This is a genomic window from Dorea acetigenes (genome assembly GCF_025567385.1).
Lineage (GTDB): Bacteria > Bacillota > Clostridia > Lachnospirales > Lachnospiraceae > Claveliimonas > Claveliimonas acetigenes.
In genome coordinates, this window is the sequence record NZ_JAOQJU010000011.1 from 57,672 (window position 1) to 98,889 (window position 41,218).

The window sequence follows — 41,218 nt, forward strand, 5'->3', positions numbered from 1 at the left end:
AAAGCCCCGACACCAGCACTCCAAGAACCAGACATCCGATAATCAGCCACCATTTACGCAGAAATAAATGAAACACTTCTATCAGATCTATCTGTGTTTCTTCTATTTTTCTCGTTCGTTCACTTTCATTCATATACTCTTCTCCTGTATAACTATCTTTTCATACATCTAACATCGTCCATTCTAGCATGAAAAAAAACCCTTATCAACCACAAAAAGATTTTTTCCATTAATTGTACAATTTCCGCCTGAAAGCGGTCTGTTTTTGTATAAAATTTACTCATGTCCGACACTGTGCCTTTTTAGTGAGAGACACAGTTTCTCAATCATCGCTTCCTGGTATGCCGCTTTCCTTTCTCTGCCGATTGCTTCTTTCATTTCCTGAAGCTCACTGATGCGGACACGTTCCAGCTTCTTCACCCTTCCAGCATCCAGCCTTACTTCTGACAGATGTTTCTCATACCACGGCACGCAATAATTCCATAATTGCAGGCGTTCCTGATACCGTTCCTTCAGCCGCTGTGCAATCAAAAGCCCCTCCGGGTCAAAATCCCCGGCGTACCAAAACACCGTCTCCTCCGGGAATTTATCCATCAGGGCGAGAACCGCCAGCCTGAGCTGACCATTCCCACAAAGAAAAGTACCCTTAGGGAATTCACTAACCAGAACAGAAAACACCGTGGGATTTTCCACCACATAGACCATTCCGGCCTGCCCTTCTATCCTTTCAAGGTTCCCGATTGTCTGAAGCGTCAATTTCACCGGCTCCTGATTTTCCAAAAAGCCTTCCAATCCCATATGAACAGTCCCGTCCGCCCTGTACCCATGGATTCCATAGGCAAGCACGTCATTTGACACCCCGTCTTTCAAAATCCCCGCTTCATAATAAACACTGTATTGATACTCTGCCCGGGAAACTTCCTTTGGCCTGCTCTTCCCAAAACGCTCTTTCAAATAAGCAGACAAAAGTTTCCCGCCCACACGGCCGTCATCAAAATAATGAGGATTGCCTGTAACCTTCGAGGCAAATACTGCCAGAAATTCCGGCTTCTTCCTCTCTGACTTCTCGGGCAGGCATGTATCTGCCTTCATCACATATCCCAGGACATCTGAAAGCTTCTCCGGGCTTTCCCGATACAGCTGCATAATCAGCAGATAGCCCTCCTTCCGCTCTCTCAACACGCTCTCCAGCCAATCCTTCCCCTCTCCCTCCGGGTACCCGGAAAGCAGTTTGCCAAAGAAATCCTTCCTTTTTTCGCTTTGCTTCTGCCGTTCTTCTTTCTTTACTGTCAGCGGCTCTCCAAAATATGCTTCCAGAATTTCTTCCCATGTTATCTCTGAAAACCTGCTGTCCTGCAGGCATTTTTCCATAGCTCCCGCAGAAATGGTGATACTCTTATTTTCAGCATAATCTTTCTGGAAAAAACCGCTCAGCTGATTCCTTTCCTCCCTGTCAAGGCCGGCAAGCACAATCGTGCCTCCCATATGCCCCAGGCTTCCGTATTTATCCCGCACCTTTCGAAACAACTTTTCATAAACAGGGCGGGCTTTAAAATATGCCACGCACTCTTCCAACACAGCGCTTTCATTCCTTTTATCCATGCTGCAAATCCTTCTCCGTTACCATGCTTTTTATTTTCCCATTCCATACATAACGGATGACCGTAACATACTTTATGTTCTCCGGGCGCAGCAATTGATGGATTGCCAATCCCGGCACCGTATCATAATCTCCCCACAAGATCTGGGAATTAATCATGAAGTTAAAGTCAAATTCTACCATTAGCCGGAACATATCCCGGATATTCATCTCGTCTACCCCTGCAAACGCTTCATCCAGTGAAATCAAGCGGGGCGCGTCTTTTCTGGCCCCCGCATATTTCGCTACAACTGCCGAAAAAAGCGGCACATACATAGCCATCGCCTTCTCACCGCCGCTGAAGGTAAAAAATACCCGGTCTGTCAATTCTTTCTTCTTCTCTCCGGTTTTCTGGCATTCCAACTGGAATTCAAACCACTGGCGGTAATCCAGCACTTCCCGCATCACTGCATGGAACGACTGCACATTGCCCGAATCATTCGACGCTTTCCGCGCTTCCTCTATCTTAGAGCGGAAATGTCTCGAAAGCTGCTCTGCTTCTTCCAGACGCATGATTTCCGTATCTTTCTGTAACAGTTCCACCAGTTCCCTGGTGTCCAGCTGCTCCTCCTTGTCTGCGCGCTTGTTCTTCCAACGAAGGCTTAAGGTAAGCCCGCTGGAAGTCTTCATGGACTCCATGAGGGTATTCATCTTTTCCACCCAGCGCTTGCTCGCCTGGATTTTCCCCCTGATTTTTTTACTGATTGTATTCGCCAGAATATCTTCAAACAGCTCTCTATCCTTATCACTCAGCAATCTTTGCTGAATCTGCGCATCTTCACGCATCCCGGCAATCAATTCTTTAAACTTCACAGGCACGCCCCGGTATTTGGCGCCAATGTCAATCCGCCGCATCCCTGTATCAAAAACGCCTGTCTCACTGTCCAGCTCTTCAAATAACGTATGCAGTGTAATCTGGTATTCCAGCAGATATCCGCGGTTCTGATGATACGCTCCCTGGAGATTCTCTAATATCTCGCTCTGCTTCTTACTTCCGAACCTTCCGGCAAGCATACTGCACAGCTTCTTCGCCAGGATCTCCGCGTCATCCTCCCCGAATCGACTCTCCACATAGCCCAGCCGGTATTCCAGCTCAAAGGCACGCTCCAACCGCTCTTTCGTCTCTCTTGCCTTCCCGGCAGCAATCTCCGTCTCTGTCCGCTTCTCCAGAAGCTGCCCCTCCATAGACTTAAGCTCCGACTTACGCGTAACAGAAGCCTCAATCTCTGAAGGAAGCTTTTCCAGCCGCCCCACACAATACTCCAGCCGTTCCCGGATTTTTTCATAATCTGTCAGCGCAAGCTGGGCAAGAACGGATGCCAGGCTCTTTTCGGCCTCTCTTTCCTTCTGCGCCGTCCGATTGAAATCATAACGGATATCGTCCAGATCTTTATCAATTTCTTCCAGATAATTCTCCTGCACCCTGGAAAATGCAATCCCATTGGTATACTTGCCGTAAGTAATCTGAAGCCCTGTCAGCTCTTCTCTATAAGCAGCCAGCGATTCCATGGCTTTCCGGAACACATCCAGCCTCGGCGTAAGGTAACATTTCCGGCATGCCTCCTGCACCTTCAGCCGCACTTCATCCAACGCCCGGCGCTCCGTCTCAACAAGTTCCTTCTGCCTTTTAACCTTGCGTTCTATATCCTCCAGCACAGACTGTTTTCTTTCCAGCTCTTTTGCCGCCGTCTTAAGATCCTGCTCTTTAGGAAATGCTTTCCACTCTGCCTCCAGGGCTTCCTTCCGCCTCCGGATTCCTGCCAGCTCTTCTTCTGCCTGCCGTATTTCCGCCTCCAGCTTCCGGCACATTTCTTCCAATTCCTGTATTTTCTGCTGCTGATACCTCTCTCTTGCCAAAGTGCCAATAAAACAAGGCTGATAGGTGCCGGTGACGGTTCCTTCCACAATTCCCATACCATAATTTCCATTTTCATCAACCCAGGAACCTTCCGCACGCTCTTCTCCTTCACCGTTTTTCCATCCAATGGCTGTAAGAATCCTGGAAACCTGCTGATAAAGAAAGATATCGCCCTCTTCATTATCCACGTCCAGACAATCCATGATATTGTTCCGCACATGGGAGACATCGCCGAAAATGTAACGGTCACATACGCCATCCCCCATAGACAGCGCCTGTTCCCTGTATTCTTCCGGAATAATCAGCGCATCCAGAATTCCCATGTGAAGAAGCGCTTCTTCCAGATTGGCTTTCTGCGCTTCCGTCAGCCTCTTATCAAAATCAATCACCTTATAAAACTGCAGATAAGGGACTCCTTTTTCCTGCAGACGCCTGCGGTTTTCTTCCACCGCCTCACTTCTTTCCGGTTCCGGCTCTTTCTGGTTCTTCCATTGCTCCAGCTCTGCCAACGCCTCGCTGTACTCCGCCTTCTTCCCGTTCAGTTCCTGTCCGGCTTCCATAAGCGCCGCAGAAATCTCCTGGGTTTTCTCTTCAAATTCTCCATTCGCCAGCTCCCGCACCGACCAATAGTCCGTCTCCGTATCATACTGTTCAATTGCCCTTGCCATTTTCTGCAGGGTTCCCGCCGACAAATGCAGCTCTTTATTTCCCTTTTCCCACCGGTAAATATTCTCAATCGTCTCCTGCTTCGTCTCATGCAGAAGATTTTCATACTGTAAGACCTCCCGCTGCGCACGGTTCTTCTCTTCCTGATAGCCATCCAGTTCCTGCAAAAACCTGCTGTATCTCTCCTGGCAGGCTTTTTCCTCCTCCAGCGCCATTTTGCCAGATTCTACCCTCTGCATATAGGTACGCAAAAGCTCTATATGAGAAGCAAAAGAATAGGCGCCGCCCTTCGCGTCCGTCAGTTCTTTCCGCATGAAGGAAAAATCATCAAATGGGATCTCACCCAGTTCTTCTTCCATAACTTTCAAGCTTTCTTCAATGGATTGCCAGAGCAGCTCATTTTCCCGGGACTGTCCTTTAAGCTTCTGCTCTGTTTCCAGGAATCTCTCCCTTTTTTCTTCCTCCTGCCGCTTCTTTTCCTTTAAGGCTTCCTTCGTCCCTTCCAGCTCTCTGCGGATCTCCAGCTCCCTTTCCTTCAGCCTCGCCGCATCGCTGTCCGCAAGGGACTCTCTCTCCTGCAGGCAAATCTTCTGCTCCTGCTTCAGTTCTGTATAGCGCTGTTCTTCCTGCTCCTTCTGCTCCCTGCACCGTGCCATCTCCTGTTCCAGCGATTCCGCTTTTTTCTGAAGCCCCCGGTAATCTTCCGCCGCTTTTACAAATAGCAGCGATTTATCATACAAGGTAATCTCATTATATTGATTGTATACCTTTTCAATCTGCTCTGCCGCATGGATACTATCATACAGCGTATCCAGATTCGTCTTCAGGCTGTCCATATTCTCAATCGCTTCCGACATCGGACGCAAATCATCCTCTGACAGAGTCTGCAGCGAACTGCTTAAGATTTCATTTATCACAGTAGGCTTAAAATCCTTAGAAAGCTTCGGCGTCCTGAGCTGAATCAACAGATCCAAAAGCTCTTTATATTCTTCCATGGTCTCAAACCCAAACAAAAGCCTGTTCACACACTGAGCATACTCTCCCTGCGAATCCATCACCTGCCCGCCGTCGCCAATACGGTTGCGCAACTCCAACTTCGTACATGCAATCTTATTCTGGCCTTCCTTATAAAGGAAAAAATCCTTCCCCACTCTCCGCCCGTCCGTCAGGCAGAAATACCAGGATTCCAGCTTCTTGCTTTTCCTCGCCCTGATTCCAATCCCGAGCGTAAGAAATTCTTCGCTCTCCCTGCGTTTCAGCTCCATGTAAAGATAACCGGTGCGTTCCTGGCGCTCATCCCCTTCTTCCAACAGGTAATTCTCCATTTTTCTTGCCCTTGAGCCAAAAGGATCCAAGCGCTCCGGCCGCATATTTCCATCCAGAAGCAGTGGAATAAAACTCTGCATGGTAACGGACTTCCCGGAACCATTCGCCCCTCTCAGAAGCATCCTTCCATCTAGAAAATAGAATTCCTCCTCGTCATAGTACCAGAAATCCAAAAGCCCCACTCTGTATATCTGCCATTTACTATTCATCTCGTCCTCCGTTTTCCAGAAAATCTTTTGGATACCGCCCGGCAATCTTCCCTGCAGCCGTGCTAATTCTGACATCCTGTCTGTCCTGCTCTATCAGCCCCAGTTCTGTCATATAGGCCTGCACCTCTCCACAGAATTCTCCGGTGGTCATATCTCTGTAAGTCTTAATAAATCCCTTCCCATACCGTTCCTTACAGCTTTCCAGAATCTCCCGGAACTTCTCCCGCGGCAGCCGGATTTCTTCCTGTACGCCGGGTTCTATCCTTCCATCCCGTATCCATTCTCCGATAATTCCATGGATTAACATGACAATATCTGACAGCGTATTTTCTTCCGGAAAACATCTTCCCATCCTGCACTCATCTCCCAACACGAGAAATGCACTCGTTCTGTGCACATGAAGCTCACAATCCAGGTACTCTTCCAAATCTCCCTGAATCATATTGCGGTAATTACGCACATAGGCAAAATCCTCTTCCGTCTCCGCATTTTTATACATTCCCATCGTCATCAGAAGTCTCCGGTAAACCCGTTGCCTTCTTACAATCCCCCGGTCTTCATCCACATCAATCCACTCTTGCTTTTCAAAATCTTCCGGGCTGGAATACCCCATAATATCCTGGGTAAAATTCTTCATAAAATACCGGGATACCCCTGTATTTTCATAGAGAACCTCACTGGTATCATCCTTTGCAAAGCTCTCCTCACTCCCATCATTCACATTCAGCATCCCGCAGCCCACGCAATACTTAATCACCTTAACCAGATGCCTGCGGTAACGGTACACCGTCCAGTCAATCTGCTCTTCCTGATATTGTCCCTGAACATACTCCGTAAGCTCCGACAGCACAAACTGCTCCTCCGCCTCCTTCTCTTCCAGGAACATCAATATCAGGCACAGAAAAACATACTCAATCTTCCGGTTGAATTCCAGAATCCCCATCCAATTCTCCGGCTTCGCCGGCATTTTCTCCACCTTTACCAGATACGAATTCACAATCACCTGATAGCCAAGCTTCTCCATCAGAAATCTCTTCACCGTCCCCAGCTCGTCCTTCATCTGGTAGTACAGCTCTCTGTCCCTGCTTTTTAAAATCCACCGCCTCTCAAGCAATATTTCTAATGTTCTCATAACATCTCCTCAAACACAATCGTATATGCCGGCATCTCAAGATTTCCATCCGGCGATTTCAAAATACAGGTTTCTCCGGGATTCTCCTGTTCCAGGTGATAGATCTGCCCGTCTTCCGTCTTTCCCCGCAGCTCCTTATTCTCCAGCGCCTTCGACAGCCAGGAAAGAAATACATCCCTTACATGCGGCTCTATCTCAGGAAGCCCGGCAAAAGAAAGCCTTCCGTCTCTGATATATCCCTTTAAAAGCTTCCGCTCCTCTTCCATTCTCCGGATTGCCGCAAGGCGCATCTCTTCCTTCTCTCTGGAACGGTCAACAATCCCGCTTCTCATCGCCTTCTCCCTGTAAGTCCGGATTCTCGGCGTCACGGTTACCACATAAGGCTCTTCCTCAAACACTCCGCTATTAATACTTTCTGTCTGCCGCCCCGGAATCCCTTTCAAATGCAGCGGCTTTTCAATGCCAAATACCGATGCCGCCAGGCGGTGCGCTTCGTAAATATCCCGGCACTTAGAAAACATAACTGCAAGCTTGCGGTACTCTTCCCGCCGATTGGCGCCGCCATTGCTGCGCTCACTGATCCTCGATGCATACCGGGTAATCTTCCGGATAATCTCATTCGTAGTATCAAAAACCTTCAAGGCCTCCGATTCCCTTCCATCCACACCCACAAACCACTCTTCCAGACTATCCCAGCGCCCATTTATCTTATCCGTAATCATCTCTTCTGTTATTTCCGTATCTATCCGCGGAATCGCCAACTCATACTGCACCACTTCCGTAAGAATCCCTTCCAGCTGCCCCCTGTCCATTTCCTTTAAGCACTGTTCAATTGACGACACATTCATCTGCAGGCTCCTCACAAAATTCCTCAGATATTCAATCAAATGGTCCTTAAACACAAGAAACTCCTTCGTCTTCATCATTTCTTCTGCCTTCACACTATTCAATTCCCTCATATAATCCTGGTAATTCTGATTCAGCCGGATAAAATCATTGTTCAGATCATTCCACCAGATATAGATATTGTCCTGGCTTTCCCTCGCAATCTCAGGTATTCTCCGAAGATTCATACAGATTCTTTCCAGAAGTGTCGGTTCCAGCGAAGAACTTTCAATAAACAGATTTTCAACACGAATCATCATCCGCTCAATTTCCACGCAAACCTCTGACAATTGATACCGGAACTTCTTATTCTTAAATTCCTCAATCGTAGAAACCTTCTTCGTGTCCTGAATCGTCGAAAGATTACCCCACGCCGTCAAAGCCGCAAGATCCTGCTGGCACTGCTCCGGCGTATAATCCTGGAAATACGGATCCTCCTTCAGTTCCGCATACACCTCTTCCTGATACAGCCAATATTTCAGCTTCTCATACTGCAAATAAAAAAGCCGGATGATTGGGCGGTACCTGTCTGTGTTATCCACATTCAGATATTTCGCTTCCATCATCGGCTTTCTCACCGTCTCCTGTATCTTCATGTATCCGTCCTCGCTCCCTGCCGAACCTCTATCGCTATGTTGTTCCTGCCTCTGTCTCCTGATTTTAGCACAGCAGTGGGCGATTTTCTATAATAATAACGAAAATTTTCGAATTTTTTGTTGACGCCATCGGGAAATTAGATTAATATGTATATGTGACGTGACATAAATATTGGAACTCATGCATACAATGTGCATATGATGTATATATATGCACTTTTGTTTTTTGGAGGTATTCTTATGAAAAAGTACTATACACGGGCAGTTGAATTTTCTCAAATAGATACAACACGCAACTGGTCCCGTGAGACAAATATTACCGATAAGGAGAATTCTTTTTCGCCTTTCTGCGAAGATTCCTTTTCATCCGTTAGCGACTCCCCTATCATGATTGCTGATCCAGCTCTGTACAATATAGAAACCGGAATCTTATAACCGGAACTGCCCTGACTGACCGTTCCGGTTATAAGCCTGCCTGTATTTTACTGGGTCTTTAATTCTTTCAACAGAAGTTCTTCTATTCCATCTGTATATTCCTTTATCTTTTTTATAATGGAAGCATAAATGCTTTCACAGCTTTCCGTTTGATCATAAAACATATTGTATATGTCTCTGATTTCCTGTACCTGCTTCTCATGTTCTTCTTCCAGAAGCCTTTTTTCTAGTTTCCTATAACAGGTTTCTGCATAATCATACAGCAAATCAAAGGTACAATTGAACGCATACATATTTTTATATATATACACAGACCTTGATGTTTCTTTTTTATTCTCCCCTTGAGTTTCTGCAGACAATTGTCTCGCTATTTTTCCCTCCGTCAAACACCGGATAATCTTTCGCCGCATCTCATATGGAGCGTCTTCTCTTCCTTTGACAAGTCTTCCCTCTGATATTCTGTATGCCTCCTCATATTTGTCTACATCCAATTGCAGTATTGCATACGCCGCAACATCTGAAAATACTTCCTTGTATATCTCCAATAATTCGGATATGATTTTACTGACAACTCTGGTTGACACAATTCCTTTACGGTTATCATCAAACTTGTTTTGCAGTCGGCAGATACAATTCAACTGTTCGATCTTTTTCTCACGCTCCATCATTTCCGGGTCAATGGTATATATATTTTTATAAATCACCCCTCTTTCATCCGTCAACAAAGAGGTACAACATTCTTCTAAAACATTCTGTATCACTGACACATGGTATTTCCCATCCGGAATTTTTTGTTTCACCGCACTTCCCAGCTCTCTAACAAAATCCCGATACATCTGTTTATTATTAATCTTCAGGAACCCTTCTGCTATTACTTTTTCCTGTTGGTTTTCCATTTGATCTGGCAGCTCCTTCGAGATAATCCCCTCGCAAATAATAAACGCCAGCGTTTTTATGATATTGCTCAGCCTTACCTCTCTGCACCGCACTTCATTTCCAATATAATGCGCTATTTCATGGGTTAAAATAATCATCAGATCTCTCGGCATATATAACGACCGCTGTGACACTTTGATACGAATCAGCCTACTTTCTTCTTCACTGTCCGGATACACCAGCCCCGTAGCCGGGATAGACTCCATCACCGGAGACAACAAACACTGATATTCAGCACCCTGATTATCATTCAGCAGTTTCTTCTCTTTCTCCAACATCCACATATACAGCAGGCACAATTTTATCGGAATTGAAAACGTGGTTCCTGTATAGCCCGGCACCATCAAAAATACCTGATCCGTATGGACAATATGGTTTACAACAGAATCAACTGCATCAACAAACTGGCAAATTGCCTCCGAAGCAGCTTTCTCCTGTGTTTTCTTCGGTTCTTCTTCCATGAAATCAAGCGCTGCGTACATCTGCTCTGTAAGCATTTTAAATGCAGGGAACACAAGATAGAAAATATCCTTAGATAATTTAAATTTTTCATACTGAGACAGCATATTCAGCGTCTGTATTAACGCCTGAAAATACGCATAAAAACTTTCGTCTCCTTTCTCCAGACTCAATGGCATTTTCCTAATATATTTTTCTATTTCCGACTCACACCATCCTCTACATTCTTCTTTTTTATCATTCTGATGATACCTGTCCCCGCTGCTGCAGGCTATATTCATCAACGAAGCTTCTCCTATACGAACCGAGGTTTCTATATTGTAAATCCCTTTGCCATACAACGGATTCTGATGTGTCGCAAATCCTTTCGGATACAATAGCTGCAAGAATGTGTTTGTATCAGTATTCCTTATACAAATCACAATATTTTCATGTCCGGTAACTTCAGAATATGTTACACTCCCCTTTCCTGGAATAATTTGTACGTCCATTTCCTTTTTAATTCTTGAGATTATGCCTAAATCCCCATCCGTTGCAATTTTCATAGAAATTTCAAAAATATCGTCATTTAAATGGTAAAACGGTTTCTTTTCTTTATTTTCACATAATACAGACAGGTACTTCTCCGAAACTCCCATAACAGAATGAAGATATTTCACTTCCGGGCTGCCTTCTATCAGTCTTATTGCCCCCTCTAAATTTACAATAGAATTTCCCCGCACAAAAACGACCAAATCCGCATTATCAAATGTACAATATGCTATAACTTTTATCGTGCTTTTTTTCCCCACAGAAATAATCTTTTTCGATATTCTTCTGCAGCCTTTCATAATTTTGTTTATCTGCAAGCTGCAGAAAGCACACTGCTAAAAACGGAAACTCCAAACCAGAATCCCAGAACCTTTCTACATTCGCCTCCGCTTCATTATCAGAACACCGGAAAAGCCCTATATCCTGTCTGCTATGTCTCCCTGTAAGCTTCCTTGCTGCTTCAACTGATGCATACCACAATTCTGATACCGGAGACTGCGAAGTCTTTGTATATAATCTGCTTCGTGTCTGATCTACTTTCCTTATATCCATTCCATCATAATATCCCCAGCAGGAGAAGTCGCTTTCCATAGGATTTTCCGGATCATACGAATCCAGATAATGCTGCTTATATAGCGTTAACATTCTCAAATCTCTTGTCATTCTTTATATATCCATCCTTTCATTAATTCAGTATATAAATGGTTTCCCATTCTGCTATCCTCGTCTTTCTCAGACATTCCATCCCAACACCTGTTCAAAAATTGTTCTTCTTCAACATTTAGTCTATGCTCAAAATCTCCCAGAATTGATCTGTCAACATTCTTCTGTACTCCTGTCCCTCGTATTTCATATGATAACCATTATATACAAGCCCCCAGATTAAGACTCTTCTGCGATTCTCGTATTTTATATTCAGGATTTTTTCTGAAAAGCAGTCAAATCCTATCATTTCTACATTGTCAAGCGCCGCCCGCATAACTCCACACTGCGCAGACAGCACTTTCTGCCCGCACAGATATTCCCTTATTATATCTGTCAACCCCTCTTCCTTTCCATTTGCCTTTATCATAGCATCCACAATTTTCGCCACATAATCCCGGATATTTTCCTCCAACTCTTCACTCATATCATCTGCATTCAATTCGCCAATCACAGTTACCAGTGAGTCAAGGCACAAATCTTCTTCTGCATATTTTATATTCTTCACTAATTTAAGAATAATCCCCGTTACCTGCGCATTTTCCTGAATGTCCTTCTTCATCTTCCCTTTTACGGTATCACGAAAGTTCGTTGCAGACGGCTCTAAACAGATTGCAGCAAATATATACACTACCGACACAAATAAGATGATCGGCAAGACAGCCAGCGTAATTTCCCAGTTATATGTAACGGACAAATACAATTCCATCAGCTCAAGCATATAAATTCCAATCAAAGCCGCCCTCTTTTTCACAGAAATATTGGTAAAAATAATATCAACATTCGGTATACCATACTGCTTTTCCTTAAACATGCCGAGCCAAAACACAAGCAGAGTTCCTATAAACACCCAGACAGCAATTAAAATTGCACTTATCACAGCATAGGCATCACCTGCTTTTTGAAAAAATTCTTCCATCACCCTCGAACAATATTGCATCGGAACCAAATCAAACAGAACAGGGATAAGAAGCCCTGCATAAATTACCTCATAAAACCACCTGGATTCCCGTATCTTTTTATACCATTTGAAAACTTTTCTTTTTACAGCATCTTCCATCATCGTTTATCTCTCTTCATCCCTCTTAACTTAATAAAACTTCCGCAAGCTTTACAAATCTTACCGCGCATTCTTCTTCAGTTCTTAAATCGCACTCCTCATCCCATACAAAGATATTCTCTTTCAACACTTTATCCCATAGCCAGAACATCCTATCCTCCACATTTTCATGTAATAAAACCGTTCTTCTTCTGGCATTTAAAAAAGTAGTATTTCTTCCTTCAATTCTCGTTATCATTTTCTTCATAAAATTACCCAGCTTCAAACCAAGCATCCCCAACTCGTTGCCAGTAATATTCAACTGCAATATCCAGGAAAAGTCCGAACTTCCCGTCCGCAGTCTCAATCCAAACCACAGAACTTCCAGCCACATCAACGAAGCGTCCCTTTTCTCATCCGTTTCGCAGACAATTCTATGTATCAGCTCTACATTCTCCATAATTTTTTCCTGCCGCCTGATATCATAGCCGTCAAACAAAACATAAAACATGTTTTGAAATTCCCCTTCCCCATCAGGAAATTCCCGAAACAGCTCAAAGTAACTGCTATACTTTTCATAAAAACCTTTTGTCATTTTACCTTTATCCAGCTTAAGCGTAAAATCAATAAATTTCTTTAAATATTGACTCGCCTCCGTTTTCTCTCCAAATATTTGTTTAACAGAATTCTCAAGCTGCTTCTGATCAATTGCGATTATTACAGTTATATTAGGAATCCCCTTTAACAAATGATGCAGCCGCTCCAATACTTTAATTGCATAATCCGGCAGACACCGATCCAGTTCATCCACCACCCAGATAATAGGTTTATATTCCGCTATCTTCTTCAACTGTTCCCTGACGGTCTTCAAAGTCTCTTTAAACGTAGATAAATTATCAAACTTTTTATTTTCTTCCGCTATGCCCTCCCCTTTTTCCTTAATCTTTTCTAATGTACCAACCACATCAAAACCTATTTTATTCTTAATAACTTCTCCAGCTATCTCCTTCACCGCTTCTCCGGCCGTCTTCATTGCACCTTCAATAAAACTCTCTACTTTTCCCGAGAAAAGATTTTCCTTTTCATTCACAGTGTCAAGCATCGCTGCCACAATTGCGATAATCGGCTCCTCATAATAATCATATTCCCAGCAGTTATAATGAAAAAGGAAATATTTGTCACCTGCTTCTTCCTCTGATTGAAGCGACGCTATTTTTTCTTCAAACATCTCCAGAACATAAGATTTTCCAGAACCCCACTCCCCATCTATTGCAAACATTCTGGCTCCATCCCGGGCAGAAATTGTTTCCACTATTTCAATCAAATCCCCCACAAATTTGCTCCGGTTCAAAATGTCTTGCTTTTGCATTCTTGCCCCTCCTTTTTTACATAAAAAAAGGTAAGCAAACAAAGCAGTCTCCACTGCTTTATTTCCTTACCTTGATTAGCCTTTTTTATTATAACACAGTTTTATACCTTTTTCGACAATTCTTTTCCGCTGCTTTAAATAAAGTTGTAGCGCTAATGCAGAAAAATTATATATGTTACTTCAAAATACCCTTTATTGTTCCGGACGAAAGATAATAATTCAAATCTATCGATTATTTAAGACAAACTCTTCTCTGCCTCTAAATTGCAAATGAACCAAAAATACATAGACAAACCATAACTCTGTCCGATGTGCTAATGACAAAATAGCCGCACAAGGATATCTCCCGTTCATCAGCTTCTTTCGAAATGCTGTGATAAATGTAATACACTGACCCCCGTATTTTTGCAAAAATTTCCGCAGAAATACGGGGGATTTTTGAATTTCCTTTTTCGTTAGGGCTACTCAGATTTGGAAGTTAAGGATTCCGGTCAGACCAGCCACTATTGTCCGCCCATTACGACTCTGCATTCCTTTTCCCAGAATGCCATGCCATATTTTATGATTTTTGCAGCCTTTCTTCTTTCAAGAGCCGCCGTATATTTCCGTTCCTCAATCTGTCTGAGTGCATCCGCACAGCCTTTTTCCAGGTTCCCGTCATCTGCATACTTCAGTTCGATCACGATGCCGATCTTATCCGGCGTGTATACCAGGATATCACTGTACCCTTCCCCTGTCTCTGCATTTGATCTGACCAGCCAGTCGCTTCTGCTCTGCAGGAGTCCCAGAACCATGCCGTGGTAGAAGTTCTCTTTCATGTTCCTGCGGACAGCGGTATCACGCACACTGATGGAATCCCACAGATATCCGTGAAGCATCTCTTCTATCCGTTCTGCATCCCCATCCGGAAATGCCGCGCAGAATTTTTCTATTCTTGATATGTCCGCCCGTGAAGTATCCCCGAACCATTCCCTGACCTGCGTGACAAATAAATCCCTGATTTCAGCGTTTGGTATGGCTAATGTATAATCTTTTGCAGAAACACGCCCTGTGGTCGTCAGATATCCGGTCATCAACAGCACGCTCCACAGGTTTTCAATACTGCTGTCAATTTCCCTGTAAGTCAGTTCCTGCCGTATTCTCTTCCGGACAGCCCCGCCGGCAATCAGCTGTTCAACCTCGTCCCTTGTGGACTGGTCTGCTTTATCAATAAAATGCCGTACAAGTTCATTCCCACTTGTATTTGCCCAGTAATTATCTGGCAATGCATTCTTGTTTCTCCGGAGAGCCTGCGTATACTTGATGACATCCCAGGGACAATAGATAAGCCTTTCTCCGAACCGGTACCCGTCATACCATTCACGCATGATATCTGCTGCCTCCTCCCGTCCGTAGTATACCAGCAGCTCTTTTACCTCGTCATCCGTAAATCCGAAACTGTCGCTAAAATATTCATCCGTGACGGTCATGACATTAAGGTTGTTCAGTCCGGTAAAAATACTCTCTTTCGAAACACGCAGACATCCCGTGATAACTGCAAAATAAAGATCCGCATTCGACTTCAGCGCATTACCGAAAAGATTTCTGATAAGCATGACCATCTCATCATAATATCCATTCTGGAATGCCTTATCCAGCAGCACATCATACTCATCTATCAGAAGGATCACCTGTCTGCCATAATGCTTTGACAAGAGCAGCGAAAGCACCTTCAGGCTTGTCAGCATGACCGCATCCGTCATCGTAAATACGCTGCTCTGCAAACTCCCGACTTCAATCAGCTGGCGGTACATTGCACGTTCTTCTTCTGACAGCCTGTCGCTTTCCAGCAGGAACAGGAACCGCATGGCCTCAATCCCTATCACGGAGCGCAGCGCAGCACATGCTTCCTGGTAATTTTTCCCGTCAACACTCTTCAGCGTTATGGAAATCACCGGAAATTTCCCCATATATTCCTCGCAAAGTTCTGTCTCCTTTGAAATTTCCAGCCCGTCAAACAGCGTCCGGTCACATCCGATCTCAAAAAAAGCCTTCAGCATGTCCATTGTAAGCGTCTTCCCGAAACGACGTGGGCGCGTAAACAGGTTTACTTCACCCCAGTTTTCCAGAAGCTCTGCTATGAACATTGTCTTATCCACATAATAAAAGCCCTGCGTCCTGATTTTTTCAAATCCATCCACACCTACAGGCAGTTTCTTCATCATACTGCAGCCACCCCTTCCCGGTATCATCATCCGGCATGGATAACCGTCTTTCCCTTTCCTGGAACCAGTGCCGGTGTTCTGATATTTCCATCTTACCATCAATGCGGACAGTCTGCAAGATTATAAGCTGCGGCTGCCTGTTTATTTCAATTTTTCTTTCGCCAGCTCTTCCTGGATATATACCTGAGACGTAATCGGGTTCCCGTTCATCAGCCTCTTTCGAAATGCTTCGTTTGGGAGCATCATGGTGTCATCATCAACACATAGTTTACCTATCGTTGCTCTCTAACTCAGGCTTTCTTTTACTCTGTCCAACAGCATTTTTAACTCTTGATCCTGAGGGAACTCCTTCTCTATCCACTTCTCGTTCATCTTCAGCCGTTCCTCCATCTTCTCTCGTTCGTGAACGCCAAGCTCCTGACTCAAAATAATGTAATTAAGACTCGTCTCTATAATATACCTGTTCACTTTAAAATTATTAATCTTTATAAGCTGCTCAGCCAGAGCTGTAGATTCGTCATACAGCTCTCTGGCTTTCTGCAGATTCTGCCGTTCTTGCTCATATTGTCCATATTCATTCGTTACAATGCGGATATAATCGCTGATCACTCTTCCGTGCTGCTCTCCTATATCTTTTTCCTTTATGCCACGGAGAATCTCCAACGATGTTTCATACAAATCCCGGATTGTTCTGTCCTTCGGCTCCCATCCAACCTTCCGACATACAGTCCCCAGCTTTCGATAAAACATCGCCTCCCGCGGAAGGATCCCATACTCAATTCTATTCCGGGTATTCACCAACAAATACGGCTCCGCTTCCTCCTGCTTTTTGATCCACGTCATTTTCTCTGTAATCTCATCATATTTTTCTGCTATTTTTTCAACCGCCCGCTCCTTCTCAAATATGACGAGCAGCCGTTCTGCCGCCTGTTCATACAAATTGCACCCCGCGATAAAATCCGTATCGAGAATTTCCTCAGTCAGACGATAACTCTGCATGAAAAGTTCCTCCACCTCTTCAAGGCTGCCCTTCTGTTCAAGCAAAAAAATTCCTTTTAACGAACAAAACTTAGACTGCAATTCCAATGCTTTCGTCTCTTTTCTTTCCATAGCTTTCAAAATCTGGATTCCTTCCTCAAAATAATCCAGGATTTCTTTCTTTTCTTTCATAGAACGGGAATCCATGCTTCCACATCCCCACGTCTGCCTATAAATATCCTTTTTATGAAAAATATAATTATTATAAACAGCTACCAACAGCATATCATCCTTTACATTCTGTTTTTTCAAAATCTCAATACAAGCATCAGACATTGCTATATCCAAATCTTTTACATACCATCCGATTTCCTGTGTAGGCATAAATTTTTCATATTGAAAAATTGCTTCAGCAAACTCTCTCCGATATATTCTTCCAACATTTTTTCTGCTGACATCTTTTTCTGTCACATACCTGTAAATATTTCCGTACAGGTAAATTGTCGAAAAATCATAATCTATTTTCGGATCATACTTTCCCTGCGGCAAAAAATAATTCCGATACTAAGATTCTATAAAACCAATCCACTCCTCGACAAGTTCATCCATCAAACCGCCAAACTCCTGAACAATCGCTTCCTGATACTTCTCATTTTTACATTCAGCAATAGTATGATTATTAATCTCAGCTATTCCTGTCCTTTTATAAACAAGGAGACTTTCAAACATCTGTAAAATCGCCAGGATTTCCGTTATATTGCCTCCTGTTTCCATCTCTTCAAGAAAAACACAGTCCTTCACTGTAAGCGGGCAATACGCCGTCGCAATAATCAGCAGAATCCGCCCCGCTTTATGATATACCTTCTCCCCAAGCACCTGACGCATGTAGGCAAAAAATGCTTTCCGGCCATCCTTTTCATCAAAAATTGTCCATATATTCCGATGATTCTTTACCGCCTCTTTAAATAAAGTTACATAAAGTCTGAAATCCACAAAGCGGTATTTTGCCTCCTCGCACATTTTTTTCAGAACCGCCTCTTTCTCTTCCTCAGGCACCCCTTCTGCTCCGCTATTTTTACACGCCTCGGTAAAATAGCCTCTCAACATCCTGCCATAGAGCTTTTTATCGGAGTTATTTTTCAACGTAAAATTGCACTCTGCGCACACACTTTCCTTTCTGAGCTGCGCCAGTTTGCCTTGTGTAAAATCACTCAGACTTTCCGTATCTCCATTTCTTGAAGTAAGCAGTATATAGACGCCTTCCGCAAGCTGATCCCGCAACGGTATAAAGTCGAAAATATTCTTTTTATTTCCTTCTTCATAAATCTCATCAATTCCATCAATGATAAAAAGCAGCTTCAGCGCTTCATTCTGACGCTCTTTCCTCACACATTGCAGCACATCCTCTAAACACTCTGCCATTTCCTTCTTTCCGTCCAGCCATTTCAACTGTCTGGACTCCTTTCCGACCGTCGTCTGCCCGGAACACTTCTCCATTTTAAACAGACTATTAAATTCCGTCACAAACTCCTCCATACTTCGATATTTCAACGCACTGCAATAATACGCTCTTATATACAATTTCTCCTCATATTTATCCGCCAACAGTTGATTTAAACTAGACACAAAAGCCGTTTTCCCCATTCCTCTGTCCATCGTAAGAAGAAATACTCCTTTTGGTTCCTCCTCCATCACCCTATTCAGCCATTTCATAAGCTTTTTATTGTCCTGATACATTTCCGGTTTATTCAGCCTTTGAAGATTCATAACATCCTCCCATTTCCATCTTGTATCCAACTGAACCTTCCTGTATCTTTCCAATTCATCGGCAATCTCCTTTTTCTTTACAGCATCCCTGTACCATGCGTTGTCTATATCCAGGTGTTTTCCATTCATATAGTTCAGAGAATGTACATTGTAATTTAAAGAATTGAATTTATCAAAGAAAAATTCTTTCTCAAAAATATATCTTTCCAGGCAGATTCGCTTTCCACTTATCTCTGCAACCACATTTTCTTCCTGCCTCAAAACAATTTTCTCATAATCCTCTATCGTTTCCTCCAGGCAATCGTCAATTCCCCTTGACAAACGACGCATATCATAAATAAAATCATCTGAATCCTCAAAAGGCAGCGCTCCATGCCCGATCATATCATTGCGCCATTCAACAATCCGATAATCACTCACAAATCTACCGACAACCTTCAAAATATGATACACCTCCGGCATATCCTTTTTAAGCACATCATATCCCAGCAACTTAACCAAAAACTCTTTCCACTTACCCAGGCTCAGCGATTTTGACAGCAAATCCTTCACAATACCTCGGATTCTCATATCTTCCAGATTTAAATCCTCATAAAACAAACAGGAAAAACCAAGAAACACCGGAAATTTTATTATCAGTTCCGCAATATCCCTCAGCTCAAACCAGGCACCTGCATACTGTCCCCTTTTCACCAGCTCATAAAATCTATTATATTCATGACTTATAAAATATGGAAACACACCTTTTTCTATCGCTTCTTTAACAACTTCATTTTCTTTTTTTAACATAATAAATCCTCCCGCCGCGAACATGCACAAACTGAGGCCGGCAATAAAATCGCCGACCTCAAGCTTATGTTAAATAATCTGTGCTTTAAAACAAGCATGATCACTTAACGATGCCTCCACCACTATCTCTCTCCCTGAAATCACTCCAACAAAAATGGACGCAAGGATAAGTAGCAGACACATCCTATTCAGAACGGCTTTCTGTTTGCTTTTCTTCCACTTCTTCATCTAACATTACCTCCTTCACTTCCTCTGGGTGTATAAGTTACAGCCGCAGATCTAACAAAAGCTGCAGATGGACAGGCGACTCCTCCAAACGAGGCCGGAAAAGACTTACGCCCGTCTTATGTAATGGTTCAGCAAACAAACAGCCAATGAATAGCAACAAAAAAGGTAAGCAAACAAAGCAGTCTCCACTGCTTTATTTCCTTACCTTGATTAGCCATTTCTATTGTAACACAAACTTATATATTTTTCGACAATTTTTCAAAAAAAAATGTCGTTTCCAACCTTACTACTATACCGGCTCCCCAAACGTGTCCGGCCGCTCAGGATTAAAGATCTCATTGCAAGTCATGACAGTTACCAAATCCTCCGTGTCAGACAAATTAATAATATTATGCGTCCATCCGGGAATCATATGGACAGCTTCTATCTTCTCTCCACTGACCTCGAACTCCACCATCTCACCGGTGTTAATATTTCGTTCCTGAATCAGTCCATGTCCATGCACTACAATAAACAGTTCCCACTTGGAATTGTGCCAGTGCTGCCCTTTCGTAATACCTGGTTTGCTGATGTTAACACTCACCTGTCCACAATCGGCAGTATGCACCAGTTCCGTAAAACTGCCACGGTCATCCACATTCATCTTCATCACATACTTGAACTTTTCCTTCGGAAGATAGGTCAAGTACAAGCTATACAGCTTCTTCGCAAAAGAGCCGTTCGGCATCTTCGGCATCAGCAACGTCTGCGGCTGTTGTTTGAACTCTTCCAGCAAATCAACTATTTCACCCAGCGTAACTTTATGGGTCACCGGTACATAGCAGTATCTTCCATTTTCATCGGCAACCGTTTCAACACCCTCAAACTCGCAATATGCCTCTTTTTCCTCCAGCAGGTCGAACATTCCCTCCACCAGATCGTCGATGTAAAGAAGCTCCAATTCGATATTTCTGTCATTAACAGTGAAAGGTTCATCGTTTGCCACCGCCCAACAGAAAGTAGATACTGCAGAATTGTACTTCGGCCTGCTGTGTCCCATCAGATTAGGGAAACGATAGACAGCAACCTTTGCACCGGTTTCCTTCGCATAATCGAAGAACAATTCCTCACCAGCCTTTTTACTCCTACCATATTCGCTATTTCCAAAACGTCCGGCAAGGGTTGCCTGGATGGATGAAGATAACATAATGGTTGCCTTATTATCATACTTCTTCAGATGATTCAACAGCTCCGAAGCAAAGCCGAAATTGCCTTTCATAAAATCCTCCGGATTCTCCGGGCGGTTCACTCCGGCAAGATTGAATACAAAGTCCGCTTTACGGCAGTACTCGTTCAATTCTTCTGATGTAGAATTCAAATCATACTCATAAATTTCCTCAATATGAAGATTTGGTCTGGTTCTGTTTTTGTTATCACGAATATTTTTCAAGTTGTTACAAAGGGCAGTCCCCACCATTCCCTTTGCTCCGGTTACTAAGATATTCATAACCTGATACCTCTTTCTTTTCTTCCGGTGTGCTTATTAAATATCTTTTCTCCACACCATCTTATTTACTACACCTGTATAACTCTGGATGATCTTGACCACCTTGTCTGATACATTCTCATCCACATAATCCGGCACCGGAATACCCAGATCACAGTTTCTGTTCATCTCCACAGCCACATCCACTGCCTGAAGCAGTCCCTTTTCATCAATACCGGACAGGATAAAGCAAGCCTTATCTAATGCTTCCGGGCGCTCAGTAGAGGTGCGGATGCACACCGCAGGGAAAGGATGTCCAACGCTGGTAAAGAAACTGCTTTCCTCCGGCAGCGTACCACTGTCAGATACCACAGCAAATGCGTTCATCTGCAAACAGTTATAATCATGAAAGCCAAGTGGTTCATGCTGAATTACGCGCGGATCAAGCCGGAAGTTAGTTGCTTCAATTCTCTTCCTGCTTCTCGGATGACAGGAATACAAAATCGGCATGTCGTACTTCTCTGCCATTTTATTGATGGCATTGAACAGCGAGAGAAAGTTCTTCTCCGTGTCAATATTTTCCTCACGATGAGCAGAAAGAAGAATATACCGTCCTTTTTCCAAACCTAATCGCTGGTGAATATCGGATGCTTCAATCTTAGCAAGATTATTATGAAGTACCTCTGCCATCGGAGAACCGGTTACATAGGTGCGTTCCTTCGGCAGCCCGCAATCTGCAAGGTACCTTCTTGCATGTTCAGAATACGCCATGTTCACATCCGAAATAATGTCTACAATACGACGGTTAGTTTCTTCCGGCAGGCATTCATCCTTGCAGCGGTTCCCGGCTTCCATATGGAAAATCGGAATATGCAGACGCTTTGCTCCAATCACCGACAAACAGGAATTGGTATCACCAAGAACCAATACGGCATCCGGTTTGATTTCTTCCATAAGCTGATATGATTTTGCAATGATATTGCCCATAGTTTCACCAAGATCTGCACCCACTGCGTTTAAATACACTTCCGGAGCATCCAGCTCCAGGTCATGGAAGAACACACCGTTCAAGTTGTAGTCATAGTTCTGCCCCGTATGTGCTAAAATCGTATCAAAATAAACGCGGCATTTCTTAATCACCGCAGAAAGCCGGATAATCTCCGGGCGTGTACCGACAATGATTAATAACTTTAACTTTCCATTTTCCTTCCATTTTACATTATTAAATACACTCATCACATTTCCTCTTCCAATCAGTTTCAAAAAACATCTTATTTCTCGACAAACCTTAGCTGTTCCTGCACATAATCAGTCGTAAGAATCTTTTCCACCGTTCCATCCACATCTAAACGTCTGGTATTGTGACTGGTGTATGATTCATCCGCTTCCGTGTGAGCTTGTCCTTCTATAAAAAATTTATCATAATTCAAATCTCGGCTATCTGGAGCTACACGGTAATAATTTCCCATATCTTCAGCGCGCAGTCTTTCTTCCCTTGTCATCAAAGTCTCGTATAATTTCTCACCATGTCTGGTTCCGATAATTCTTGTCCCAGTATCTCCAAAAAGCTTCTGAACAGCCTGCGCCAGAACACCAATCGTTGACGCATCCGCCTTCTGAATAAACAAGTCTCCCGGATTTGCATGCTCAAATGCAAACTTAACCAAATCCACGGCTTCATCCAGATTCATCAAAAAGCGAGTCATATTTGGGTCTGTAATAGTTATCGGATTACCTGCTTTTATTTGATCAACAAATAACGGTATCACACTTCCGCGGCTGCACATAACATTACCATAACGAGTACAGCATATAACTGTACCGCCCCGTTCTGCAGCTACCCGGGCATTGGCATAAATAACATGTTCCATCATTGCCTTGGAAATCCCCATCGCATTAATTGGATAAGCCGCCTTATCTGTTGATAAGCATACTACACGCTTAACACCACAGTCAATTGCCGCATGCAGCATATTATCAGTTCCTTCCACATTTGTACGAACCGCCTCCATTGGAAAAAACTCGCAAGATGGCACCTGTTTCAATGCAGCAGCATGAAATACATAATCCACACCCCACATAGCGTCCTTAATCGACTGTGCACTACGCACATCGCCTATGTAAAACTTCACTTTCCCCGCATATTCAGGAAAACGCGCCTGCAAATCATGACGCATATCATCCTGTTTCTTTTCATCTCGTGAAAAAATACGAATCTCTCCAATATCCGTTGTCAAAAAATGTTTCAACACGGTGTTACCGAATGAGCCTGTCCCACCGGTAATCATTAAAGTTGCACCTGAAAATACTGACATTGCTTTTCTCCCTTGATAATTATTTTTTATATAAATCTTGCTTGATTTGCGTTGTACTGATTTCTGGTGTTCTTGGTAAATAAATCACTTCACACCCTTCTTCTTTTAAGAAGTCAAATTGCCCCTTCCAATCATCTCCAATTACAAACGTATCAATATGATATTCTCGAACATCCGTCTTTTTTTGCTCCCAATTTTCTTCTGGAATCACAAGATCCACATAACGTATTGATTCTAAAAGCGCTTTCCGCTGTTCATATGTAAAGTAACACTTTTTTTGTTTTTCCTTCCAATTAAATTCATCAGTAGAAAGACATACAATAAGATAATCTCCCAATGTCTTTGCTCTTTTTAATAAATTGATGTGCCCATAATGTAAAAGATCAAATGTTCCATATGTTATTATTCGCTTCATAAGTACACTCCTTTGTAATAAATTTTTTAAAACAAAATACTATCCATTTTTCTAAATATTTTCTGCATTGCATATACAAGAAATATGGTTCCAATTGTCGCAATTATAAAGTACAAGTACAGATTACTTAATCCGATATAATCCAATATAATAAATGGAATTCTCTGTAAAATATAGATATAAAACAAATTTTTCCCACACCAGCTCAGCAACTTGCTTTTACATGTAAACTTCATGGAAAATAACAAAACAAATGCTATGATTGCCATTGACTGAATCCAGAAATATATTAAATAATTATATTGAGAAAATAAAAACAATCTATTTCCTGCAAACACCAAACAGACCATCACAAGCACACACCAATATCTATATGTTTTAAATTGTACAATTTTTAATACACGGTCTTCAATCAAATAAAATACCATCCCCATTACATAACAAACAATGCTATCATACCACACTGTAGAATATTGTAAGACTTTTCTAAAAATAATCATATATATTAAAACAGATAGTAATACAAAGCTTGTCCCCAACGCCAAATACAGTTTTTTATTCAAAAGTTTCCCTAAAAAGAAACCTATAAAAGATGCAATATATAAATAGAGTATCGCAAAAATATACCAATTTGAATTTCCTAAAGAATCAATCGCAATTAACGCCTTTATTACCGTCTTTAAATTATACGAATTGCCGAGTAAAAACTGCAACCCTCCATATAACAAAACTATAATGGCAAAATGTATCCATGTCTTAAAGATTCTCTTTTTAGGAAATTCATTTAAATAATTCTGTCCTTTCTTATCAATTGAACAAATCACTCCATAGCCTGAAAGAAATAGAAAAAGCACTACCACAAGCTGACCAATAATTAAATCGTTAATATTAATATAAATTTGGTCAAACAAATTGATATTACCATGCCACCCCCCCCCACCATATGACTCATAAATATCAGTAAAATAAAAAATCCTTTCCATGGAAGCATCGTCTCTGGACTGATATATTCCCTATTAAACCCTTTTCTTGTATATGTTGTTTTCAATACAAGCAATATACATATTAGAACAAAAATAAAAATCATAGCCAATCTCCTATTTTAAATTCTTTAAATACTCTGGTGCATTTTTTTGATACACTCGATGTACCCTCATATTTCCAAGCATTCTACATTTCTCTCTTTGATATGCTTTTTGAGTGATTATACGCAAATGTACATACGGAAATATCTTTACCAAAAGCATTGCCAGTCTTTCTTTCAATGTATATTGTCCGCAACTACTCCCTACGATAAAATTGGTTTCCACAATCTTTTCATTCTTTTGAAAAAACAAATTTTTACGTTTCGGTATTAAGAAAATCCATGTCTTATTTCCATCATCATCCACATTCCACTGTTCAAAGTCAGCGTCAGCTTCATCAATCACAACCAAATTGCAAATCGGCATCTGATTTCTTCTCGGAAGATCGAACACTATTTTCGTAATTTTAGCTATTGGTTCTCCTGCATCATACGGACAAAATATTTCTTTTAATCTTTCTGATGAACACACTTCTTTTTTTACCAATTCCGCTAATGTATCAATATCCATTGCAATGGGTATTTCAATCAATTGCTCGATCTCTTTATATACTCCTCTGCTTTTATAATACTCTTCTCTATCAAATTGATATAAAACAATCGGCCTTTTTGTATTTAGAAAATCAAACAAAACACTCGAATAATCTGTGATTAATATGTCACAGCATTGTAAAAACTCATATACTTCATAATTTTCCGGAATATACTGAATCTTTTTCATCTGACTTCTATCTGAAGTATCTAATGGATGCAATTTAACATAAATCAAATATTGTTCTCCCAGCTTATCAGCAAGTCTTTCCATTTTTTGGATAAAATCAATACTTTTCCCATTAGCGTTCCTCCATGTAGGCATATAGAAAATCACTTTTTTATTACCAAAACCAAGTTTTTCCCTTTCATTTTTTCTATAAACTTCATTATAAAAAATCTCATTTCTAGGATAGCCAATTTCCTGAATCCCGTTAGATACAACTCCACTAACATTAAAATCTTTGTTATAAATTTCCGTTGTAAACGGATTAGGTGAAAGTAAATAATCACACATCAAAAAATCTCTCTGCATATTTTGAACAATCAAAGCATCCTCTGACGCCCTTTTCCCAATATACTTCAGTGGTGTGCCATGCCACGTATTAACATAAACTTGCTCTGTTTTCTTTACAAAATCCATTGGAAAAGTCACGTTATTAAAAATATACTTAGAAGAATACAATTCCTTAATATATTCTTCTGACAGATATTCAATAACCTTTACTCTGCCATCATACAAATTTTTGCTTTTCAAAAAAGTAATAACTGATGTTTTTACTTTTGCTGCAATTACAAAAGTAAAATCTAAAAATGCCACATCGTCAAAATATCTTTTAAAAATGTAATAAACATTCCCTTGAAAACTTGAAGCGCTGAAAGATTCAAAAAATATTTTAAACTCATCCACACTCGTCTTCTCTCTCAAGATTAACCATCTTTGCTCGGCAAAAGTTCTTTTTACTTTATTTTTAATACGCTTTATCATTATTTTTTTACTTTCCTTATTACTGACTTCACTAAATCTTTTTCATCTGTGTTCATACACCATACATAGCCCAGAATACAATAACCAATAGTATACAAAAATATTTTCACTGCCAGAAATACAATATTTGACGTAACAAATTTTTGATTCAAAAAAATACCCACACATACTAAAGGTAAATATTTTAATGTAATTATTGCTATATTTTTCCAAAAATCACCAATATCCAACCCTATCTTACGTTTATAAAACCAATTCATAACAATACCATGGCCTAAAATCATGGACAAATATGTACAAATCGCGCATCCTATTCCCTGCCATTTATAAGCCACAAAATAACTGGACACCGCATTAATTAACGCAATACAAAAATAACATATTGATCTAAATGCGTGCTTATTCATTGCTTGTACAATATGTACTCCCATATTTTGTATGAGCGGAACAATAGCCCCAGAGATAACAATCATTGCTATATAATAAGCTGTTTTGTATTCTTCACCAGCCCAACACTCAATGAATTCCTTACCAAAAATAAAAAAACCTGTATAAATTAGAAACAGAACAAAATACTGAATTCTTCCTATTTTCAGGAAAAACTGATATATGATTTCTTTCGAACCTTCTGTAACCATTTTTGTAACTCTAGGGAAAAACACGTTACTAATCGACCACGAAAACTGCTGAAAATATGTGTGAATCTGTGACCCTACTGAATATACTGCTACTGCTGCTTCTCCAGAAACTACACCTAATATTATTTTATCAGTATTCCAGTAAAGCTGATCCACTATTGCTCCCAGAAATACAAACGCAGAATATCTGGAAATCTCTTTTAGCAAATTTCTATCAAATCTACCAAACCGTATTTTAACCTTAAGTTTAGTGTGAACATAAATTGCATTTAAAGAAATCAGAAAAAAATTCAGGCTCAATGCCACTACAGAAAGCGAAACTGCTTTATGTCCATGTATCAACAAAGGAATCATAATAATCGGATTCAAAATTGTTGACATCATTCCTGTAATCTTTAAAAACGTAAACTCTTCATATGATGTAATGATGGAACTATACACACTACCGGGAAAGCTAATTGCCAAACTAAAAATCATAATAATCATTATAATTCTTAATTGAGCAATGCCCGTTTCACCCGTTGACACTGTATATATATTCTGAATATTAACAACTAGAATAGCCCCTATAATCATAGTAAGTACAGATATAAGAGCAAATATGGTCACAAACATACCATATAAGTATTCTGCATCTTTATATTTCTTTTCTATCCTATACTTAGTTGCATATCTGACAACAGCATTTCCAAGTCCTAAATCAAACAAATTCAGATAACTAATAACTGAAGCTGCCATATTATAAAGCCCATATTGCTGTTGCCCCAAATGTCTCAACATAAATGGTGTATACAACATAGACACGATAATGCTCACAAACATTGACATATAGGAAAGTAATATACTAATTTTTAAATTATTTTTCATTCTTATCCCTTTCACCTATACATAAACAAGCATCTATTAAACTGGAAAAAATCAATTATCCAGTAACCGATATATCTTTTTCACTTCTTTCCTGGTATCACAATCTATGAATTTTAGATTTTCTGTAAACTCTTTTCTCAATTCCGGATTATCCAGCAATTCCTTAACACCTTTATAAATACCTTCAACCGTACTCTCGACAATTAATCCTGTTTTTCCATCTTGAATCTGCTCTCTTGCCCCAGAAACGTCTGTAGTCACAATTGGACATCCTAAAATCCTTGCCTCATTTGTTGTTGTGCAATACCCTTCGAAACGAGACGGCTGAACATAAATATCACATTGTCTCATATAAACATATGGATTATCCTTTATGCCGAGAAATACGAAATTATTATCGTTAGGCAGCAACAGCTTCTTATACATCTGAATACTTTCCAAACTGCCTCCGCCAATCACATACCATCGAAAAACATATCCTTCTTTTATCAGCCTTTTATATGCTTCAATTGCCAAGTCAATCCCTTTTTCTCCGCAAAGCCGTCCTACAGTTAATATTTTCATGCCTTTATATCCATCATCAAAATTACATATTTTATTAGCTTTTCTTCGAATCATTCCTGGATCAATAATATTATAAAACAACTTCACACAATCTATTTGGGGAAATATTGTTTCAAAATCGGATTTAACCATTTGTGATACCGCATAAATCACATCCATTTTTCTATACCATTTTTCAAATGCCTGTGGTGAAAAACGCGAAAAAATACTATGTAACCAGGTGACTTTTCGTTTTGCATGTACCTTCTCCGCAACATAAAATGTTGTAAATGTAGCATATCCAAAATAGTCTACTGCCAAATCATACTCTCCCTCGAATTCTGGAATCGAATCTGCAATATGAGAAAAATATGCCGCATTCTTTACGCGGTCTTCTGTCAAAGAAATTTGCATATTGTAAAGTAAATACCCTGGAATCTTCCATATCCTTCCATGTCCCAAGTGTTCTTTTAGCATTTTCTTCTTACCGAAGAAAATGCCTCTTTCTTTTTTCGGAATTTCAATATATCTTACTTTAATATCTTTTGGAATACGATTCCTGAATTGACCCTTATCTTCTAATATAAGAAGTGTTATTTCACAACGCTTTCTGTCCATCACATCAAGCAGTGAAAAAAATGTAGCTTCAACTCCTCCACAGCCCAAATAAGGCATCACAAAAAGAATTTTCTTAACTTCTTGCATAAAGATTCTCCTTAAACATTTTCTTCAATAATATTTTCCAGTATAGCTATCTGCGAAGGATAATCATCTTGTATTTTGGCAAGATTATTTTCAAATTTCTCTCTCAGAGATTCGTCATCTAACATCTGTTTTAATGCTTGATATAATGACTCTTCCGTACATTCTGCAATTATACCAGTTTCTCCGTTTATCAATTGCTCCCTTGCCCCGGCAAAATCAGTTACCACAATTGGTTTATTAAATGCTTTTGCTTCAGCAAGAACAATTCCATAACCTTCATGCCTAGAAGGCATAAAGTATATATCACACGCCGCAAAATATGGATAAGGATTTAGTTTTTGTCCTAATAACTCTACACAATTTATAGCATTCTTATCTGAAGATATTCTATCCTCTAGTTCTTTCCGTTGCCAGCCTTCACCAATAATCTGCCACTTTACCGGATATCCTTCTCCGTAAAGTCTGGAAATCACTTTGATGCCCATATCAAATCCTTTCGGTGGGTCTAATCGCCCTACAGAAAGAACATAAAACCTTTCGGTTAATTTTTTAATTTTCTCTTCCTTCGCTTTTTTCTGCAAATTTTCTTTATTTACTATGTTATAAAAAACTCGGCACTTACCTTCTAACTCAGGAATCATATTCTGAACCTGCTTCATACTGTTTTGTGATACACACATAATATGATCATATTCATTAAGCAGTTCCCCAAAAGCATAAAAATCAGGCATAGCCTGATCAGGTTCAAAATGAACCCAACTAATTTTTACTTTCCCATGAATTTTTCGCGCAGCATAAAATGTATTAAATAATCCATAACCCATATAGTCAATCACCGCGTCAAATTCTCCTGGATACTCTTTCAGTTTTTTCTCAATACTTTGGTAATACCAAAGTCGTTTTTCTGCGCCACTATGCGTCTGAATTGACATTTTTATTCCTCGATAAGCTTTTTTTACTGCCTTAAAAAATTGTCCGCTCTTAATTGCACATATTAAAGCCGCACTGCGTCCCTGTAGAAGATCTTCTACCTCATCCTCTGGAACCGGAATTTCGTCTACTTTAACATCATTCGGAAGCTGCGGAAGCAAATCTCCCTTTTTTTTCATCAAAAGAATCGTTATATCATATTTTTCTCTGTCCAAATAATTCAGCAAAGAAAGCAGTGACTTTTCCGTTCCTCCACAATACATATACTCCGCTACAAAACATATTTTTTTCATCTTACAATTTCCTCATCAGCTTCGCAGGATTTCCCACATAAACACTACCTTCAGCAAGATTTTTAGTAACAACCGAGCCAGCACCAATAACAACTGCTTTCCCAATATCTATTCCCGGAAGAATTATCGTTCTGGTTCCCAACCAAGATCCATCTCCAATCCCAATGCCGCTATTATAGCCCTCTCCCGCTCTACGGTTATAATCTCCGATTTCATGTGAACCTGTTACACATACAATAGCTGGTGCTAAATCACAATTACTCCCTATATGTACCTTTCCATTTCCTTCCAGGCTAAAATCTCTTCCAATCCAACAATTTTCTCCTATCTCTAATGAACTGACTCCAGGAACATGAATCGGTGTAACAATCTTGGTTCCCATTCCAATTTGTATTCCTTCACAACAATTCAACAATGTCCTTTTTATCCCAAATGCATGAGTTCCTTGAAAAACACTATTAACCAGCCCCAAAACAATCTGTTTTTTAATTCTTTTTAATACATTCATAATATGGCTCCAAAAATTGTTCTTCTAAATATTTTGCATCATATTTTGCCGCTTTTTTCTGCATACCTTCAAACCTTACCTCGCGATTCAATATCTTCAGGATCGCCTCTGCACCCCTTTCAACGACATCTTCCTCATTCCACGCTCCAATATTAATCCCATACTTGTCGCCTTCAATAATATCAATCGGTCCTCCACAATCTGTAGAAACAATTGGCAAGTTACAATGCAAAGCCTCCACAATCACATTTCCAAATGCTTCTAGCCGAGCCGTATGTAAAAACACATCAGCATTAATCATATATCCTTTCGGATTTTGAACATAACCAGAGAAATCAACTTTGGCTCTTACGCCCAGCTTATCCGAAAGCTGTTCTACTTTATTTTTTTCCGGTCCATCTCCCAGAACAATCATTCTTACATCTTTTTTCTTTATAATTTCTGCTAATATCCTAACTGCAATATCATTACGTTTATCTTCAGCAATACGACCAGATACTATAATAACAGGATACGTTTTATTTCCCCCTAGCCACTTATGTTCACAAGGCACTATGCGTTTTTGAGAATCAATAACAGGATTGTCTAAGATATAGTATCTATTACGTTCTATAAATAATCTTTCTGCTTCATAATCTGCAACTGCATTGCACACCGCCGTTAAAACATCTGCTTTGTTTACTATTCTTCCTATAATCCTGTCAATAATAACATGCCTCTTTTCAAACCCATGCTGAGCACCATATATTACACACGTACTTCTTGTCCACTTTTTTGCCAGAATAGTCATTAGCGTAAAAGTTGTAAATGGTACATATAATATGTCTACCGTATTTTCTTTTAACCAAGCTGTCATTTTTTTTAAATATCCACGCATGCGACATTTAAAATCTACTACTTTAACTTCCCTTGCTATATCATTTGCCAATGGTCCCTCTGCTTTTCCACAGATAATGGTTACCTGATGTTTTTTAACAAATTCGTTAGCATATCCCAACACAACCTTTTCGTATCCCCCCATGGCTAAAGTGGGAGTATAAAATGCAATCCTCATACAAATTACCTCTGCTTTTTCTTTTTAAATTGTCCTAATACAAACGGAAAATATATTTCAATAATGTAACTTGCAATGCATAAACACGGAATGACTATTACTAATTCTATCACGGCATAAATAACCATTCCTCCTGGTATGTCTATAAGTAAATCAGTTATGCCAAACTTATTGATTACAAAGGCACTTCCTTTTATAGCAATAGAATTCAAACATAAAAAGGTAACTGTATTTTTCCCAATATAAGGAATTAGTTTTATTGAACACTTTTGGCTAATATTTATTAAAAAAATAATGCCAAACAAAGCTCCAAAATAAAACAAAAAAGGATTCCCATATTCATTTAAAATCATATCTATTCTATATCCCAATCTACTATTCACATATTCTATTAGTATACACACCACAAACGAAACAACTGTCCATTCTGCGGAAATAAACCAATCAATAAAATCATGTTTTCTGCACATGTTTCCAATTAACATAAAACTTATTGCAACTGCTGTCGTGTCAGGATACCATGGTAAGTTCCATCTAAACAGCAGTATATTTGACCATCCTAAAAGAATAATTACCGCAAAACAGATATTCCGTATTTCTTTTCTTTTGATTTCCATCAATAAATACATCATTATCTCACCCAAAAAAAGACAAGGCAAAAACCAAATTCTTGACTCAGTTCCCCGAATTTGTAAAAACATATCTTTCAGATAATGAATCATTGCATACTGCCTTCCAATTACAGCATGAACTATTGCATTCATTAGAATTGTACCAACACCAAAAAACAAAAACGGAACAAGCAATCTTTTAATTTTAGAAACCAAAAATACCCTGAACGATTTATTATTGTTAAATACATAACCACTAATAAAAAAGAAAGCTGGAACATGGAACAAATATATAAATCTTCCGATTACTGAACTAGCATCACAATGACCATATACAACCATAAGCATTGCATAAGCCCGAGCAACATCTATCCATTTAATCCGCTCACTCCGTCTCTTCATAATATCTTCCTTCTGATTCCTTGTCATCGAAAACATATAATGCTATCAATAAATAAAGCAAAATAGACATATTATTTGAACTAAAAAGCACCATTTCCCCCATATTAATGGCAAACGCACCTACTAATAAATATAAGTTTCTCAATTTGCCACTTGTTAAAATTACAAGAAACAAAAAAGCAAACAGAACACTACCGAGAATACCAACATTTCCAAGCAAAGTCCAAATCAAATTCCCCGGCTCTACTACCAAATCAAAATTAAACTCATAACTGACAACTCCCTCTATATAAGGTGTCATAAATCCGGTACCTATAAATGGATGTGACAAATAATTTTTTCGATGTTCTTCTATTATTATCTGACGCGATGCCCATATAGTATCTGAATTATCTTTAAACATAAATGCATATATCATTTCTCGCAATGTGGAAAAAATGTCTTCTGAAACAAAGTACATAAACAGTAAACAAAGCACTAACAATAAACACAATAAGATAATATACATAATTTTTTTACTAATACTTTTCTTATTTAAAAAAACATACGATATAATAACTGCAATAGATGTAAACATACCTGTTCTTGATGCCGAAAGATATATCATAATCAACACACCAACAATCACTCCCGTCTGCCATTTTCGATGCATGGCAAAGAAGTCAGAATTCAATACGGCTGCTATGTAAACCGCTGCTATGATTCCAAACATATTAACCTGATTAAAAATTCCTTGAAAATCATCATTTGTAATCCGAAAATACCCAAACGGAATTGTAACCGCACTAAGTATAAATAATATAGTATAAAACAACGTAAAATAATCATTCCAGTCATAATACTCGGATGTATCAGCCACCGCAATAATAACAGCCACAAACGGCAAAGCAAAAGAAATAACCTTGAACATGGATATAATTGGATAAGAACTATTCAAAAAACTCGTTAAAATTACTATCACTGCAAACCCCAAAATACTCACCACTATGTTATTCACTTTTACTTTATTCCTCTGAGGTATAGATGAGCAAAATAAAATAATGAAAGAAGATCCTAATATAATGATCCAACGAAAAGAAGAAAGCGATGCTGTAGCTGCAACAGCGCTACTCATGATTCCTCTTGTAGTTACCAATATAAGCGCCTTAAGTGCGCCTTCAACTCCATATTGCCAATAAAATACCAGACTCACTGTAAACAAAGCCCCGGCCAGTGAATTCACAAAACTCAAGAAAAAAAGTATTATAAATAAAATATCAACTTGTGCAAATATCCGTTTCTTTCTTGTAATCATTTTTAATCCTTCCCTATTTATCATCCATACCTTTCCAGACTAAAATGTGCTTGTATACCATTTTTTCAATCGTATATTTCTTCGCTATAGTTAAAGCGCAATTCTTATAACTTTCTGTGGAAATGCTCTTACAAATTGCTGTTTTAAGTGCATCTTTATCCTCGGCAGGAATAATAAAACCGTTTTCTTTTTCTTTCACCATTTCCAGTCCTGCAATACAGCGATTCGTTGTCACTACAGGAAGTCCCAAAGCCATTGCTTCATTTATCACCAACCCCCATATATCTTCTCTGGTAGGATGCACAAATACATCTGCTGCCATATAATACTTTTTCAATTCATCAGGCTGCTTAAAATCTAAAAAATATAGATTATTCAAATTTAATCTATTTTTTTGTATAATATATTCTTCAGAAGCTATTCCACCTATAACATATATCCCGTAAGATTTATCCAACATTGCTGCCGCTTGAAGCAAGATATCATACCCCTTTCTTGGTATAAATTGTCCAACTGCAAGTACAATATGCTTCTCATTCATTTTTAATTCTTTGCGTAATCTATCTTTTTCTTTCACTGATATTACTTTTTCTAATACATCCTTTTCATAAACAGAAGAAAACGGGTAGCGTATAATTAACTTTTCTTTGGCTCCATACTGCTTATAATATTCATCATGTAACTTTGCTGTGCTGAAATATCTCTTAGCTCCGGACAACAAAAAACGCTTAACTCCATTCTTTATTTTTTCCCTTATCCCTTTGTTATTACTTGGAAACGCCCCATCACTCTCAATTTCATATGGTATCTTATAAAACTTCATATATAAAATAGCCAGAATTCCCGTTAAATCAGAAAAAGTTGTAACTACAATATGGTCATAATCCCTTTTCAAATAACTAATTATTGATGGGCAAAAAGCTTCCGCAACACCTATCCTTTTTCCTCTAAGAAAAACCGCCCGGAACTCTTTCAGTTCATAATTTTTCCAACTATCATTTCTTTCTAAAGATGCTTTTCTTTCAAATAGCACCGTCAATTCACAATGCTTTCCCAATTCATTAAAGAACTTCACTCTATACGGCGATGGTATGTTTGCCAGCCACAAGACTTTCATATACTAAAATCCTCATCCAAAAATTATTCTATATCCAGTTTCTCTTCTGCTTGAATCAACTTTTTCTTTAGCTATATTGATTGCTCTGTCTGCCATCTTCGTTCTTTCTTCGAAAGGCATATTCGCGATTATATCAATCACTTCAGAAAATCTTCTCATATCATCGGTCAACGATAACACATATCCTGCATTCTTTTCAGCAATAATTTCCCAAGGAGTTTGATTACTAATAACAGGGATACATCCAACCGATAAAGCTTCAAAAATCACATGCCCATAATTTTCTCCTAAAGTCGGGAACAAAAACACCTCTTGAACCGCTAGTATCTCTTGTACACATTCAGATGGAACATCTCCTTTGTATTCCCAACTAACATTGGCAGGTAACTGATTTAATAACTTTTGGCACTTTCTCCAGTATTCCTCATCTTCTAAAGGTCCATAGATAGTAAAAGCAATACAACTTCTACACTTATTTAAACAACGTATTGCACCTATCAAATTTTTCTTAGGAGAAATACGTGACAAAAAAGTCACATTTAATATCTTTTTTTCCTTGTCCGTATCACTTCTACCCGGAACAATACTTCTTGGTAAATCTTCTGCGATAACACACTCAACATTTTTACCAATATTTTTCTGAACATCCTTTTTTTCCATCTCAGATGTAACAGACCATACGATATTCTTAAACGCTCCCAATAACTTCAATGTCTGTATAAATATTTTTTTCTTCAACGCTTTTTGCACAAGAGCTCCTTCTGAAAAAACTCCCATTGAAGCCAACGCAACCGGACATTTTATCTTTCCTCTTTTCTTCAATAACAAGGCTTTATACCCATAATCATCATAAAAACTACATAGATATAATAACTCTTTCCCCTCCACTAATTCCAAAATCAGTTTATTCGTAAACTCGCCCGGTGAAACATACCATACTTTGGCCTTTCCAACTTGATTCCATTCATTCCTTCTAATATTGGAATACGGTTCTTTATCACCATGATCTCGATCAAGACAGCCAATATAAAATTCATATTCATCTCCAAGTGCCTCTGTCACATTGATGATAGTTCGAAGCGGTCCTCCATCTTTATGTCCCGGCAGATATCTGCCCATCAAAATCAAAATCTTTCTCATTTTTTCTCCCCATAATACTGTGCCTCACATATTTTGGCATCCACAACAAACCTATACCAATAAGCTTGTAAATATATATATATTCTCCCTGCCTTCCCATCGAGAAATCCAAACTGCACATAATATCGATACCAATAATATAATCTTACCCGTAAAAAAATCGGCATTCGATAATACAATCCCCGTTTTTTCTTTTGGCTTGTATTTCCACCTGTCATATTGTTTTGAGTCTGATACATTTGTAATTCTAAATTACTATACCATATATGTTTACTAATCCATGTATCTAATCCTTTATAATCATAATGGATCAAATCTCCTGTTAATTTTTCTACATTTCCATCTACAATAATATGTTCATCCATTAATTTGTTTTCTACACGGCCTTTTCCATATCGGAACAATCTCAAAAAATATGGTTTATGTGTACCTCCATGCTTAATCCATTTCCCCATAAAATAAACTCGCCAACGCATCTGATAACCATCAACTGTATCGGAGATATTTTTACTCAACTTATCTTTAATCTCATCCGCTAATGCTTCCGAAATCCTCTCATCTGCATCTAATCGAAATACCCAAGGAGTCATAATTCCACAACAATCCAATGCCCAGTTGAACTGCGCCGCATGCCCTTTCCATTCATGATAAAACACCTCCGCACCGCAGCTTTTCGCAATTTCTATCGTTTTATCTGTACTACCGGAATCCACAACAAGAATTCTCGCTGCTATTTTCTTTGCAGATATAATACATTTTTCAATATTCTTTTCTTCATTTTTTGTTAAAATAATCACTGTTATATCTGCCACTGTTAATTTCCTCTCGCACTTTTATTCTTTAAAATACAAATCCATTTCATCCATCAACTTTTGTTTATCAAAATGCTTCTCAAAATATGTTCTACTATTCGTTCCCATACCATCCAGGTCGGCATTTTTTATTGTTCGAATTCCTTCTGCCAGCTTCTCTGCATCACCGATCTTACAGCAAATACCACACTGCGCTTTCTCAATGATTCGTTTCGTTTCTCCACTTGCGGATGCGATAACCGGCATTCCACAAGCCATATAACTTTGAAGTTTTGCCGGAATCGTCTTTCGCCAGAGCGCATTATCCTGAAAAGACAGAAATGCAGCATCGCACATGGCCAGGAACTCAGGAATTCTCTCTGCTGATTGTCTCGGAATCATAAGAAATTTATCCGTAACATTACGTCGGGCAATCTCTCGATTAAATTCATCCAGATACCGGCCATCTCCAACCATAACAAACTTTAAGTTTTCATCTCTTAAAAACTCTGCTGCTTCAGGCAGAATCTGCAAGCCTTGTGCTGTACCAATATTCCCGGTAAAAATAATCTTAAAACTGTCATCTGTTGGAATTTCATGAACACTGGGGTTTTTTATCGGAACATAAAATTCTTCTGCATACTGCGGCCAATAATGCACCTTATTCTTATCAACTTTCACCTTTCGATTGCAAATTGCCTCTACAAAACTTGGTGATGTCACGAAAATCTCATCCGTATTTTTATATATGTAATTAACCATCTTATCAATTGGCTTAATTACAAACGAAGTCGTGATACCTGTAACGACTTCTACATTTTCCGGCCACAGATCCTGCACATACAAATAATGCGGAACGTGATGTTTTTTAGCATACCAGCACCCAAGCAAAGCTTGTGTCATCGGAGATACCTCAAATGTAAATACGAAATCTGCCTTAATGTCTACAAAAAGATTTTTTACAAAACCTGATATCACAAAAGAAAGGTAGTTCGTCACCATTCCAATCGAATTTTTCCCTCTGGCAATAATCGGAATACGAATAACCTCAATGCCATTCCATGTCTCTCTTCGTTTCTTCGTATATCCATATCCATCAAAGAATTTTCCCATTGGATAATTAGGAATTCCGGTAATTACTGTAACCTTATATCCACGCTTTATCCATTCCTGACATATATCATTTATGCGAAAAGTTTCCGGATAAAAATATTGCGAAACCACCAAAATATGTTTTTTCTTTTTACTACTCTTTTCGACAGAATCCTTCGTTTTCCCTTCTGTCCTCCTGATAGATTCCCGAAAATCTACCACTCTATAATCTACTCCCGGATACTCGGAAAGTTCCTGTGCATACGTCATACTTCCAAAAGCTTTATTTACCAAACCGCCAATTTTCCCGGGAATCTTAGACCCCAGCCATACCATCGGATTAAGAAGTCGGGTTTGTATATTTTTCTTACCGGAAGCCTTCGCAATCTCCCGCACCATATCGGCAGTATTCGTGTACTCGCCGTTTTGCGGTATAAACACCCCACCTTCTCCTAACAACATAAGCTGGCAAAGGAACTCACACAAATTATCAATATGTAACATTGACCGTTCATTGTCCACATTCGGAAATACTGGTAATTTTCTTGCCAGCTTAGACAATGTTTGATAATTGCCCTTACTTCCATTCCCATAAATCATAGGAGGACGAAGTACAGCCACATGAAATTGCTCATCAGCCAATGCACGGACGCCTTTATCTGCCTGCCATTTTGAGTCACCATAGAAATTTGCCGGAGCAGGATGTGTATTTCTGTCTATCTTTCGTTTCTTCCCATATCCTGCTGACTCACCATATATAATCATAGAAGACATAAATACAAATTGTTTTACACCGGCATTTTTTGCTTTTTGCGCAGTTTCAATCGCCAAATCCGTATTTACCTCATAATACTTTTTCTTCGTTTTTTCCGAAACATTTCCCACATCAGCATGTGCAATACCGGCAACATGATACACAGAATCATAAGAGCTAAAATCATGATTTCTCCACGTACCATCAATCATGTCAATAACATCAATCTCAAAATTCTCTCCATAGTGCCCGGCAGCATATTTCCGAAATGATTCTCCGATATATGACCCTGCTCCCGTAATTAGCACTTTTTTATGTGCAAAAAAATCCACTTTTACCGGTTCTTCAAAACCAATTTTTCCTATATTGTCATTACTTGCTGCGTCTATAGTTTTTTTCATCTCCCCTGTTCCGCCTTCCACAACACCATCGTGCCGCAGAACACTGAAAATTGTTCCGAAAAAGCATTTTGCATCAAAAAGAAGACTTTCTTTTTCCACATATTCTCCATCAAGCTTTGCTTTTATAGGAATCTCAAGCTCATCCCGTCCATTAATCTGCGCCCAGCCGGTCAACCCTGGTTTTACATCATTTGCACCATACTTATCTCTTTCCGCTACCAACACATCCTGATTCCAAAGAGCAGACCGCGGTCCTATCACAGACATGTTCCCAATAAAAATATCCCAAATCTGCGGAAGTTCATCCAAACTATATTTGCGAAGGAATTTTCCAACTCTGGTAATGTACTGTTCTGGATTTGCCAGCATATGTGTCGGCACATCCGGAGGTGTGGACATACGCATGGTTCTGAATTTATGCAGCTTAAAATACTCCTTATTTTTTCCCACTCGTTTCTGCGAAAACAACACCAATCCCGGATCGTCAATTACAATTGCCAGAGAAATACCTGCATAAACGGGAGCTAAAACAATTAATCCCCCGAAAGACAATACTATATCCATTACTCTTTTCAGATATCTGTCGTATAGTTTTGTCTTCGCATCATTTACTCCAATTTCCACAAGATGCCCTCTTACACCATCCGCATTTTCTTTATCATTCTCATCTTCTACAAATGTAACCTTTTTCCCAGCCATAGGATTCTTCTGTTCCGGCTCACTACCGTAAATAGAGTCATCTCTCTTTCTTTGAGCCACAATTTTTAAACAAACGAATACCGTCCCCAAAACAGCCCCGGCAATACCTATAATTTTTTTAATCCTCTTCTTACCCTCTGACATCCTGATTCTCCAACAAACCTTTTTATCCCGCTACATTTTTCACACACCAGTAACAACCATAATCCTTTCAAGCCGTCTTCTCCGTGATTTCCAGCCCTGCTTGCAGGCACATCTCATCCCCGACGCCTTCTACTGTCAAAAAAGCAATTCTTTTATGCCGATCCACCTTACGGATCAACTTCTCCCTGCCCTGAAGAGGACCTTCCAGCACCTGAAGCTTCCCCTTGCGAATCACGCCTTTTGACATGGATAGATTCCTTCCGGCACCAGACATCTCTTTTAACATCTCTTCTTCTGCCTTCTCGATGGCAATAACTCTGGTTTCTATCCTATCTCCATTCAAAAACAGTTCCTTTTCCAGCCCCTGTAATATCTGCCTAAGTTCTTCCTCCCCTTTGCACTCAAAAATCACGCACTCCGGGAACAGATTCCATCTTTCCAGATGCCATGCGCCCTCATATTTCCGCATTCTTTCATAAGTCAGCACAAAAGCATCCTGAAGTACTTGCTTATCAGAATGTTGCTCACAGATTCGTAAAATATCCTGTTCTTTTATATTGGGACAATGAAAAATGTACCAGATAGTAATCCCTCTCTTTCGTAGAGTGCATATTCCGCAAGAACTGCGCATCCGTTCCAGAGGAACGGAGCGCCATTCCGCTTCAAACTGAGCAAAGCTCAGCAGGTTG

32 protein-coding genes (1 of these 32 running past the window's edge) are annotated in these 41,218 nt (G+C 39.8%); 1 reads left to right on the forward strand and 31 read right to left on the reverse strand.

Annotation, left to right across the window (positions count from 1 at the left end; genetic code table 11):
- From OCV99_RS10320 to OCV99_RS10340, 5 genes are all read right to left on the reverse strand, one after another.
- On the reverse strand, positions 1–133 hold the beginning of the coding sequence (locus OCV99_RS10320) for a YveK family protein (RefSeq protein WP_158370368.1). The gene continues 569 nt to the left of window position 1, outside the view; only the first 133 of its 702 coding nucleotides appear in the window; its start codon is at positions 131–133; its stop codon lies off the left edge, out of view.
- Positions 134–276: 143 nt separating this feature from the next.
- Complete coding sequence (locus OCV99_RS10325) at positions 277–1,602, reverse strand: TIGR02679 domain-containing protein (protein ID WP_158370370.1); 1,326 nt, start codon at positions 1,600–1,602, stop codon at positions 277–279.
- The gene (locus tag OCV99_RS10330; RefSeq protein ID WP_158370428.1) at positions 1,595–5,698 is read right to left on the reverse strand and encodes a TIGR02680 family protein; all 4,104 of its coding nucleotides are present in this window, start codon (positions 5,696–5,698) and stop codon (positions 1,595–1,597) included. Before OCV99_RS10330 ends, OCV99_RS10325 begins: the two co-directional genes overlap by 8 nt.
- The gene (locus OCV99_RS10335) at positions 5,691–6,830 is read right to left on the reverse strand and encodes a TIGR02678 family protein (protein WP_158370372.1); all 1,140 of its coding nucleotides are present in this window, start codon (positions 6,828–6,830) and stop codon (positions 5,691–5,693) included. Before OCV99_RS10335 ends, OCV99_RS10330 begins: the two co-directional genes overlap by 8 nt.
- Positions 6,827–8,311 carry a TIGR02677 family protein gene (locus OCV99_RS10340; RefSeq protein ID WP_158370374.1) on the reverse strand — a complete coding sequence of 495 codons (1,485 nt, stop codon included), beginning with the start codon at positions 8,309–8,311 and terminating at the stop codon, positions 6,827–6,829. Before OCV99_RS10340 ends, OCV99_RS10335 begins: the two co-directional genes overlap by 4 nt.
- Positions 8,312–8,551: 240 nt before the next feature.
- Here OCV99_RS10340 and OCV99_RS10345 point away from each other — a divergent pair, with 240 nt between their 5' ends.
- Positions 8,552–8,746, forward strand: a complete 195-nt coding sequence (locus OCV99_RS10345; protein WP_158370376.1) for a hypothetical protein — start codon at positions 8,552–8,554, stop codon at positions 8,744–8,746.
- Between the two features lie 47 nt (positions 8,747–8,793).
- Here the strand turns inward: OCV99_RS10345 and OCV99_RS10350 are convergent, their stop codons facing one another.
- From OCV99_RS10350 to OCV99_RS10475, 26 genes are all read right to left on the reverse strand, one after another.
- A complete protein-coding gene (locus OCV99_RS10350) occupies positions 8,794–10,932 on the reverse strand; it encodes a hypothetical protein (RefSeq protein WP_158370378.1) in 2,139 nt (712 codons plus the stop codon).
- Positions 10,886–11,317: a hypothetical protein gene (locus OCV99_RS10355; protein WP_227192677.1), complete on the reverse strand. Its 432-nt coding sequence runs from the start codon at positions 11,315–11,317 to the stop codon at positions 10,886–10,888. Before OCV99_RS10355 ends, OCV99_RS10350 begins: the two co-directional genes overlap by 47 nt.
- 136 nt (positions 11,318–11,453) lie before the next feature.
- Complete coding sequence (locus OCV99_RS10360) at positions 11,454–12,437, reverse strand: hypothetical protein (protein ID WP_158370381.1); 984 nt, start codon at positions 12,435–12,437, stop codon at positions 11,454–11,456.
- 22 nt (positions 12,438–12,459) lie between these two features.
- Positions 12,460–13,782, reverse strand: coding sequence for a KAP family P-loop NTPase fold protein (locus tag OCV99_RS10365; RefSeq protein ID WP_158370382.1), 1,323 nt, complete (start codon positions 13,780–13,782; stop codon positions 12,460–12,462).
- A 503-nt stretch (positions 13,783–14,285) separates the two neighbouring features.
- Positions 14,286–15,986, reverse strand: coding sequence for an AAA family ATPase (locus OCV99_RS10370; protein WP_158370430.1), 1,701 nt, complete (start codon positions 15,984–15,986; stop codon positions 14,286–14,288).
- Positions 15,987–16,271: 285 nt separating this feature from the next.
- Positions 16,272–17,513 carry a hypothetical protein gene (locus OCV99_RS10375; RefSeq protein ID WP_262575384.1) on the reverse strand — a complete coding sequence of 414 codons (1,242 nt, stop codon included), beginning with the start codon at positions 17,511–17,513 and terminating at the stop codon, positions 16,272–16,274.
- A gap of 15 nt (positions 17,514–17,528) precedes the next feature.
- Complete coding sequence (locus tag OCV99_RS10380; protein ID WP_262575386.1) at positions 17,529–19,520, reverse strand: NACHT domain-containing protein; 1,992 nt, start codon at positions 19,518–19,520, stop codon at positions 17,529–17,531.
- Between the two features lie 69 nt (positions 19,521–19,589).
- On the reverse strand, positions 19,590–19,748 hold the full coding sequence (locus OCV99_RS10385) for a hypothetical protein (RefSeq protein WP_227192672.1): 159 nt from the start codon (positions 19,746–19,748) through the stop codon (positions 19,590–19,592).
- A 289-nt stretch (positions 19,749–20,037) separates the two neighbouring features.
- Complete coding sequence (locus tag OCV99_RS10390) at positions 20,038–21,234, reverse strand: polysaccharide biosynthesis C-terminal domain-containing protein (protein ID WP_158370385.1); 1,197 nt, start codon at positions 21,232–21,234, stop codon at positions 20,038–20,040.
- Positions 21,235–21,270: 36 nt separating this feature from the next.
- On the reverse strand, positions 21,271–22,449 hold the full coding sequence (wecB, locus tag OCV99_RS10395; protein WP_158370386.1) for a non-hydrolyzing UDP-N-acetylglucosamine 2-epimerase: 1,179 nt from the start codon (positions 22,447–22,449) through the stop codon (positions 21,271–21,273).
- A 35-nt stretch (positions 22,450–22,484) separates the two neighbouring features.
- Positions 22,485–23,528: a polysaccharide biosynthesis protein gene (locus OCV99_RS10400; RefSeq protein WP_158370388.1), complete on the reverse strand. Its 1,044-nt coding sequence runs from the start codon at positions 23,526–23,528 to the stop codon at positions 22,485–22,487.
- 19 nt (positions 23,529–23,547) lie between these two features.
- A complete protein-coding gene (tagD, locus tag OCV99_RS10405) occupies positions 23,548–23,943 on the reverse strand; it encodes a glycerol-3-phosphate cytidylyltransferase (protein ID WP_158370390.1) in 396 nt (131 codons plus the stop codon).
- A gap of 26 nt (positions 23,944–23,969) precedes the next feature.
- Complete coding sequence (locus OCV99_RS10410) at positions 23,970–24,926, reverse strand: acyltransferase family protein (protein ID WP_158370392.1); 957 nt, start codon at positions 24,924–24,926, stop codon at positions 23,970–23,972.
- Positions 24,927–25,040: 114 nt separating this feature from the next.
- Complete coding sequence (locus OCV99_RS10415; RefSeq protein ID WP_158370394.1) at positions 25,041–26,546, reverse strand: CDP-glycerol glycerophosphotransferase family protein; 1,506 nt, start codon at positions 26,544–26,546, stop codon at positions 25,041–25,043.
- On the reverse strand, positions 26,546–28,051 hold the full coding sequence (locus tag OCV99_RS10420; protein WP_158370396.1) for a lipopolysaccharide biosynthesis protein: 1,506 nt from the start codon (positions 28,049–28,051) through the stop codon (positions 26,546–26,548). Before OCV99_RS10420 ends, OCV99_RS10415 begins: the two co-directional genes overlap by 1 nt.
- 51 nt (positions 28,052–28,102) lie before the next feature.
- Entirely contained in the window at positions 28,103–29,299 is a 1,197-nt protein-coding gene (locus OCV99_RS10425) for a glycosyltransferase (RefSeq protein ID WP_158370398.1), read from the reverse strand.
- Between the two features lie 11 nt (positions 29,300–29,310).
- Complete coding sequence (locus OCV99_RS10430) at positions 29,311–30,522, reverse strand: glycosyltransferase (protein ID WP_158370400.1); 1,212 nt, start codon at positions 30,520–30,522, stop codon at positions 29,311–29,313.
- 1 nt (position 30,523) lies between these two features.
- Positions 30,524–31,030 carry an acyltransferase gene (locus OCV99_RS10435; protein WP_158370402.1) on the reverse strand — a complete coding sequence of 169 codons (507 nt, stop codon included), beginning with the start codon at positions 31,028–31,030 and terminating at the stop codon, positions 30,524–30,526.
- Positions 31,008–32,084 (reverse strand): glycosyltransferase, encoded by a 1,077-nt coding sequence (locus OCV99_RS10440; RefSeq protein WP_158370404.1) that lies wholly within the window; start codon positions 32,082–32,084, stop codon positions 31,008–31,010. Before OCV99_RS10440 ends, OCV99_RS10435 begins: the two co-directional genes overlap by 23 nt.
- Positions 32,085–32,089: 5 nt before the next feature.
- Positions 32,090–33,097: an acyltransferase family protein gene (locus tag OCV99_RS10445; protein ID WP_227192668.1), complete on the reverse strand. Its 1,008-nt coding sequence runs from the start codon at positions 33,095–33,097 to the stop codon at positions 32,090–32,092.
- Positions 33,081–34,391 carry an O-antigen ligase family protein gene (locus OCV99_RS10450; RefSeq protein WP_262575393.1) on the reverse strand — a complete coding sequence of 437 codons (1,311 nt, stop codon included), beginning with the start codon at positions 34,389–34,391 and terminating at the stop codon, positions 33,081–33,083. The genes OCV99_RS10445 and OCV99_RS10450 overlap by 17 nt, the downstream gene beginning before the upstream one ends.
- Positions 34,392–34,404: 13 nt before the next feature.
- Positions 34,405–35,508, reverse strand: coding sequence for a glycosyltransferase family 4 protein (locus tag OCV99_RS10455; RefSeq protein WP_158370409.1), 1,104 nt, complete (start codon positions 35,506–35,508; stop codon positions 34,405–34,407).
- 12 nt (positions 35,509–35,520) lie between these two features.
- Positions 35,521–36,648: a glycosyltransferase gene (locus tag OCV99_RS10460; RefSeq protein ID WP_158370411.1), complete on the reverse strand. Its 1,128-nt coding sequence runs from the start codon at positions 36,646–36,648 to the stop codon at positions 35,521–35,523.
- Entirely contained in the window at positions 36,645–37,460 is an 816-nt protein-coding gene (locus tag OCV99_RS10465) for a glycosyltransferase family 2 protein (protein WP_158370413.1), read from the reverse strand. The genes OCV99_RS10460 and OCV99_RS10465 overlap by 4 nt, the downstream gene beginning before the upstream one ends.
- 21 nt (positions 37,461–37,481) lie before the next feature.
- Positions 37,482–40,529 carry a sugar transferase gene (locus tag OCV99_RS10470; protein ID WP_262575396.1) on the reverse strand — a complete coding sequence of 1,016 codons (3,048 nt, stop codon included), beginning with the start codon at positions 40,527–40,529 and terminating at the stop codon, positions 37,482–37,484.
- A gap of 67 nt (positions 40,530–40,596) precedes the next feature.
- Positions 40,597–41,218, reverse strand: a 622-nt coding sequence (locus tag OCV99_RS10475) for a hypothetical protein (RefSeq protein ID WP_262575398.1), incomplete at its 5' end; no start/stop codon positions are given.

Bases quoted from the DNA above. Each gene is read 5' to 3' on its own strand.
- OCV99_RS10325 (WP_158370370.1), bottom strand. From the start codon at position 1,602: ATGGATAAAAGGAATGAAAGCGCTGTGTTGGAAGAGTGCGTGGCATAT.
- OCV99_RS10330 (WP_158370428.1), bottom strand. From the start codon at position 5,698: ATGAATAGTAAATGGCAGATATACAGAGTGGGGCTTTTGGATTTCTGG.
- OCV99_RS10335 (WP_158370372.1), bottom strand. From the start codon at position 6,830: ATGAGAACATTAGAAATATTGCTTGAGAGGCGGTGGATTTTAAAAAGC.
- OCV99_RS10340 (WP_158370374.1), bottom strand. From the start codon at position 8,311: ATGAAGATACAGGAGACGGTGAGAAAGCCGATGATGGAAGCGAAATAT.
- OCV99_RS10345 (WP_158370376.1), top strand. From the start codon at position 8,552: ATGAAAAAGTACTATACACGGGCAGTTGAATTTTCTCAAATAGATACA.
- OCV99_RS10355 (WP_227192677.1), bottom strand. From the start codon at position 11,317: ATGTTAACGCTATATAAGCAGCATTATCTGGATTCGTATGATCCGGAA.
- OCV99_RS10360 (WP_158370381.1), bottom strand. From the start codon at position 12,437: ATGATGGAAGATGCTGTAAAAAGAAAAGTTTTCAAATGGTATAAAAAG.
- OCV99_RS10365 (WP_158370382.1), bottom strand. From the start codon at position 13,782: ATGCAAAAGCAAGACATTTTGAACCGGAGCAAATTTGTGGGGGATTTG.
- OCV99_RS10370 (WP_158370430.1), bottom strand. From the start codon at position 15,986: ATGATGAAGAAACTGCCTGTAGGTGTGGATGGATTTGAAAAAATCAGG.
- OCV99_RS10380 (WP_262575386.1), bottom strand. From the start codon at position 19,520: ATGTTAAAAAAAGAAAATGAAGTTGTTAAAGAAGCGATAGAAAAAGGT.
- OCV99_RS10385 (WP_227192672.1), bottom strand. From the start codon at position 19,748: ATGAAGAAGTGGAAGAAAAGCAAACAGAAAGCCGTTCTGAATAGGATG.
- OCV99_RS10390 (WP_158370385.1), bottom strand. From the start codon at position 21,234: ATGAATATCTTAGTAACCGGAGCAAAGGGAATGGTGGGGACTGCCCTT.
- wecB (WP_158370386.1), bottom strand. From the start codon at position 22,449: ATGAGTGTATTTAATAATGTAAAATGGAAGGAAAATGGAAAGTTAAAG.
- OCV99_RS10400 (WP_158370388.1), bottom strand. From the start codon at position 23,528: ATGTCAGTATTTTCAGGTGCAACTTTAATGATTACCGGTGGGACAGGC.
- tagD (WP_158370390.1), bottom strand. From the start codon at position 23,943: ATGAAGCGAATAATAACATATGGAACATTTGATCTTTTACATTATGGG.
- OCV99_RS10410 (WP_158370392.1), bottom strand. From the start codon at position 24,926: ATGGAAAGGATTTTTTATTTTACTGATATTTATGAGTCATATGGTGGG.
- OCV99_RS10415 (WP_158370394.1), bottom strand. From the start codon at position 26,546: ATGATAAAGCGTATTAAAAATAAAGTAAAAAGAACTTTTGCCGAGCAA.
- OCV99_RS10420 (WP_158370396.1), bottom strand. From the start codon at position 28,051: ATGAAAAATAATTTAAAAATTAGTATATTACTTTCCTATATGTCAATG.
- OCV99_RS10425 (WP_158370398.1), bottom strand. From the start codon at position 29,299: ATGCAAGAAGTTAAGAAAATTCTTTTTGTGATGCCTTATTTGGGCTGT.
- OCV99_RS10430 (WP_158370400.1), bottom strand. From the start codon at position 30,522: ATGAAAAAAATATGTTTTGTAGCGGAGTATATGTATTGTGGAGGAACG.
- OCV99_RS10435 (WP_158370402.1), bottom strand. From the start codon at position 31,030: ATGAATGTATTAAAAAGAATTAAAAAACAGATTGTTTTGGGGCTGGTT.
- OCV99_RS10440 (WP_158370404.1), bottom strand. From the start codon at position 32,084: ATGAGGATTGCATTTTATACTCCCACTTTAGCCATGGGGGGATACGAA.
- OCV99_RS10445 (WP_227192668.1), bottom strand. From the start codon at position 33,097: ATGAAGAGACGGAGTGAGCGGATTAAATGGATAGATGTTGCTCGGGCT.
- OCV99_RS10450 (WP_262575393.1), bottom strand. From the start codon at position 34,391: ATGATTACAAGAAAGAAACGGATATTTGCACAAGTTGATATTTTATTT.
- OCV99_RS10455 (WP_158370409.1), bottom strand. From the start codon at position 35,508: ATGAAAGTCTTGTGGCTGGCAAACATACCATCGCCGTATAGAGTGAAG.
- OCV99_RS10460 (WP_158370411.1), bottom strand. From the start codon at position 36,648: ATGAGAAAGATTTTGATTTTGATGGGCAGATATCTGCCGGGACATAAA.
- OCV99_RS10470 (WP_262575396.1), bottom strand. From the start codon at position 40,529: ATGTCAGAGGGTAAGAAGAGGATTAAAAAAATTATAGGTATTGCCGGG.